At 74.0% G+C, this 56,594-nt stretch carries 49 protein-coding genes, 1 pseudogene and 1 riboswitch (1 of these 51 only partly in view); of the genes and pseudogenes, 19 read left to right on the top strand and 31 right to left on the bottom strand.

Annotation, left to right across the window (positions count from 1 at the left end):
• The 3 genes from ACZ4M8_RS09875 to ACZ4M8_RS09865 all read right to left on the bottom strand — a co-directional run.
• Positions 1-341 carry the start of a 1-phosphofructokinase family hexose kinase gene (locus tag ACZ4M8_RS09875; protein ID WP_467605011.1) on the bottom strand. Its footprint begins 601 nt before the window's first position, so 341 of the gene's 942 nt are visible here — the first part of the coding sequence; it begins with the start codon at positions 339-341; its stop codon lies beyond the left edge, outside the window.
• A gap of 222 nt (positions 342-563) precedes the next feature.
• A complete protein-coding gene (gene nagA / locus ACZ4M8_RS09870; RefSeq protein WP_467605009.1) occupies positions 564-1,787 on the bottom strand; it encodes an N-acetylglucosamine-6-phosphate deacetylase in 1,224 nt (407 codons plus the stop codon).
• A complete protein-coding gene (locus ACZ4M8_RS09865; protein ID WP_467605007.1) occupies positions 1,787-2,719 on the bottom strand; it encodes an ROK family protein in 933 nt (310 codons plus the stop codon). Before ACZ4M8_RS09865 ends, nagA begins: the two co-directional genes overlap by 1 nt.
• A 283-nt stretch (positions 2,720-3,002) precedes the next feature.
• On the opposite strand from ACZ4M8_RS09865, the gene ACZ4M8_RS09860 reads away from it, so the two are divergent.
• From ACZ4M8_RS09860 to otsB, 3 genes are all read left to right on the top strand, one after another.
• Positions 3,003-4,268: an extracellular solute-binding protein gene (locus ACZ4M8_RS09860; RefSeq protein ID WP_467605006.1), complete on the top strand. Its 1,266-nt coding sequence runs from the start codon at positions 3,003-3,005 to the stop codon at positions 4,266-4,268.
• Between the two features lie 206 nt (positions 4,269-4,474).
• A complete protein-coding gene (locus ACZ4M8_RS09855; RefSeq protein WP_467605369.1) occupies positions 4,475-4,810 on the top strand; it encodes a DUF3263 domain-containing protein in 336 nt (111 codons plus the stop codon).
• Positions 4,811-5,128: 318 nt separating this feature from the next.
• Positions 5,129-6,115 (top strand): trehalose-phosphatase, encoded by a 987-nt coding sequence (gene otsB / locus ACZ4M8_RS09850; protein WP_467605003.1) that lies wholly within the window; start codon positions 5,129-5,131, stop codon positions 6,113-6,115.
• Between the two features lie 94 nt (positions 6,116-6,209).
• On the opposite strand, the gene ACZ4M8_RS09845 is transcribed toward otsB, so the two are convergent.
• Together ACZ4M8_RS09845 and ACZ4M8_RS09840 are read right to left on the bottom strand one after the other, a co-directional pair.
• Entirely contained in the window at positions 6,210-7,739 is a 1,530-nt protein-coding gene (locus ACZ4M8_RS09845; RefSeq protein WP_467605001.1) for an alpha,alpha-trehalose-phosphate synthase (UDP-forming), read from the bottom strand.
• A 108-nt stretch (positions 7,740-7,847) separates the two neighbouring features.
• Positions 7,848-8,813, bottom strand: coding sequence for a glucosyl-3-phosphoglycerate synthase (locus tag ACZ4M8_RS09840; RefSeq protein WP_467604998.1), 966 nt, complete (start codon positions 8,811-8,813; stop codon positions 7,848-7,850).
• Positions 8,814-8,984: 171 nt separating this feature from the next.
• Positions 8,985-9,133, top strand: a riboswitch (SAM riboswitch).
• 17 nt (positions 9,134-9,150) lie between these two features.
• Between ACZ4M8_RS09840 and thrC the strand changes: the two genes are divergently transcribed.
• The 4 genes from thrC to groL all read left to right on the top strand — a co-directional run bounded on the left by thrC (position 9,151) and on the right by groL (position 13,618).
• Positions 9,151-10,443, top strand: a complete 1,293-nt coding sequence (thrC, locus tag ACZ4M8_RS09835; RefSeq protein ID WP_467604997.1) for a threonine synthase — start codon at positions 9,151-9,153, stop codon at positions 10,441-10,443.
• Positions 10,444-10,556: 113 nt separating this feature from the next.
• A complete protein-coding gene (locus ACZ4M8_RS09830; protein ID WP_467604995.1) occupies positions 10,557-10,835 on the top strand; it encodes a MoaD/ThiS family protein in 279 nt (92 codons plus the stop codon).
• 489 nt (positions 10,836-11,324) lie between these two features.
• Entirely contained in the window at positions 11,325-11,531 is a 207-nt protein-coding gene (locus tag ACZ4M8_RS09825; RefSeq protein ID WP_030576453.1) for a cold-shock protein, read from the top strand.
• Positions 11,532-11,992: 461 nt separating this feature from the next.
• Complete coding sequence (groL, locus tag ACZ4M8_RS09820) at positions 11,993-13,618, top strand: chaperonin GroEL (RefSeq protein WP_399087176.1); 1,626 nt, start codon at positions 11,993-11,995, stop codon at positions 13,616-13,618.
• A gap of 170 nt (positions 13,619-13,788) precedes the next feature.
• On the opposite strand, the gene ACZ4M8_RS09815 is transcribed toward groL, so the two are convergent.
• Entirely contained in the window at positions 13,789-15,615 is a 1,827-nt protein-coding gene (locus ACZ4M8_RS09815) for a dienelactone hydrolase family protein (RefSeq protein ID WP_467604994.1), read from the bottom strand.
• Positions 15,616-15,776: 161 nt separating this feature from the next.
• Between ACZ4M8_RS09815 and ACZ4M8_RS09810 the strand changes: the two are divergent.
• A pseudogene (locus tag ACZ4M8_RS09810) lies at positions 15,777-16,735 on the top strand (helix-turn-helix domain-containing protein).
• Positions 16,736-16,802: 67 nt separating this feature from the next.
• Entirely contained in the window at positions 16,803-17,375 is a 573-nt protein-coding gene (locus ACZ4M8_RS09805) for a hypothetical protein (RefSeq protein WP_467604991.1), read from the top strand.
• Positions 17,376-17,415: 40 nt separating this feature from the next.
• Here ACZ4M8_RS09805 and ACZ4M8_RS09800 read toward each other — a convergent pair whose 3' ends face one another.
• The 4 genes from ACZ4M8_RS09800 to ACZ4M8_RS09785 form a co-directional block, all read right to left on the bottom strand.
• Positions 17,416-18,156 carry a prepilin peptidase gene (locus tag ACZ4M8_RS09800; RefSeq protein WP_467604989.1) on the bottom strand — a complete coding sequence of 247 codons (741 nt, stop codon included), beginning with the start codon at positions 18,154-18,156 and terminating at the stop codon, positions 17,416-17,418.
• 137 nt (positions 18,157-18,293) lie between these two features.
• Positions 18,294-18,629 (bottom strand): hypothetical protein, encoded by a 336-nt coding sequence (locus tag ACZ4M8_RS09795; protein WP_467604987.1) that lies wholly within the window; start codon positions 18,627-18,629, stop codon positions 18,294-18,296.
• Positions 18,630-19,058: 429 nt separating this feature from the next.
• A complete protein-coding gene (locus ACZ4M8_RS09790) occupies positions 19,059-19,298 on the bottom strand; it encodes a hypothetical protein (RefSeq protein WP_467604985.1) in 240 nt (79 codons plus the stop codon).
• On the bottom strand, positions 19,280-19,693 hold the full coding sequence (locus ACZ4M8_RS09785) for a hypothetical protein (protein ID WP_467604984.1): 414 nt from the start codon (positions 19,691-19,693) through the stop codon (positions 19,280-19,282). Before ACZ4M8_RS09785 ends, ACZ4M8_RS09790 begins: the two co-directional genes overlap by 19 nt.
• Positions 19,694-21,381: 1,688 nt before the next feature.
• Between ACZ4M8_RS09785 and ACZ4M8_RS09780 the strand changes: the two genes are divergently transcribed.
• Positions 21,382-21,867 (top strand): M23 family metallopeptidase, encoded by a 486-nt coding sequence (locus ACZ4M8_RS09780; RefSeq protein WP_467604981.1) that lies wholly within the window; start codon positions 21,382-21,384, stop codon positions 21,865-21,867.
• 303 nt (positions 21,868-22,170) lie between these two features.
• On the opposite strand, the gene ACZ4M8_RS09775 is transcribed toward ACZ4M8_RS09780, so the two are convergent.
• From ACZ4M8_RS09775 to ACZ4M8_RS09765, 3 genes are all read right to left on the bottom strand, one after another.
• Positions 22,171-24,093: a PTS transporter subunit EIIC gene (locus tag ACZ4M8_RS09775; RefSeq protein ID WP_467604979.1), complete on the bottom strand. Its 1,923-nt coding sequence runs from the start codon at positions 24,091-24,093 to the stop codon at positions 22,171-22,173.
• A gap of 161 nt (positions 24,094-24,254) precedes the next feature.
• A complete protein-coding gene (gene murQ / locus ACZ4M8_RS09770; protein WP_467604977.1) occupies positions 24,255-25,193 on the bottom strand; it encodes an N-acetylmuramic acid 6-phosphate etherase in 939 nt (312 codons plus the stop codon).
• A 141-nt stretch (positions 25,194-25,334) separates the two neighbouring features.
• The gene (locus ACZ4M8_RS09765) at positions 25,335-26,279 is read right to left on the bottom strand and encodes a MurR/RpiR family transcriptional regulator (RefSeq protein ID WP_467604975.1); all 945 of its coding nucleotides are present in this window, start codon (positions 26,277-26,279) and stop codon (positions 25,335-25,337) included.
• 123 nt (positions 26,280-26,402) lie between these two features.
• On the opposite strand from ACZ4M8_RS09765, the gene ACZ4M8_RS09760 reads away from it, so the two are divergent.
• Both ACZ4M8_RS09760 and ACZ4M8_RS09755 read left to right on the top strand, forming a co-directional pair.
• Positions 26,403-26,774 carry a hypothetical protein gene (locus ACZ4M8_RS09760; RefSeq protein ID WP_467605367.1) on the top strand — a complete coding sequence of 124 codons (372 nt, stop codon included), beginning with the start codon at positions 26,403-26,405 and terminating at the stop codon, positions 26,772-26,774.
• Position 26,775: 1 nt separating this feature from the next.
• Positions 26,776-27,084 carry a DUF4031 domain-containing protein gene (locus tag ACZ4M8_RS09755; protein WP_467604972.1) on the top strand — a complete coding sequence of 103 codons (309 nt, stop codon included), beginning with the start codon at positions 26,776-26,778 and terminating at the stop codon, positions 27,082-27,084.
• A 141-nt stretch (positions 27,085-27,225) separates the two neighbouring features.
• Here ACZ4M8_RS09755 and ACZ4M8_RS09750 read toward each other — a convergent pair whose 3' ends face one another.
• The 5 genes from ACZ4M8_RS09750 to ACZ4M8_RS09730 all read right to left on the bottom strand — a co-directional run bounded on the left by ACZ4M8_RS09750 (position 27,226) and on the right by ACZ4M8_RS09730 (position 32,147).
• Entirely contained in the window at positions 27,226-28,485 is a 1,260-nt protein-coding gene (locus ACZ4M8_RS09750; RefSeq protein ID WP_467604971.1) for a Cmx/CmrA family chloramphenicol efflux MFS transporter, read from the bottom strand.
• A gap of 213 nt (positions 28,486-28,698) precedes the next feature.
• Positions 28,699-29,367 carry an HD domain-containing protein gene (locus ACZ4M8_RS09745; RefSeq protein ID WP_467604969.1) on the bottom strand — a complete coding sequence of 223 codons (669 nt, stop codon included), beginning with the start codon at positions 29,365-29,367 and terminating at the stop codon, positions 28,699-28,701.
• A 312-nt stretch (positions 29,368-29,679) separates the two neighbouring features.
• Positions 29,680-30,555, bottom strand: coding sequence for a transporter substrate-binding domain-containing protein (locus ACZ4M8_RS09740; RefSeq protein WP_467604967.1), 876 nt, complete (start codon positions 30,553-30,555; stop codon positions 29,680-29,682).
• A 108-nt stretch (positions 30,556-30,663) separates the two neighbouring features.
• Positions 30,664-31,647 carry a hypothetical protein gene (locus tag ACZ4M8_RS09735; protein WP_467604965.1) on the bottom strand — a complete coding sequence of 328 codons (984 nt, stop codon included), beginning with the start codon at positions 31,645-31,647 and terminating at the stop codon, positions 30,664-30,666.
• Positions 31,648-31,700: 53 nt separating this feature from the next.
• Positions 31,701-32,147, bottom strand: coding sequence for a hypothetical protein (locus ACZ4M8_RS09730; protein WP_467604963.1), 447 nt, complete (start codon positions 32,145-32,147; stop codon positions 31,701-31,703).
• Between the two features lie 411 nt (positions 32,148-32,558).
• Here ACZ4M8_RS09730 and ACZ4M8_RS09725 point away from each other — a divergent pair, with 411 nt between their 5' ends.
• On the top strand, positions 32,559-33,296 hold the full coding sequence (locus ACZ4M8_RS09725; protein ID WP_467604962.1) for a copper homeostasis protein CutC: 738 nt from the start codon (positions 32,559-32,561) through the stop codon (positions 33,294-33,296).
• A gap of 49 nt (positions 33,297-33,345) precedes the next feature.
• On the opposite strand, the gene ACZ4M8_RS09720 is transcribed toward ACZ4M8_RS09725, so the two are convergent.
• Positions 33,346-35,475 (bottom strand): HelD family protein, encoded by a 2,130-nt coding sequence (locus tag ACZ4M8_RS09720; RefSeq protein ID WP_467604959.1) that lies wholly within the window; start codon positions 35,473-35,475, stop codon positions 33,346-33,348.
• A 515-nt stretch (positions 35,476-35,990) separates the two neighbouring features.
• On the opposite strand from ACZ4M8_RS09720, the gene ACZ4M8_RS09715 reads away from it, so the two are divergent.
• Positions 35,991-36,227 carry a hypothetical protein gene (locus tag ACZ4M8_RS09715; RefSeq protein ID WP_467604957.1) on the top strand — a complete coding sequence of 79 codons (237 nt, stop codon included), beginning with the start codon at positions 35,991-35,993 and terminating at the stop codon, positions 36,225-36,227.
• Between the two features lie 173 nt (positions 36,228-36,400).
• Positions 36,401-37,738: a glycosyltransferase 87 family protein gene (locus tag ACZ4M8_RS09710; protein ID WP_467604954.1), complete on the top strand. Its 1,338-nt coding sequence runs from the start codon at positions 36,401-36,403 to the stop codon at positions 37,736-37,738.
• Positions 37,739-37,958: 220 nt separating this feature from the next.
• Here ACZ4M8_RS09710 and ACZ4M8_RS09705 read toward each other — a convergent pair whose 3' ends face one another.
• The 3 genes from ACZ4M8_RS09705 to ACZ4M8_RS09695 all read right to left on the bottom strand — a co-directional run bounded on the left by ACZ4M8_RS09705 (position 37,959) and on the right by ACZ4M8_RS09695 (position 42,619).
• On the bottom strand, positions 37,959-39,611 hold the full coding sequence (locus ACZ4M8_RS09705) for a DNA repair helicase XPB (RefSeq protein ID WP_467604951.1): 1,653 nt from the start codon (positions 39,609-39,611) through the stop codon (positions 37,959-37,961).
• Between the two features lie 151 nt (positions 39,612-39,762).
• On the bottom strand, positions 39,763-39,960 hold the full coding sequence (locus ACZ4M8_RS09700; RefSeq protein WP_467605365.1) for a TetR family transcriptional regulator C-terminal domain-containing protein: 198 nt from the start codon (positions 39,958-39,960) through the stop codon (positions 39,763-39,765).
• 58 nt (positions 39,961-40,018) lie between these two features.
• Positions 40,019-42,619 (bottom strand): helicase-associated domain-containing protein, encoded by a 2,601-nt coding sequence (locus ACZ4M8_RS09695; protein WP_467604950.1) that lies wholly within the window; start codon positions 42,617-42,619, stop codon positions 40,019-40,021.
• A gap of 1,123 nt (positions 42,620-43,742) precedes the next feature.
• Between ACZ4M8_RS09695 and ACZ4M8_RS09690 the strand changes: the two genes are divergently transcribed.
• Positions 43,743-44,549 carry a hypothetical protein gene (locus ACZ4M8_RS09690; RefSeq protein ID WP_467604947.1) on the top strand — a complete coding sequence of 269 codons (807 nt, stop codon included), beginning with the start codon at positions 43,743-43,745 and terminating at the stop codon, positions 44,547-44,549.
• A gap of 336 nt (positions 44,550-44,885) precedes the next feature.
• Here ACZ4M8_RS09690 and ACZ4M8_RS09685 read toward each other — a convergent pair whose 3' ends face one another.
• The 4 genes from ACZ4M8_RS09685 to ACZ4M8_RS09670 form a co-directional block, all read right to left on the bottom strand.
• On the bottom strand, positions 44,886-45,968 hold the full coding sequence (locus ACZ4M8_RS09685; protein WP_467604946.1) for an ABC transporter substrate-binding protein: 1,083 nt from the start codon (positions 45,966-45,968) through the stop codon (positions 44,886-44,888).
• 382 nt (positions 45,969-46,350) lie between these two features.
• Positions 46,351-47,253 (bottom strand): ABC transporter ATP-binding protein, encoded by a 903-nt coding sequence (locus ACZ4M8_RS09680; protein WP_467604943.1) that lies wholly within the window; start codon positions 47,251-47,253, stop codon positions 46,351-46,353.
• Positions 47,250-48,392, bottom strand: a complete 1,143-nt coding sequence (locus ACZ4M8_RS09675; RefSeq protein ID WP_467604942.1) for a FecCD family ABC transporter permease — start codon at positions 48,390-48,392, stop codon at positions 47,250-47,252. Before ACZ4M8_RS09675 ends, ACZ4M8_RS09680 begins: the two co-directional genes overlap by 4 nt.
• Entirely contained in the window at positions 48,389-49,390 is a 1,002-nt protein-coding gene (locus ACZ4M8_RS09670; protein WP_467604939.1) for a FecCD family ABC transporter permease, read from the bottom strand. The genes ACZ4M8_RS09675 and ACZ4M8_RS09670 overlap by 4 nt, the downstream gene beginning before the upstream one ends.
• 248 nt (positions 49,391-49,638) lie before the next feature.
• Here ACZ4M8_RS09670 and ACZ4M8_RS09665 point away from each other — a divergent pair, with 248 nt between their 5' ends.
• Positions 49,639-50,307 (top strand): HAD family hydrolase, encoded by a 669-nt coding sequence (locus tag ACZ4M8_RS09665; protein ID WP_467604937.1) that lies wholly within the window; start codon positions 49,639-49,641, stop codon positions 50,305-50,307.
• Here ACZ4M8_RS09665 and ACZ4M8_RS09660 read toward each other — a convergent pair.
• Positions 50,277-50,528 carry a hypothetical protein gene (locus tag ACZ4M8_RS09660; RefSeq protein WP_399087107.1) on the bottom strand — a complete coding sequence of 84 codons (252 nt, stop codon included), beginning with the start codon at positions 50,526-50,528 and terminating at the stop codon, positions 50,277-50,279. The two genes, ACZ4M8_RS09665 and ACZ4M8_RS09660, sit on opposite strands and share 31 nt — an antisense overlap.
• A 212-nt stretch (positions 50,529-50,740) precedes the next feature.
• Here ACZ4M8_RS09660 and ACZ4M8_RS09655 point away from each other — a divergent pair, with 212 nt between their 5' ends.
• On the top strand, positions 50,741-51,124 hold the full coding sequence (locus tag ACZ4M8_RS09655) for a cold-shock protein (protein WP_467604934.1): 384 nt from the start codon (positions 50,741-50,743) through the stop codon (positions 51,122-51,124).
• 95 nt (positions 51,125-51,219) lie between these two features.
• Here ACZ4M8_RS09655 and ACZ4M8_RS09650 read toward each other — a convergent pair whose 3' ends face one another.
• The 4 genes from ACZ4M8_RS09650 to ACZ4M8_RS09635 all read right to left on the bottom strand — a co-directional run bounded on the left by ACZ4M8_RS09650 (position 51,220) and on the right by ACZ4M8_RS09635 (position 55,152).
• Positions 51,220-52,071 carry a 1,4-dihydroxy-6-naphthoate synthase gene (locus tag ACZ4M8_RS09650; protein WP_467604933.1) on the bottom strand — a complete coding sequence of 284 codons (852 nt, stop codon included), beginning with the start codon at positions 52,069-52,071 and terminating at the stop codon, positions 51,220-51,222.
• Between the two features lie 46 nt (positions 52,072-52,117).
• Positions 52,118-52,852 (bottom strand): futalosine hydrolase, encoded by a 735-nt coding sequence (locus ACZ4M8_RS09645; RefSeq protein WP_467605363.1) that lies wholly within the window; start codon positions 52,850-52,852, stop codon positions 52,118-52,120.
• Positions 52,853-52,857: 5 nt separating this feature from the next.
• Positions 52,858-53,361 (bottom strand): hypothetical protein, encoded by a 504-nt coding sequence (locus ACZ4M8_RS09640; protein ID WP_467604930.1) that lies wholly within the window; start codon positions 53,359-53,361, stop codon positions 52,858-52,860.
• Positions 53,362-53,733: 372 nt separating this feature from the next.
• On the bottom strand, positions 53,734-55,152 hold the full coding sequence (locus tag ACZ4M8_RS09635; RefSeq protein ID WP_467604929.1) for an MFS transporter: 1,419 nt from the start codon (positions 55,150-55,152) through the stop codon (positions 53,734-53,736).
• Between the two features lie 389 nt (positions 55,153-55,541).
• Here ACZ4M8_RS09635 and ACZ4M8_RS09630 point away from each other — a divergent pair, with 389 nt between their 5' ends.
• Complete coding sequence (locus tag ACZ4M8_RS09630) at positions 55,542-56,465, top strand: DUF3027 domain-containing protein (protein WP_467604927.1); 924 nt, start codon at positions 55,542-55,544, stop codon at positions 56,463-56,465.
• Positions 56,466-56,594: the final 129 nt, after the last annotated feature.

Genomic DNA, 56,594 nt, shown 5'->3' with positions numbered 1-56,594 from the left:
GGGGAGATGACCGGGCCGGGTTCGTTGAGCTGGGTGGTGTCGCCGGTGGCGGCGTCGACGACGGCGACGGTGCGGCGGGTGGCGCCGCCCACCGGCACCAGCGCGTCGGTGACGTCGCTCTCCTGGGTGAGCAGGGCGCGCAGCGTGTCGCCGGTGCCGCCCCCGGCGAATCCGGTGGCGACGGTGCGGTGGCCGAGTGCGGCCAGGACGCGCGCGACGTTCAGCCCTTTGCCGCCGGGGCGTTCGGCCACGTCGGTGACGCGGTGGGTGGTGTGCGGGGCCAGGCGCGGCACCCGGTAGGTCAGGTCGAGGGCGGCGTTGAGCGTGACCGTGAGGATCATGTTTCCCTCCCGCGCCGGGCCCGGTCGGCCGGTGGCCGGGCGGTGGTGGGCCGGGTGGCCGCCGCGGCGGCCACCGGACCGGCAACCGCCCCCGGGCGGCCGCGTACGGACAAGTGCGCGAGAGATCATGCCATCGTCGGCGGCGGTTGGCCCAGACCCGGGGCCGCCGCGGGGCCGCCGCCCGGAGGGCGGGGTACGGCGGCGCCCCGGCCCCGCGGCGGGTCAGACGCCGGACGGGCGGACCACCCAGGCGCCGCGCCGCATCACGCCCACGACCTCGTACGCGGCGTCCAGGACGACCAGATCGGCGTCCTTGCCGGCGGTCAGCGAACCGGTCCGGCCGTCGATGCCCAGCAGCCGTGCCGGATTGGCCGAAAGCGCCTGTACGGCCTGGTCGACGGTGAGCCTGTCGACGGTGAGGGCGCGGCGGAACGCGCGGTCGAGGGTGAGGGTGGAGCCCGCGATGGATCCGGCGGTGGGGCCGCCGGCGATCCGGGCGACGCCGTCGGTGACGTCGACGGACATCGGGCCGAGGCGGTACATCCCGTCGGACATGCCCGCGGCGCCCATCGCGTCGGTGATGAACGCGACCCGGCCGGCGCCCGCGTCCCGGAAGGCCATCTGGAGGACGGCGGGGTGCAGATGGGTGCCGTCGTTGATCAGCTCGACGGTGACCCGCTCGTCCTCCAGCAGCGCCAGGACTGGCCCCGGCGCGCGGTGGGCCAGTGCGGGCATCGCGTTGAAGAGGTGGGTGGCGACGGTGGCGCCCGCGTCGACGGCGTCGCGGGTGGCGTCGTACGTCGAGTCGGTGTGGCCGACGGCGGCGAGGACGCCCGCGTCGGCGAGCAGCCGTACGGAGTCGAGGCCGCCGGGGAGTTCGGGGGCGAGGGTCATCATCCGGGTGCTGCCGCGGCCGGCGGCGACGAGGGTGCGGACGTCGGCCGGGTCGGGGTCGCGCAGCAGTCCGGGCTGGTGGGCGCCGCAGCGGTGCGGGGAGATGAAGGGGCCTTCGAAGTGGATGCCGACGAGGTCGCCCTGTTCGGTCAGGTCGGCGAGGACGGCCGCCTGCCGGGCGAGGTCGCCGAGGTCGCCGGTGACGGTGGAGCCGATCATCGAGGTGGTGCCGCGGCGGCGGTGGGCGTCGACGACCCGCAGGCACTCCTCGGGGTCCGCGGACGAGAACGAGCCGCCGCCCCCGCCGTGCACATGCATGTCGACGAAGCCGGGCACGACGAGATGGCCCGTCAGGTCGGCGCGGTCCGCCGTGGCGTCCCCCGGGGCGCCCGGCACGGCGCCGTCCGGGGCGGGCCCGGACACCTCGGTGATACGGCCGCCCTCGACCGTGATCCGGCCGTCCTCGACGACGCCGTCCGGGGTCGCGATACGGGCGCCGGCCAGGACGGTGCGCCGGTCACCGGCACGGCCCGCGGATTGTTGCTGTGCCATCAGGCGGATACCTCCGTGGAGAGAAGATCCCAGGCGAGGAGCCCCGCGCCCAGGCAGCCGGCGGCGTCACCCAGCGCCGCCGGGACGATCGAGGGCAGCCGCTGGAACGTCACCCGCGCGGCGACCGCCTCGCGCAGCGGCGTGAAGAGCGTGTCGCCCGCCTCCGCGAGCCCGCCGCCGATGATCAGCGTCCGCGGGTCGAGCAGGGTGAGGCCGGTGACCAGCCCGTCGGCGAGCGCGTCCACCGCGTCCCGCCACACCGCGGCGGCGCGCGGATCGCCGGACTCCACGGCCTTCGCCGCGTCCGCCGCGCCCGCCGCCGGATCGCCGCACGCCTCGGCCCAGGCGCGGCCGACGGCGGCGGCGGACGCCACCGTCTCCAGACAGCCGCGCTGCCCGCAGCCGCAGCGCAGCCCGCCGGGGCGGACGACGATGTGGCCGATCTCGCCCGCGCTGCCGTGCGCGCCGGTCTCGATGCGGCCCCCGATGCCGATGGCGCCCGCGATGCCGGTGCCGAGGGGGACGAAGAGGAAGCGGTCGGCGTCCCGCCCGGCGCCGATGCGGCCCTCGGCGAGCCCGCCGGTGCGGACGTCGTGGCCGAGGGCGACGGGGATGCCGTCCAGCCGCCGGGAGAGCAGATCGCGCAGCGGCAGGTCGCGCCAGCCGAGGTTGGCGGAGTACGCGGCGACGCCGGTGTGTTCGTCGACGATGCCGGGGACGGCGACGCCGGCGGCGGCCGCGGGCGTGCCGAAGCGGGCCCGGCCGATGTCGCGCAGCTCCGCGGCGAAGCCGAGGACGGCCTCGACCACGGCGTCGGTGCCGCGCTCGCGCCCGGTGGGGCGCCGCGCCTCGTACAGCAGGGTCCCGTCCGCCCCCGCGAGGGCGGCTTTCATTCCGGTGCCGCCCACATCGAGGGCGATGACGTGTCTCACGGGAACAGTTTCGCGCGCCCCGGCACGAAAGGTCTAGTCCACTCGCGGTACGGCCTGGCCGTCCGTTCGCCTTATCCTTGGTGACACCCCATGGTTCGTTCGCCGTAAGGCCGCAGTGACCTGCGGAGTCCGGCGGCGCCGCGCGGCGGCGCGGACCGTGGCGCGGACCTCGTGTGCGGTACGCCGTCCAGGGCGCATGCCGCCGGGGCGGCGAAGGGCGACCCCCGGCGCCGTACGGCGGACCCGGTACCACCATCAATCCGGACAAAGGGCGGTAACAGCAGTGCAGCGGCGGTACACGAGCCTGGCGGCGGCGGGAATCGCCACCGCCCTGACCCTCACGCTCAGCGGCTGCGGCGGCGGACAGGGCGACCCCGTCACCCTCAAGCTCGTCGCCGCGGACTACGGCGACGGCACGGGCCCCGGCTCCAAGCAGTACTGGGACCGGCTGACCCGCGCCTTCGAGAAGAAGAACCCGGGCATCAAGGTCGACGTCGACATCTACAACTGGAAGGACGTCGACAAGAAGGTCGCCGATCTGGTGCACCAGGGCCACGCCCCCGACCTCGCCCAGGCCGGCGCGTACGCCGACTACGCGGCCCAGGACCAGCTCTACAGCGCCGACGACCTGCTCTCCATACCCGTCCAGGCCGACCTCCAGCCCACGCTCGCCGAATCGGGCGAGGTGGGCCGGACGCAGTACGGCATCCCCTTCGGCGCCAGCACCCGCCGCCTCTTCTACAACAAGAAGCTCTTCGCCGAGGCGGGCATCACCGAGGCACCGAAGACCTGGGACGACGTCGCCGAGGACGCCCAGCTGCTGAAGGACCACGGTGTGAAGACGCCGTACGCGCTGCCGCTCGGCCCGGAGGAGGCGCAGGCCGAATCGGCGATCTGGATGCTCAGCGGGGGCGGCGGCTACACCGACGACATCGGCAAGTACGGCATCGACTCGGCCGCCAACGTCAAGACGTTCAAGTGGCTGCGGGACGAACTCGTCGGCAAGGGGCTGACCGGCGGCGACCCGGCCACCCTCAACCGCGCGGACGCCTTCGCCGCCTTCGCCGACGGCAAGGTCGGCATGCTCAACGGCCATCCGGCGCTGATCAAGCAGGCGGAGGCGAAGGGCCTGGACTACGGCACCGCCGATCTGCCCGGTGTGAGCGGCCCGTCCCCGTCGACCCTGGGCGTCTCCGACTGGATGATGGCCTTCAAGCGCAACGGCCACCGCACCCAGGCGGGCAAGTTCCTCGACTTCGTCTACAACGACGACAACGTGCTGGCCTTCTCCCACGACTTCGGCCTGCTGCCGGTCACCACGTCGGCCGCCCAGAAGATGGCCGGTGACCAGCGCTTCGGCCGTCTCAAGGACTTCGTCGGCCCGCTGCGCGAGGCCCAGTTCTACCCCGCGAGCAAGACCTCCTGGCCCGAGGTCGCCAAGGCCGTCAAGTCCCAGATGGGTGCGGCGGTCGACCCCAAGGGCGACCCCGCGAGCATCCTCTCCGACCTCCAGAACACGGCGGAGGCGGCGGACACGGCCGGAGGCTGACCACCGGGGCCGGGCGCGGTACGGCGGCGGGTGCGGTCCGGGCGGGTGACCGTTCCCCGGACCGGGGCCGGACCGTGCCGGACCGGGGCCGGGTGCCCGGCCCCGCGGCCCAGCGGCCCCGCGGCGCCCGGCCGCGGTGCGCCGATCCCGTCCCCGTCCGGCCCATCCGCCTTCGCGACCAGGGGCTTATCGTGGGACGAGTGACGATGCGCGGTGAGGACGGTACGGGCCCGGCGGCGGACGACGGGGCGGAGGTGCCCGTTCCGCCGGAGGGCGGCCCGGTGCCCGCCGCCGGCGACGGCGCGACGGCGCCCGGCGGTGAACTCTCCGCGCTCGACGCCGCGGTGCTCGCCGTGGAGCGCCGCTCCTGGCCGTCGTCCGGCCCCAAGGAGCGCCACATCCGCGAGCACCTCGGCCTCTCCCCGACGCACTACTACCAACTCCTCAACGCCCTCCTCGACGACCCCCGCGCCCACCGCCACGACCCGGTCACCGTCAACCGCCTGCTCCGGGTCCGGGAGGCCAAGCGGGGCCGGAGGTGAGGGTCCGGTCGGGCGAGGGGGCTTGAGTCCGGGGCGCGGTCGGGCCAGGGCGTGAGCCAGAGGCGCGGTCGGGCCGGGGCCTGAGTCCAAGGGGCTTGAGTCCGGGGCGTGAGCCCGGGGCGCGGTCGGGCCAGGGCGTGAGCCAGAGGTGCGGTCGGGCCGGGGCCTGAGCTTCCCTTTCCCCGTCACGGGCCGGTCGGAGGCCCGCGCTCTCCTTTCTCCCGCCCGGGGCCGGGGCCGGTGCCCCGGGCCGTCCCTCCAGGCCCCGACTCCGCCGTACGCCGGGTGGGTGCGGGGCCGCGCCGGTACGCTCGCCCCATGGGCAGTTCCCCGGACGCCGCATCCTCGCCGGGCCCGGAACCGGGCCCCGTTCCCCCGCCCGGTACCGGCCGTACCCCCGATACCGGCCCCGACCTCCCCGTCCCCCGTACCGAAGCCGGGCGGGACGCGCTGGCCGCGCTGCTGGCCGCGCCGGAGGAGGCCGCGCTCGCGCTGGACTTCGACGGGACGCTCGCGGAGATCGTCGACGATCCGGAGACGGCGCGGGCGTATCCCGGGGCCGCTCGGGCGCTGGGGCGCCTGGTGCCCCGGCTGCGGGCCGCCGCCGTGATCACCGGGCGGCCGGCCGCCGTCGCCGTCCGGCTGGCGGGCGTCGCGGGCGCCCCCGGGCTCGACCGCCTCACCGTCCTCGGGCACTACGGCGCCGAGCGCTGGGAGGCGGCCACGGGCGCCGTGCACGCCGACGGGCCGCCGCCCGGCGTCGCCGCCGCCGAGGCCGAACTCCCCGGCGTCCTCGCCGCGTCCGGCGTCTGGCACGGCCCGTGGACGGACACCGCCGTCGAGCGCAAGGGCGGCCGCGCCCTCGCCGTCCACACCCGGCGCGCCCCCGACCCGCAGGGCGCACTCGACACCCTGCGCGCCCCCCTGGCCGCCCTCGCCACCCGCCACGGCCTCCTCGTCGAACCGGGCCGCTACGTCCTGGAACTCCGCCCGCCCGGCGTCGACAAAGGCGTCGCTCTCACCGGCTGGCTCCGCGAGACCGGCGCCCGCACCGTCCTCTACGCCGGTGACGACCTCGGCGACCTCGCCGCCTTCGACGCCGTCACCCGCCTCCGCGACGCCCCCGGCGCCCCCCGCCGCACCGGCCTGCTGATCTGCAGCGGCAGCGCCGAGGTCCCCGAACTCGCCGCCCGCGCCGATCTGGTCGCCGACGGCCCGGCCGGCGTCGTCGCCCTCCTCGAAGCCCTCGCGGACCGGGTGGACCGGGCGACGGGAGCGGAGCGACGGCGCGACGGGAGCGGGTGACGGACCGTCCGGCGCACCGCCCCGGGGCCACCGCGCCGCCCCGGTGGCCTTCCCCGGGCGCCGCGCCACGCAGCCCCTGACCGGCCCGCCCGTCCTACCCCCGCAACGCCGTCAACTGCTCCATGAACCACCGGTCCGGCGGCAGCGCCGTCGCCGCCGCCGCCAACCGGGCGGAGCGGGCCGCGCGCTCCTCCCCGGGCATCGACAGCGCCTCGTGCAGCGCGTCCGCCGTCGCGTTGATGTCGTACGGATTGACGCTCAGCGCGTCCTCGCCCAGCTCCTCGTGGGCGCCCGCCTCCCGGGAGAGGACCAGCGCGCACCCGGCGTCGGAGACCACCGGCACCTCCTTGGCGACGAGGTTCATGCCGTCCCGGATGGGGTTGACCAGCGCCACGTCGGCGAGGCGGTACGCGGCCAGCGACCGCGCGAAATCGTCCTCGACGTGCAGCACCACCGGCTGCCAACTGGGCGTGCCGTACGCGGAGTTGATCTCCCCGGCGACGCGCTCCACCTCGGCGGTGTAGTCCCGGTAGACGGCCAGATCCTGGCGCGAGGGGTAGGCGAACGCGAGATGGACGACGCGCTCGCGCCACTCGGGGCGGTCCGTCAGCAGCCGGCGGTAGGCGTGCAGCCCGCGGACGATGTTCTTCGACAGTTCGGTGCGGTCGACCCGGACGATCGTGCGGCGCCGCTTTGGACCGTCCCCGCCGCCGATCTGCGCGTGCAGCGCCGTCAGCCGCTCCTCGACGTCCGGACGGTGCGCCCGCTCCCGAAGGAACTCCGCGTCGGCGCCCAGCCCGTGCACCCCGATACGGGTGGTGTGCGGCTCGCGCCCCGGGAGCGCGGTGACGATGTGCGGCGCCTCGCCGTCCGAATGGTGGACGGCGCACCGCGCCCGAAGGGTGTCCGTGCAGCACGCCACGAACGCCGCCGCCCACCGCCGGGTCAGAAAACCCGCGCGGTCGGCGCCGAGCATGCCCCACATCAGCCGCTCCCGGATGTCGTCGGGCAGCAGCGCGAAGTACTCCGGCGGCGCCCACGGGGTGTGCGAGAAGTGCCCGATCCGCAGGTCGGGGCGGCGCTCGCGCAGCATCCCCGGGGCCAGCGCCAGGTGGTAGTCCTGGATCAGCACCGCGGCGCCCGGCGCCGCCGCCCGGTCCAGCGCCTCGGCGAACGCCGCGTTGTACGCCTCGTACGCCGCCCATTCCGCCCGGAAACCCGAGTCGAACGACGGCTCCAGCGGCGTCTGGTAGAGCATGTGGTGGACGAACCAGAGCACCGAATTGGCGATGCCGTTGTAGGCGGCGGTGTGCACCTCCGCCGGGATGTCCAGCATCCGTACGCGCTGCCCGCCGGTGTCGGCCACCGGAAGCTCACCGTCCACCCGCCGTACGGCCTCCCGGTCACCGTCGCCGAGCGCCGCGCACACCCACACCGCGTCCGCCTCCGGCCCGATCGCCGACAGCCCGGAGACCAGCCCGCCGCCGCCCCGCCGCGCACTCAGCGCACCGTCCGCGCCGAGGGTGTACGAGACCGGGCCGCGGTTGGACGCGACGAGCACCCCGGCGCCGCGCACCGCGGCGGGCGTCCGGGCAGAGGCGGTACCGCTGTGTTCGGAGGCCATGCCGCGACCCTAGCCCGCACCGGAACGGCGCACACGTACGAATGAGGCCAAGGGAGGGACGCCCCGGACGGGCCGTCGCCCCGCCGGGCGAGCCCGCCCCGGCTTCTCTCAGGCCGCCCGGCTCGCCGCGTACTCCGGGACCTCGGCCATCGGGGGCCGCTCCTCCGTGTCGACATCGCTCGTCCGGGGGACGAATCCGTTCTCGCCGCGCACGAACTGCGTCAGCTTGGGTCGCACCAAGTGGCCCCGGGCGAGCCGGAGTTGAGCGGTGCGGTAGATCGCCGCGGCCATCCGGCCCAGCGCCTGACCGTCCTGGTGGCGGTGTTTGCGCACCCCGACGTCCACCTGGGCCAGCGCGTCCAGACCGACCGTGTGCAACGCGTCGACCAGCAGCCCCAGCTCGACGCCGTACCCGACGGGGAACGGCAGCCGCTCCAGCAGCGACCGCCGCGCCGCGTACTCACCGCCCAGCGGCTGTACGAAACCGGCCAGCTGCGGCCAGTGGAGATTGAGCAACGGGCGGGCGACCAGTTCGGTGACCCGGCCGCCCTGCCCGGGGCCGCCGCCGGGCGCGCCGCCGGTCTCCAGCGGCCGGTCGTACATCGCCTTGACGAACTGCACGTCCGGGTCGGTCAGCAGCGGTCCGACGATCCCGGAGACGAACGCCGGGGAGAACTCCCGCAGGTCGGCGTCGACGAAGCAGACGATGTCACCGCGGGTGACGAGCAGCGACCGCCACAGCACCTCACCCTTGCCGGGCACCGCCGGCAGCCGCGGCAGTACATCGTCCCGCGCCACCACCCGCGCCCCGGCAGCGGCCGCCACCTCGGCGGTCCGGTCGGTGGACCCGGAGTCGAGGACCACCAGCTCGTCGATGAGCGGTACCTCCTCGGTCATCAGGGCGGCGCGGATGGCCGCGACGATCGTGCCGACCGTCGCCTCCTCGTCGAGTGCGGGCAGTACGACGCTGACCGTGCGGCCGCTGAGCCGTTTGGCCTCCAGCAGCTGCGGCAGCGGCCGGTCGGCAGCGGACCAGGAGCGGCGCCCCAGCCAGCGCTCCACCTCTTCCAGCACGTCTTCAGACTCCTCGGTGCGCGCCGTCTCGGCGGCGCATGTGATCCATCTCGCGGTTCGGACGGCTGGCTCTCGTGTCAGTGCCGTCGGTTACAGTCTTGAACAACGCGGATGACCGCCGCATGCCGGGGTCACCGCACCACAAACGCCTGGGATTTCCCAGCGCCATACCGCTCATCCAGAGGGGCAGAGGGATACGGCCCGTTGAAGCCCCGGCAACCCTCCAGCCGGTCTCGACCGCATCACGCGGCGCGAGGCTCCCGGCTAGGGAAGGTGCCAAATCCGTCTCGCGGCGAGATGCGTCGCGAGGAAGATGAGGAGAAAGGGCCTCGCCTCCATGGCTGCGCAAACTGTCGAAGTTACCGAAAACGCCTCCGCCGTCACTCTCGGTCCCGCCGTCGCTCTCTCCTGTCGCGAATGCGGTGAGCGTTTCCCGCTCGGCCCGATCTTCGCCTGTGCGACCTGTTTCGGTCCGCTGGAAGTGGCGTACGAGCTGCCGAGCGGTGACCCGGAAGCGCTGAAGAAGCAGATCGAGGCCGGTCCGAACAACATCTGGCGGTACGCACCGCTGCTGCCCGTCCCCGCGGACGTGGCCGAGAAGCCCAGCCTCAACCCCGGCTTCACCAAGCTGGTCAAGGCCGACAACCTCGCCCGTGAGCTGGGCGTCACCGGCGGCCTCTACGTCAAGGACGACTCCGGCAACCCGACGCACTCCTTCAAGGACCGGGTCGTCGCCATCGCCGTCGAGGCGGCCCGCGCCTTCGGCTTCACCACCCTCTCCTGCTCCTCGACGGGCAACCTCGCCGGTGCCGTCGGCGCCGCCGCCCGCCGCGCCGGCTTCCGCTCCTGCGTCTTCATCCCGCACGACCTGGAGGCCGGAAAGGTCGTCATGGCCGCGGTCTACGGTGGCGACCTCGTCGGCATCGAGGGCAACTACGACGATGTGAACCGCTTCTGCTCCGAGCTGATCGGCGACCCGCTCGGCGAGGGCTGGGGCTTCGTCAACGTCAACCTCCGCCCCTACTACGGCGAGGGCTCCAAGACGCTGGCGTACGAGATCTGCGAGCAGCTCGGCTGGAAGCTGCCGGACCAGATCGTCATCCCGGTGGCCTCCGGCTCCCAGCTCACCAAGATCGACAAGGGGCTGAAGGAGCTGATCGCCCTCGGCCTCGTCGAGGACAAGCCCTACAAGATCTACGGTGCCCAGGCGGAGGGCTGCTCCCCGGTGTCGACGGCGTTCAAGGCGGGCCACGACGTGGTCCGCCCGCAGAAGCCCGACACCATCGCCAAGTCCCTGGCGATCGGCAACCCGGCCGACGGGCCGTACGTCCTCGACATCGCACGCCGGACGGGCGGCGCGGTGGAGGATGTCGACGACGAGCAGGTCGTGGACGCGATCAAGCTGCTGGCGCGGACGGAGGGGATCTTCGCGGAGACCGCGGGCGGGGTGACCGTCGGCGTGACCCGCAAGCTCCTCGAAGCGGGCCTGCTCGACCCGTCCCTGACCACCGTCATCCTCAACACCGGCGACGGCCTCAAGACGCTTGACGCCGTCGCCCCGACCACCGGCCCCACGGCCACCATCCGCCCGAGCCTGGACGCGTTCCGCTCGGCCGGTCTGGCCGGCTGACTCCCGGTCGCCCCGGCCGGTAGCCGGCCGATCCGGTCCGTCCGCCGCCCGCCCCGTCCGGGCGCGGCGGGCGGCCTCGCAGACGTATCCGCAGTCGTTGGAAGGCAGAACCCATGAGCGTCAAGGTCCGCATCCCCACCATCCTCCGCACGTACACCGGCGGCGCCTCCGAGGTCACCGCCGAGGGCGCGACGCTGTCCGAGGTCATCACCGATCTGGAGAAGAACCACCAGGGCATCGCCGCCCGGGTGCTGGACGACGCGGGCAAGCTGCGGCGCTTCGTGAACGTCTACGTCAACGACGACGACGTCCGCTTCGAGCAGGGCCTGGAGACCCCGACGCCGGACGGCGCGGGCATCTCGATCATCCCGGCGGTGGCCGGCGGCTGCTGACGCCGGGCCGGGGGCGGGGAGCCGCCACCCTGGTGGCGAATGGTTTTCGCCATTCCTTTCTCTTACTGGCCGATAATCGCTCCGTTCGGATATCCGGACGGAGCGATTCCGCGTTGTGAAACAGTCCTGCAAAACGCGATACCATTTCGCGGATCCCCTTCTTCTGCTCGTCGAGCACGGTGCGGCGGCCTTCTCAGTGCCCCGGGATCGCGATGAGTTGTGTGCAAAGTGTGTGCGGTGTTTGCGTCTCAAGTGCCTTTTGTCCGGCCCGAGTTGCCCGGGAATATTGCCAGTTCTGGGCATATCGCCACTTCTCGCGCCGTCAGAATTCTCGTCCGATTGACCTGTTGCGCTGGGCGTCGGTGCGGATACATTCGGCGGCGGTCGACGCGTTCCGGCGCACACCCCACGGGCCATTCGCGGGGTGAGGTCTGACCCGGGTCCGCGGAGTGCGGTCCTGCGCAAGGGCCAGTAATAGGGGAGTTAGGCATGGCTCAGGGCACCGTCAAGTGGTTCAACGCGGAGAAGGGGTACGGCTTCATCGCGGTCGACGGTGGTGCGGATGTTTTCGTCCACTACAGCGCGATCCAGATGGACGGCTACCGCACCCTTGAGGAGGGTCAGCGAGTCGAGTTCGAGATCTCGCAGGGCCAGAAGGGGCCGCAGGCGGACATGGTCCGGGTGGCGGCCGGCTGAGCGCCGACCGACTGCAGCATCGAGCAGCATCGAGGAGACCCGCACCCCGGTTGGGGTGCGGGTCTCCTGCTGCGCGGGGGGGGGCGGGGCGGCGGAGGGGTCTCTACGTGCCCTTCTTGCGGAGGGCGCTTGCGCCCGCCCGTCGCCCGGCCACCGCCCCTCAACGTGCCCTTCTTCGAAGGGCGCCTTGCGCCCGCCCGTCGCCCGGCCGCCGCCCCTCAACGTGCCCTCCTTGCGGAGGGGCGCTTGCACTCGATGGGGTCGAGTGCTAATCATTGCGTTAGCACTCTCCGAGTGAGAGTGACAGTTTTGGACCGTCGGTGAGGTCCGCAGGCGGGGCGGGAAGGAACCGCTCCCTCGGTGGGCCGTCCGTCGCGGGCGCCAGCGCGGTCCGGAGGAAAGAGCCTCCACGCCCCGAAGGCGCGGGAGGTGCCCCCTTCGTCCTGGGAGGACCACTTCACATGGCCAAGATCATCGCGTTCGACGAGGAGGCGCGGCGCGGCCTTGAGCGCGGTATGAACCAGCTCGCCGACGCCGTCAAGGTGACCCTCGGCCCCAAGGGTCGCAACGTCGTCCTTGAGAAGAAGTGGGGCGCCCCCACGATCACCAACGATGGTGTGTCCATCGCCAAGGAGATCGAGCTGGAGGACCCGTACGAGAAGATCGGCGCCGAGCTGGTCAAGGAGGTCGCGAAGAAGACGGACGACGTCGCCGGTGACGGCACGACGACCGCGACCGTCCTGGCCCAGGCGCTGGTCCGTGAGGGTCTGCGCAACGTCGCCGCCGGTGCCAACCCGATGGCCCTCAAGCGGGGCATCGAGACCGCCGTCGAGGCCGTCTCCGCCGCCCTGCTGGAGCAGGCCAAGGATGTGGAGACCAAGGAGCAGATCGCTTCCACCGCCTCCATCTCCGCCGCTGACACCCAGATCGGCGAGCTGATCGCCGAGGCCATGGACAAGGTCGGCAAGGAAGGCGTCATCACCGTCGAGGAGTCCCAGACCTTCGGTCTGGAGCTGGAGCTCACCGAGGGTATGCGCTTCGACAAGGGCTACATCTCGGCGTACTTCGCCACCGACATGGAGCGTATGGAGGCGTCGCTCGACGACCCGTACATCCTGATCGTCAACTCCAAGATCGGCAACGTGAAGGACCTGCTGCCGCTCCTGGAGAAGGTCATGCAGTCCGGCAAGCCGCTGCTGATCATCGCCGAGGACGTCGAGGGCGAGGCCCTGTCGACCCTGGTCGTCAACAAGATCCGTGGCACCTTCAAGTCCGTCGCCGTCAAGGCTCCGGGCTTCGGTGACCGCCGCAAGGCCATGCTCGGCGACATCGCCATCCTCACCGGTGGCACCGTCATCTCCGAGGAGGTCGGCCTCAAGCTGGAGAACGCCGGTCTCGACCTGCTGGGCCGCGCCCGCAAGGTCGTCATCACCAAGGACGAGACCACCATCGTCGACGGTGCCGGCGACAGCGAGCAGGTTCAGGGCCGCGTCAACCAGATCCGTGCCGAGATCGAGAACAGCGACTCGGACTACGACCGCGAGAAGCTCCAGGAGCGCCTGGCGAAGCTCGCCGGTGGCGTCGCCGTCATCAAGGCCGGTGCCGCGACCGAGGTCGAGCTGAAGGAGCGCAAGCACCGCATCGAGGACGCCGTGCGCAACGCGAAGGCGGCCGTCGAGGAGGGCATCGTCGCCGGCGGTGGCGTCGCCCTGCTGCAGGCTTCCAGCGTCTTCGAGAAGCTGGAGCTGGAGGGCGACGAGGCCACCGGTGCCGCCGCTGTGAAGCTGGCCCTGGAGGCCCCGCTGAAGCAGATCTCCGTCAACGGCGGCCTTGAGGGCGGCGTTGTCGTGGAGAAGGTGCGCAACCTGGCCGTCGGCCACGGTCTGAACGCCGCCACCGGCGAGTACGTCGACATGATCGCCGAGGGCATCATCGACCCGGCGAAGGTGACCCGTTCCGCGCTGCAGAACGCCGCCTCCATCGCCGCGCTGTTCCTCACCACCGAGGCCGTCATCGCCGACAAGCCGGAGAAGGCCGCCGCGGCGGGCGCTCCGGGCGGCATGCCCGGCGGTGACATGGACTTCTGATCCCACCCCGTCCCGCCGTACGCGGCGGGACGGACGGATCTCCGTCCCACGGTTCGCCGGGGCGGCACCTCCTTCGGATTCTTCCGGAGGAAGTGCCGCCCCGGCGGCGTTTCCGGGCCCGTTCCCTGCGGATTCCTTCCCTGCGGATTCCTTCCTTGCGGGTGTGTTCCCTACGGGCGCGTCAGGTGGTCCACGACGGTCCGGACCGCTGTGCGGACGGCCGTGCGGAGTGCGTCGCGGTCGGCGTCGGCGTGGTTGTCGGCGGTCTCGAAGCCGTGGTGGCCTTTGGGGACATCGATCACGTCGACGGTGGTGCCGTGTCCGGCGGCGGCGGTCAGGAACTCTTCCACGGTCGCGGCGAGTTCGGGGAGTTCGCGGCCGGCCCGGACCACGACGAGCGGCAGGTCGCCCGCGCCACGGACCGCCCTCACCGGCCGGAAGCGGTCACCGTCCAGGCCCCAGTTGGGCAGCGGGGCGAGGATCGGGTAGTTCGCGGCGAGGCAGCGCAGCCACGGCGGCGGGGCGCTGAGCCAGTCGGCGGCCAGCAGTCCGCCGCCGGAGAAGAACCAGAGCGCGATCCGGTCGCCGTCCACCCGCGGGTCGGCGCGCAGCCGCGCCACCGCCGCCGCGATGTCCTCGGCGGCGTCCGGGTAGCCGTCGAGGTCGTGCAGCCGGTGGTCGAGGACCGCGCCGATCGCGCCGTGGGCCGCGATGAGGCGGGCGTACCCGGTGAGCGCCGGCCAGTCGCGCGGTGTGGGCCGGGCGCTCTTCGGGACCGGGCCGCCGTGGACGAGGAGCACCGCCGGGTGGGGGCCGTCGCCCCCGGGGAGGTGCAGATCGACGGTCTCGTTCCGCTCGCGCGGCACCTTTGGTACGTCGATGACGAACGGCCGCAGGTGCGGCGGCGGTTGGCTGCCCGCCGGGGTGAGGCGGCGGCCCTCGCCCGCAGCCGCGCGCAGCAGGACGTCGGCGAGAGCGTCGGGGTCGGAGAGCATCGGCCAGTGTCCGGTGGGCAGTTCGAGGAAGCGCACACCGGGTGCGGTGAGCGGCTGGAGCGCCGGTTCGCCGAGGTCGACCTGGATCTGGACCAGGTCGATGCTCGCGCCGTTGGCGGTGCAGAGGATGCCGGTCGTGGGGATGCCGGCGGCGGCGCCGGTCAGCCGCAGCGGCTGGAGGAGGGTGCCGAGGGGCTGCGGGGCGGCGTCCCGGGTGAGGCGTTCCAGGGCCGCTGCCGGGAGGCTCGCGGTGCTGCCCCAGCGGTGCCAGGCGGCGGGGGAGCCGGGCGCGGGGAGCGCGCCGACGGGTGCGCCGCCCGCGGTGTCCGCGGTGTCCGGCCGGGCCCCGCCCCCGCCGCCCGCGGTGTCCGGCCGGGCCCCGCCCCCGCCGCCCGCCGGGTCCGCTCCCGCGTGGCCCGCGAGTTCTTCCCGTATGCGCTGGTCGGGCACGGTGGCCCAGGCCGGTTGGCCGTTCCGGGGCGGGGCGGTGTCCAGGGCGATGAGCCGCGTCACGCGGTCCGGCCGCCGGTCCGCGGCGCCGAGGGCGGGGTGCAGGCCGTAGCCGTGGCCCACGAGGACGATGCCGGGGGCGGGTGCGCGGGTGGCGGCGGCCGGGCCGGGGGCGGGCGCGTCGCCGGGGGCCACGGGGGCGGAGTCGGCCGGGCCTTCGGCGGGTCCGGCGGTGGCGCCCGCCGCCCCGTTCCCTTCCGCCTCGGCCCTTTCCGCCCCGGTCTGCTCCGCCCCGGTCTCTCCCGCCGCGTCGATCGCGCGCACGACCACCGCGATGTGTGCCTCCAGGTCCGGCGCGGGCCCGTCCGGGTGCGCCCCCTCGGGGCCGATGAGCGTGACGGCGTGTGCCTGCGCGCCCGCCGCCGTCAGGCGGGCCGCGGTCTCCTCCCAGACCCAGCCGCCGGTGAAGGCGCCGGGCACCAGGATGAAGTGGGTGCCGGGCGGCGTCTCGTGGGCGGGGTGTCCGCCGTGGTTTCCGGTCCGCTCGTTCATCGTCCGCTCCTTGCTCGTCTCGTCCGTCGGGGCGTTCCCCGGGGGCGGAGGGGCGCGTCCGCGTCAGGGCGTGCGCCCCTCCGGGCCCGAGGGGCGGCCGGACGGCCCGTCCCCTGTCCGGGCCGTCCGCGCCGCGTCCGCCGGTACGGTAGGAACTCCCCCTGAGGGAGGTTCAAGTGACGGTGTCCGACGGGCTGTGGAGCATCGGTGAGCTGGCGGAACGTGGCGGGGTCACGGTCAAGACGGTCCGGTTCTACTCGGATCGCGGGCTGCTGCCGGAGCGGGCGCGCAGTGCGGGCGGCCACCGCCGGTACGGACCGGACGCGCTCGACCGGCTGCGGCTGATCCGTTCCCTGCGCGCCCTGGATCTGCCCGTACCCCAGGTGCGCCGGATCGTCGAGGACGAGGCGGGGGCGGGCGGGGTGCTGGAGGACGCCGTCGCCGGGCAGTTGCGTCAGCTCGGTGGCCGGATGGCGGCGCTGCGCTGGCGGGAGGCCGGACTCCGGCTCGTCCAGGAGTGTCCGCCCGGGGAGCGCGCGGACCGGCTGCGGCTGATCGGTGCTGGGCGGCGCCGCCCAGCACCGATCCGCTCGTCCGCTTCTGGCGCGCCTGGCTGCCGCCGCGGATGGCGCCCCGGGCGCTCGCCGCCTTCCTGGACCAGGCGGTTCCGGTGCCGCCGGACGATCCGACGCCCGCGCAGGTCCTGGCCTTCGCCCGCCTGCACGCCCTGGTGACCCGTCCGTGCGACGGCACCGCCCGCCCGCAGCCCGCGGCGCACCGCTCCGGCCCGGACTTCCGCCCGGAGGTCCTGTACGACGGGCTGGGCGAGGCGTACGAGCTGGCGGGCGCGCGGCTGCGGCGGGAGCGGGCGCCGCACGCCGGGGAGGCGCTGGACTGTTTCGTCGCCGCGTACGCCGCCTCCGGGGGTGTCCGGGACACGCCGGACTTCCGGCGCGTTCTCGCCGCCCGCCTCGCCGCCGATCCGCGGATCGACCCGTACTGGGCGCTCACCGCCGAGGTCCTGCGCCCGCGCGGGGGCCGTCCGGTGCCGACGCCCGGCACCGCGCACGACTGGTTGCTGGCCGCCCTGACCGACGAGGTGGCCGGGCGCGCCGCCTGACGCGCGGAGCCCAACTCCGTTGTCCACAGGGCCCCGTGTTGTCATACCCCTCTGGCAGGATGCTCCCATGTCGAACACGCAGACGATGACGTACGCGCGGGTCGGTGCCGTCCTGGAGGAAGCCGGGGTGGTGGCGCCGGAGCAGGTCCGGCGGGTGCTCGCGGAGTGTGTGACGGGCGCGGACGAGCCGTTGCGGCCGTACGAGGTCGCCTGTGCGCTGGAGACGTTCGGCATAGCGCTGTCCATCCACGCCGACGACATCGACTATCTGGAGCCCGGTTACGCCTCGCTGCTGGAGCGCGCCGCGGAGTTGACCGGCGGCGCCGTCACGGTCACCAAGGTCCGCCTGGTGGAGGGCGACCGCTCGCCGGACGGCGCCTCCCGGGACGACACCCTGGAGTTCGAGCGCAACGGCATAGCGGTCGCCGTCCCCGCCGAGCATTTCTCGGACGAGTACTACGACCATCTGGCGGCCACCGAGGCGATCGATGCCCTGGCTCCTGGCGGTGATGACCTGCGGACCTTCCGCTACGTCGACTTCCCGCGGGAGAAGTACGGCGTCTACGACACGATTCTGGCGCTGGTGACGCCCGATCAGGCGGAGCGGTTGGAGCAGGGGTTGGGGCTGGTGATGCGCTGAGACGGGGTGCTGCTGGGAGCCACCGGCGAGGTGGCCGGGGCTAGCGTGCGGTGATCACGCCGATCAGCGTCCCGGCCAGCATGAACGGACCGAAGGCCATCGCCGTGCGCCGGTCCGCGCGCCGCGTCACCATCAGCGCCACTCCGAACAGCGCGCCCGTTCCGAAGGCGGCGAAGGTCCCGAGGAGGAGGGCGGGCCAGCCGTACCACCCGAGGAGGGCGCCGACGGAGAGCGCCAGTTTCACGTCGCCGAGGCCCATGCCCGCCGGGTTGACGAGGAAGAGCACGCCGTAGAGCGCGGCGAGCGCCAGGCTGCCCGCCACCGCCGTCAGCCAGTCGCCGTCGTGCCCGGGGAGCAGCGCGGTCGCGCCCAGGAGGGCGACGGTCGCGGCGGCCAGCGGCAGGGTCACCGCGTCCGGCAGCCGGTGCACGGTGCCGTCCACCGCCGCCAGCAGCACCGCGAACGGCGCGACGAGCAGCAGCACCGCCAGCTCCGGGCGGGCGCCCACCACGGCGGCGAGCACCCCGCCCACCAGCGCCGAGACGACGGGGGCGACGGTCTGCCCGGTTCCGTACCGGCATCCGCTCTCCGCGGGTCCGCCGGACGGGCAGCGGGCGAGTCCGAGCCAACCGCCCCACGGCCCGGCGAGCGGGTGGCCGCGGGGGCACCGGGTGCGCCAGGGCTCCGCCGGTTCGACGGCGAAGCGGTAGGCGGCGCGCGGTACGAGCGCTCCGGCCGCGCCGCCGAAGGCGGCACCGAGGAGGGTCAGTGTGAGGTCCACGTCGGCACGGTAGTGGAGGGGTGGGTGGCGGTGGCCCGTCTCCGTACGGGTGACGCTTCTTGCCGGGTGCGGGGAGGGCGGAAGGAAGCGGGTGACGCCCGTGGGGAAAAGCCCCACCGGCGTCACCCGCCCTGGCGCTACGCCTGCGCTTCGGCCTGGACCTGGGCGTTGATCGCGTCCTTCATCGCGGCTCGGGCGGCGACGGCCTGCGTCAGCTCCTGCGGGGCGACCTCCCGGACGCCTGTGATCTTGGAGCGGAACGCGGCCTGGTTCCCGTGTCCGATGCCGATGTTGTGGTGGGTCCTTTCGTCGTAGACCTGGTTGACCTGCTCATCGGTCTTGAAGTTGGCGCGGTTCCCCTTGATCAGCTGCTCCTGGTGGACCGTTGCGGAGGTCTTTTCGCGGAAGACGCCCTTCTGCTGGTTCGGCCTTCCGTACTTCTGGTGGAAATCCCAGTAGGAGCGCCAGGGCATGGTGAACTCCAGGACGACCTCGCCCTGTGAGGCCGGAGACCGGTGCCCCGCAGGGTGCCGCCGAGGGCCGTGGTCGTGAAGCCATGGAGAATGCCGAGGACGAGTCCGGACAGCAGTCCGGCCGTGATGCGGTGCCGGGCTCTTCGTCCGGCCGTTTCGGCGCCGCTGTTCCCGTATGGGTGGATGCCGGACGGGCCCACGGACGCGTACGCGTCCATGAGCAGGTGGACGGCGCCGAAGAGGAGCCCGGTGAAGGGGCCCGCGACCACCCCGGTGGGCGGGAGGCCAGCGGGGCGAGGAGGGTGCCGACGGCGCCGCCGAAGATCCCGGTGACCACGCCGACGACCAGCGCGGTCACCAGCGCGCGCGTGGCCCGTGGCATCTCCTGGCCGAGCTCCCACCACTTCAGGTGCGAAGTGCCGGAGTGTCTCAGGTGGCACGTGAGGTGGCGGAGCCCGTGTTCAGCACGTTCAGGGGGCGATGGCGCCGCCCCGCGCCGAGTGCGGACGACCGTAGGTAGGCGGCGGGGGCGAGTCCGTCGAGGAAGTGGTCCTCCAGGTCCGTGGCGGTGCGGAACTGCTCGGTGTCCAGGAGTTCGGCCGGACTGCGTCCCGGGCTGGTGTCGTAGGCGGTACGGGTGAGCCTGACCATCAGCGGAGTGGCCAGCACCGAACTGAGGTTGACGGCGCCCCTGCTGCCCGGTGACCGCGCAGCGCGTACAGCACGGGGCGCCATACCAATTTGCCGCGCTCGTGGCGTGACAGGTAGTGGGCCACGTCGTCCGGGGTGAGGTCGGTCAGTTCCACTGTGGCGGCGGAGGTGAGCGGGCCGTCCTCCCACGCCGAGTCGGTGTATTCGGCGGGGCGATTCGTCAGCAGCAGGGTCAGCGCCGTAGCGCTGAGCGCCCGGAGTGCGGGTCGCCGCAGTCCTTCGGCGATCTCGTCGAAGCCGTCCAGTACGGGCAGGACGTAACCGGCTTCCAAAAGGGCGGCGGCCAGGCTCCAGGTGCCGGACCACCGGGTGGCCAGATACGGGTGGTCGTGCGCCAGCCGCTCGTCAGCCACTCGCGGAGCGTCCGGGCGGTCGGGTCCCAGGTGCGGAGCTCAAGGAGGTGCCCGCTCAGGCCCAGCGTCCCAAGTTCCTCGGTGCCCGGTGCCCGCTGGTGGTGTTCCACGTGTCTGTACGGGGTCGGCGCTCCGGTGCGGGGGAGACTGGCCCGGGGCGGCGATGCCGGGTGCCGGGAGGCCGGCTCTCCGGCGGACGGAGACTCAGTGAGGTGTGTGACCGGCCGCCAGCGGAGCGGGGGCAGGGACGGATTGTGGAGTCGCAGGTCTTCGGCATGATGTCCAAAGTTGGCGCAGGTCGTGTGTGAGCTGGTTGGCGGCGTCCGTCAGCGCTTCCTCCCGCGTCAGGGCCGGCCGTGCGCCACGCGGTCCGCTCTGTCCCACTGGGGCCGCAACCAGTAGTTCCGCGCGTCGCAAGGGTGTCAACTCAAGGGCGTCGGCCAGTCGCCGTGCCATGACCGGCCCGGAGCTCGCGTCCGCCGTTCTCCAGTGTGCGGAGGGCCGAAGGGATCACTCCGGCCCGCTGCGCCAGGCTTGCTGCGTCAGCCCGGCCTCTTCCCGTAACCGGCCCAACAACAGGCCGAACGCTCCGTTCATCGGCCACCCCCTTCCCGGCGTTTCCTGCACAGGCGTGAGGACACTAGCGCGCGTGTCGCTCGGAACGGGAGCTATCCACAGCCTGGCACCGTTCTGTCAACAGGCGGGCTGGGACGGGCCGTTCGCAGTTGCGGATGAAGAAGCATCGGTTCTGAAGATTTAGTCTGATTTTTGTGCGTACTCGGGCAGGAGGCGCTGGGTTCCTGCCTCCAACTGGCTGATGAAGGAGCCGCTCGCGCTGAGGAGTGTGGATCGAGATGCTTGGGTTTCACCATGGAGAAACCCAGGTCGCGGAGGGGTTGTTGTTGGGCCTGCGCCTCTTTCCCGGGCCAGCCGAATCCGGACATGCTGTGTAGCGAAAGTCATGCACAGTGTGGAAGGAGGAGAGTGAGGGCGGTGAGCGTGCGGCGCCGCGGGTGGCAACGTCCTCCCGTCGCTGGACGTCGACCTGATGTCGCGCGCGACGGCCGGTCCGCGCCCCCTGATCGCACTGGTCCGGTGCAATCGCGCCACCGCTCGGCGGCTCGTGGAGTTGATCGCGAGGTGCGGCGCATGAATACCAGGCGGTCCTGCGGGATGCCCCACGCTGTCGCCCGGGGTCGGACCGCTGGGGAACCGCTATGCCTGCGGCCCGGCGGCTACGCCGTCGACATACGGGACGGCCACCTCGGCGCTGCCGGCACGGCTGCCGTTCCGAGACGCGCTGGTCGGGTCTCACTGAGACCTGTGGTGATTGGTAGAGCTGCGCATGCGGGGCAGGGCGCCAATCGGCAATTGGCCCCCTTCCGAGGTCAGCACTCCAGCGGGAATCGCCGTTAGGTCGCTTGGTCTCGGAAGTCTGGAGCGGGGCCGCTCTCCGGCAGGAGTGAGTGTCACGGAGAAGTGGAAATTTTACGACCTCCTCCTTATTTCTTTTTTAGGTTGTTTGTGAGTCTTCATGCAGGATTTAAGGCTGGATTAGGTCTTGAGGTCGTGCATGTTGAGACAAGTTAAGCAAGTGGGGCGCGTGGAGTGGTGGTTCGGCGTATGTTTGATAGGGGTGCTAATTGGCACGCTTTTTGGTTTTCGCCGAGAATGGGGATTGAGTGGGTATGAGGGCTGGTCGTTTCGTCTCGATCGCTTGTGCGAGTGCGCTACTTGGAATGGCTGCTAGTGGACCAGCGTGCGCGGATGGGGTGGTGGGGCGAACTCCGTGCCCCGTGAAGGGTAAAGTGACTCAAGAATACCATCAGCCAAATCATGAGCCGAGTGGATATCATAATGGGCTTGATATCGCGGCGAAAAAGGGGACGCCTGTTAAGGCGGCACTGAAAGGCGTGGTCACCTACTCGGGGAGCGGTGGCGCTTTCGGGAAGCATGTGTGGGTGAAGCGGAAGAAGGGCATCTATAATCTTTACGCGCACTTGAGTAAGTTGAGTGTGAAGGTAAAGAGTCGGGTGAGTGCAAATACCGTAGTTGGCAGGGTTGGTGCTACCGGCAACGCATCCGGGCCGCACCTTCATCTGGGATCTTATGTGAACGGAAAAGACGTCAACCCGCGGTCTTACTTCTACTGTGGGCCCCCTCCGCGTATGTAAGGACGCCTATCCATATGCCTTCATGGAGGGGGCTGCGGGGTGAGCGGGTGGTGTGATCCTCGTCCGGTGTGGGGGCTTGTCTCAGCGGCGGTGAGCTGATGAGGGGCTCGAACAGGTCGGCCAGTGGGAGTCAGGGCCAGCTCTCCAGCCTCGGAGTAGCCGCTGTGGTGGAGGCCGCATCCTCCGGACGGCGCGCCGCACGGCCTCGCGCGTGTCCTGCCCGGCACCGGTACCTGGTGACGGGCCCGGTGCCGGTGCCCGGAGGCGATCTTCGGAGGCGATCTCCGGAGGGCCAGGCGGCGATCAGGCCGTGGCGGACTCCTTCGGGGGCGCGGTGGCCGGCGCCGAAGGGGCGGGGGACGGGTCGGTGCCCGCCGGGTCGGTGCCCGGGGCGGCGCCGTCGGCTGTCCGCGCCGGGCCGTCCCCGGCGGCGCCCGGGGCCGTACCCGCGGACGGGGCCGGGGCGGCGCCCGTGGACGCGTCCGGCGACGGGTCGCTCCCGGCGGCTCCCGGAGCGGTCGCCCCGGGGACGGCTTCCTCCGGGGCGGCATCCGGTGCCGCGTTCAACTCCGTGAGCATCTGGCGGCTGAAGCCGAAGAAGTACGTGGCGAGGAAGCCGGCGAGGTAGCCGACGGCCAGCCCGATGCCGTAGATCGCCAGCGTCGTGCCGAGGCCCGTGACGCCCTTGACCAGCGGGAACAGTGCCCAGCCGGACGGGCCTATGGCGGTGGAGCCGACCGCGTCGCCGAGTTGGTTGCACAGGCCGATGAAGCCGCCGCCGAAGGCCCCGCCCACACACGCCGTGATGAACGGGCGGCCCAGCGGCAGCGAGACACCGTAGATCAGCGGTTCGCCGACGCCCAGGAAACCGGCCGGGAGCGCGGACTTGATGGTGCGCCGGACCGAGACGTTCCGGGGCAGCCGGAGGTAGACGGCGAGGGCGGCCCCGACCTGACCCGCACCGGCCATCGCGAGGATCGGCAGCAGGACGGTGTACCCCTGCTGCTCGATCAGGGTGGTGTGGATCGGGATGAGCGCCTGGTGCAGCCCGAGCATGACCAGCGGCAGGAAGAGCCCGCCGAGGACGAACCCGGCGAGCGCCCCGCCGTGCGCCAGCAGCCAGTTGGCGGCCGTACCGATGCCGCTCGCCACCTCGCCCGCCACGAACATCAGCCCGTAGATCGTCACCAGGCCCGTGACCAGCACCGTCAGCGTCGGGGTGAGCAGGACGTCCAGTGCCTCCGGGACGCGGCGGCGGCACCACTTCTCCACCCGGACGGCGAGCAGCGCGGCGGCGAGCGCCCCGAGGGCCCCGCCCTGCCCCGGGGAGAGCTTCTGCCCGAACGCCGTGATGTTCGCTATGCCGGGGAAGACGATGACCGCGGCGACCGCCCCGCCCAGCACCGGCGTCCCGCCGAACTCCTTGGCGGTGTTGTAGCCGACGAACACGGCGATCAGCGACATGAAGCCGGAGGCGACCGCCGCCAGCGCCGGCACGACGGACGGCAGCCAGCCGAGGTTGGTCAGCAGCCCGTTGATCCCCGCGACGATGCCGCAGCCGATCAGCGCCGGGATGAGCGGTACGAAGATGTTCGCGATCCGGCGCAGGAACAGCTTGAACGGCGTGGCGTTCCGCGCCTTCTGCCGCGCCTTGAGCGCGGCTCCCTGGGCGGCGAGATCGGTGGCGGTGGGCGCGGGGCCGCCGGGCGCGGAGGAGCCGGAGGCCGCGGTCGCGGCTTCGGGTGAGAGGGAGGCGCCGGGGGCCGGAGCCGAGGCGGGTGGGGAACCGGTCGGGGCGCCGGGAGCGCCGCCGCCCGCCGCGGGTACGCCGGACGGGGCGGCGGGGGCGTCGGGCACGGGGGGCACGGCGGGGCCGCCGGGCGTGGCGGGAGCCGCGATGCGGGACGCCGCGCCACCTGGGGCCGTCTCCGGCGCGGGGCCCGCCCCCGGCGCCGCCCCGGCGGTTCGCTCCTCCTCCACCAGCCGCTCGAACTCCGGGGTGACGCGGGCGACCGTTCCCGGGCCCAGCACGATCTGGTACGTGTCGTCCTCGACGACGCCCAGGACCGCGGGCAGCGCCTTGAGCGCCTCGTCCCGGACCTGCGAACGGTCCCGGATCCCCAGCCGCAGCCGGGTCATGCAGTGCGCGACGGAGGTGATGTTCCCCGCGCCGCCCACGAGAGGGAGGAGCGCGGCGGCGGTGGCGCGGTTCTTGTCTTCGGACATGTGCGGAGCCTTGCTGTGCGGACAACGAAGGACGGGAAGAACGGTTCGTATCAGGATGAATCGGGTGGCCGGAGGGCGCGACGGAACGGAACCGCGACGGTGCGGGACCGTCCGGGCCGCCGGGCGGGTGACGGCGCCGCTCGGGCGGGCCGCCGGCCGGATCAGGCGGTGCGGGCCGCCTCCAGGGCCTCGCGCAGATGCCCGCGCGAGGCGTCGAGGAGGCGCGTGGCCGACGGGGCGTCGACCTCGCCGAGCACGATCAGGATCGCGTTCTTCACCTCGCCGTCCGCCGCCGCGAGCGCGGTCTCTATCTCCGCGTCGGACGCCCCGGTGGCCAACGCCACGATCCGCCGTGAACGGGCCTGGAGCTTGTCGTTGGACGCCCGGACATCGACCATCAGGTTCCCGTACGTCTTGCCGAGCCGGATCATCGTGATCGTCGAGAACATGTTGAGCACCAGCTTCTGCGCCGTCCCCGCCTTCAGGCGCGTCGAGCCCGTCAGCAGCTCCGGACCGACGACGATCTCGATGCCGTGCTCCGCCGCCCCGGCCAGCGCCGAACCGGCGTTGCAGGACAGGCCGACGGTCAGCGCCCCTACACCCCGGGCGTGCTCCACCGCGCCGACCGCGTACGGGGTGCGGCCCGAGGCGGACACCCCGACGACGGTGTCCAGCCCGGTCAGCCCCAGCGCCGTCAGGTCCGCGGCGGCCAGCGCCTTGCTGTCCTCCGCCCCCTCCACCGCCGTGACCATCGCCGACGGGCCGCCGGCTATCAGCCCCAGCACCTCGGACGGATCGGTGTTGAACGTCGGCGGGCACTCACTGGCGTCCAGCACCCCCAGCCGCCCGGCCGTCCCGGCGCCGGCGTAGATCAACCGGCCGCCCTCGGCCATCCGGGCGGCCATCGCGTCGATCGCCGCGGCGATCCGCGGCAACTGCGTCGCGACCGCGCCGGGCACCCGGGCGTCCTCGTCGTTCATCGTCCGGGCGATCTCCAGCGTGGAGCGCCGGTCGATCTCGGCCAGCTCGGGGCGGAACGCCTCGGTCGTCAGCGTGTCCAGCTGGGCCCGCAGCCGGGCGTGATCGGTTGTCGAAGTCATGTGGCGGCTCTTTCCGGCTCGTACGGACGGATCTGTACGACGTGCGGTGGTACGGGTGCGGGCGAAGCGCCGGGCGGGGCGCGGGTCGGTGACCACCGGGCGGGCGCCACCGGGCGGGGCGGCGCGCGGCCCGGCGGCCGCTCAGCGGTGTGAGCGGGGAGAGTGGCGGTGGGCGAGCGCTTCGTAGGAGGCGGAGAGCGCGGGCGCCGCGGTGTCGTACGTCCGCTGCGCCACGCCTATGAACAGGCAGTCCACGACGAGGAGCTGGCTGGTCCGCGACGACATCGCCGCGGGCCGCAGCTCACTCTCCCGGGCCGTGGAGGTGGTCAGGATGTGATCGGCGTACGAGGCGATCTCGCCGTCCGGGCGGCCGGTGATCGCGATGGTCGTCGCGCCGTGGTCGAAGGCGACCCGCAGCGGCTCTATGACGTCCGTCGTCCGGCCCGAATGGGTGATGGCGAGGGCGACGTCACCCGTCCGCATCTGCACCGCGTTGGTCACCGCGAGATGCGGATCGGCGTGGGCGTGCGCGATCAGACCGATCCGCAGCAGCTTCTGCACCAGATCCTGCCCGACCAGGCTCGACGCCCCTATGCCGTACACATCGATGCGGCGGGCCGAGGCCAACGCGGAGACTGCCGCCTCCAGCTGGGTGACGTCCAGTCCGGCGGCGGTGTCGGCCAGACACTGCTGCTCCTCCCGCGCCAGCTTCGCGACGACGTCGATCAGGGAGTCGTCGACCGCTATGTCGGCGGTGACGGCGGGGGCGCCGCCCGCGGCCTGCTGCGCGGCGAGCGCGGCGAGCGCGAGCCGCAGATCGCGGTAGCCGGGATAGCCCAGCAGCCGGGAGGTGCGGACGACGGTCGCCTCGCTGGTGCGGGTGCGCTCGGCCAGTCCGGTGACGGTGAGGGCGGCGCAGCCGGCCGGATCACCCGCGACCGTCTCGGCGACGCGCTGCATGGAGCGGGTCATCGACGGACCGAGGGTGCGGACCTTGGCCGCCAGCGCCGCGGGGGCGGGCGGAGTGGGGGCGGGCCGGGACTCCGCGGCCACCTCGCTGAAAGTTTCCTTCACGCTGCTGCTCACGCCTGAAAAGTAATTTCAACGCCGGGGCGCGTCAATACCTCGGCCCCGGCCTGTGGATAACTCCGGCCGGGCCCGCGGCGGAGCTGTGGACGGCGGAGCGGGGTGTCACCGGTCCGCGCGACAATGGAGGACATGGAGCTGGAACAGGCATTGCACGCCGCGCGGGCGCTGGTCCTCGCCGACCTGGTGGCGAACGACGTCGCCGACGCCGACATCGTCTCGCTCGTCGAGGACGCGGTCGCCCACCGCCGCTGGTGGGTGGAGCAGTGGCCGGCCGGGGCGGAATTCGTCGCCGGGCTGATAGCCCAGGACGTCCAGGACGCTCTGCTGGAGCGGTACGGCCGCTGGCCGCTGTGCCCGGTGTGCACGGAGTCCGGCGATCCGCACGCGCTCGACGTGGAGCCCGAGTTGGGTCCCGATCCGCACTGGGTCTGCCCCAAGACCGCGGTCGCGGTGGCCCGGGTCGGCAGGCTCGGCGCGCCCGCGGAGCGCTGACGTGACGCTCTACATCGACCCGCCCACCTGGCCCGGCCACGGCCGCATGTGGTCACACCTCGTCAGCGACGTGTCGTTCGAGGAGCTGCACCGCTTCGCCGCCACCCTCGGCATCCCCCCGAAGGCGTTCGAGCGTGACCACTACGACCTGCCGCGGGAGCACTACGACGAGGCGGTACGCGCCGGAGCGGTCGAGGTCGGCAGCAAGGAGCTGCTCCACCGCCTGACCACCGCCGGTCTGCGCCGCCCCAAGCACCGTGCGCCGGGCGCCCCGCCCGGGGGCGGCGCAGGCGTCCGGCCCGGGGAGTAGGACGCGCCCGGCCGGTCCGCGTCGGCCGCCGGAGCGGCGGGGCGGCCCGGCACGCCCCGAACGGAGAACGGCCGCGGGCACCGCCGAAGAGGCGGCTCCCACGGCCGTACCGGCTCGGTGCCGGCTTCCGTACCCGACAGGTCAGGGGCGCGCGCCCGCCGTCGCGTCGTCCTCCTTGGTCAGCTCCACGCCGGAGACCGCACCCGGCACCAGACCCGGCTCCGAGGCGGCGACCACCCGGGAGCGCTGCGGCGCCCGGTGCAGGCGGAAGGCGACGAAGGTGGTGGCGACCGCCACGGCGGCCAGTCCCGCGCCCAGCCACGCCGTGTACTCGTACCCCAGGCCCGCGCTGATGACCAGTCCGCCGAGCCAGGGTCCGAGGGTGTTGCCGACGTTGAACGCCGCGGTGGTCGTCGCCCCGGCGAGGGTCGGCGCGGCGTTCGCGACGTTGAACATCCGGGCGTTCAGCGCCGGAGCGGTGGTGAACGCCGTCACGCCCAGCATCAGCGAGAGCGCGACCGCGGCGAACGGGCTGTGCGCCGTCAGCGCCAGCGTCGCCAGCACCAGCGTCGACGCGGAGATCCCGGCGAACAGCGTCGGGAAGAGATGCGCGTCGGCGACCCGGCCACCGATGAACGTCCCGATCAGCGCGCCGAGGCCGAACAGCGCGAGCACCGTCGGCACCCAGCTCTCCGCCAGCCCGGCGGTCTTGGTCAGCAGCGGCGAGAGGTAGGAGAAGAGCGCGAAGACCGCGGCGCCGTTCATCGCCGTGGCGGTCAGCGCCAGCCAGACCTGCTTGTCCTTGTAGATGGCCAGCTCACGACGGAGCCGCGGCTGATCCGCGCCCGTCGGCACCTCCGTACGGGGCACCGCGAGTGCCACACCCACCAGGCCGATCGCCGCCAGCGCGGCCACCGCCCAGAACGCCGACCGCCAGCCCGCGTGCTGACCCAGCAGGGCACCGGCCGGAACGCCCGCGATGTTGGCGATGCTCAGCCCGCCGACCATGACGGCCATCGCCTTGGCCCGCTGGTTCAGCGGCACCAGCGACACCGCGACGGCGGCGCCGACCGCCCAGAACCCGGCACACGCCAGCGCGCTCACCACCCGCGAGACGAAGAGCACGCCGTACGTCGGCGCCAGCGCGCCCGCGACCTGCCCCAGCCCGAAGACGGCGAGCAGGGCTATCAGTGTGGTGCGGCGCGGTAGCCGCAGCGTCGCGGCGGCGAGGACGGGCGCCCCCACCACCATTCCGATCGCGAACGCGGAGACCAGCAGCCCCGCTTGGGGAATGGAGACGCCCAGGTCCTGGGCGAGCGGTTGGAGGATTCCGGACAGCATGAATTCGCTGGTGCCGAGCGCGAAGACGGAGAGGCCCAGAATGTAGACGGCGACGGGCATACGGGAACGTGGGGAGGGGGCAGGCATGTCCGTCACCAACAGTGCCCGTCCACGGCGCATTCCCGCCACACCGAGGCCATCCGGTATGTCCGGAAGTGCCGGAAGGCTCGTGGTCGCTGCCATGGACCGGCACCGGCCCATGGCGCACCGGCCTCCCCCGGCGCCGAGCCGCCTCCCCCTCGCCCGCCCGTGAGCCCGGCCCGTCCCCGCAGGTCAGCGGCCCAGCAATGCCAACTCCGTCGCCAGGTTGTGCCGGGCGACGTGCTCCCAGCGCTCCTGTCCCAGCGGAGTCCGGAACAGCCTTGGCAGCTCCAGGAGTTGGCGCAGTACCGCCGCACGGCCCGCGGTGAAGTCCGGATCCGGTACGAAGCCGTACTCCTCGCGGACGGCCGCCGCGTACGCCGCGTAGGCGTCCGGCGTCCCGGCGAGCACCGCCAGATCGGCGTCGCACAGCACCTCGCCGTCCCGGTCGCCGGGCTCCGGGTCGTGGGTGACGGTGAGCCGCACCAGACGGGCGACCTCCGCCGTGCGGTCGGCGTCGAGCCCCAGCTCCGGCAGGGCGCGCTCGGCCAGCGCCGCGCTGCGCTCCTCGTTCTCCGAACGGTCCGGCCGGTAGACCGCGTCGTGGAACCACGCCGCCAGCTCCACGGTGCCCGGATCGGCGGCGTACGGGGCGAGTTCGTCGATGCGTTCCAGGACGGCCGTCAGATGCGCGACCGTGTGGTAGCGGCGCTGCGGCTCCGCCCAACGGGCCAGCAGGTTCGCCGCGTACGGGGCCGGATCGGGGCCGGACGCGCCACGGGTGCGGGCCACGGTCGCCGCCCAGCGGCGGTGCAGCTCCGCCGCCGGGCCGCCGGGCTCCGTACGGGAGTCGGAAGTCATACCGCCATTGTGGCGCGCCCGGTGGACGGTGGCCCGCCCCGGGCGCCGCGTTCTCCGCGCGTCCGGTGGACGGTGGCCCGCCCCGGGCGCCGCGCTCTCCGCGCGTCCGGTGGACGGTGGCCCGCCCCGGGCGCCGCGTTCTCCGCGCGTCCGGTGGACGGTGGCCCGCCCCGGGCGCCGCGCTCTCCGCGCGTCCGGTGGACGGTGGCCCGCCCCGGGCGCCGCGTTCTCCGCGCGTCCGGTGGACGGTGGCCCGCCCCGGGCGCCGCGCTCTCCGCGCGTCCCGGCCCCGGGTGGAGCGGGGCGGCGCCCCTAGGAGGCGGGCGCGTCCCGGCACGACAGCTGGCCCACGGAGTCGGCGGACGGTTTGAACGCCGTCTGCCAGTTCTGCACGCTCCTGGTGATGGACGGCAGCGAGAGGTCGAAGTCCCGCTCCCAGTCGGTGCCGTTGAGATAGTCGCGGAGCTTGTCGCTGAGCTTGCGGCAGTCCGCGCGGTATTTCTTCGCGATGGCGATGCCGTAGTCGTTGGGCGAGCCGACGACGATGCCCGGCACCACCTGAAGCCCCGGGTACTTCTGGGTGAAGCCGTAAAGGATCATCTGGTCGGTGGAGACCGCGGTCGCCCGGCCCTCCCGGAGGTCGGCGATGCAGCGGGAGGCGTCGGCCACCTGATAGACGCTGATCTGCCCGTACGCGGGCCTGTTCAGCTCCTGGAACGAGGTGGTGCCCTTCCAGGTGCAGACGGACCGGCCCTTGAGATCCTCCAGCTTCCGGATGCGCCGGGCGTCCTTGTCCCGGACCATCACGCCCTGGGACGTGGTCGCGTACGGGCCGATGAAGTCGACGTCCTTCATCCGCGACGGGGTGATCGAGTACGTCGCGGCGACCAGGTCCTTGTCGCCATCGGTGATCACCTGGCTGCGGTTCTCCGACGGCACACTGCTGAAGTCCGCCTTGGCGCCGACCCCTTCGAGCAGATGCCGGGCCACGGTGATGTCGAACCCGGCGAACTTGTACGAGGACTCCTCGCCGGTGCCCGGCTGGTCGTTCTTCACCCCGACCGACACCGAACGCTGGTCGAGGAGCGACGGCGGCGGATCGTCCGCGCAGGCGGACGCGGTCAGGGCGGTCAGGATGAGCAGCGCGGCGCCCCCGAGGGCGCGGCGCCGGGGCGCGGCTGAGGTCATGGAATCTCCCCGTTGTGCGTGGTGTGAGGGGCGGTACGCGGCGGCGGTCGGGCGCGCGGGCGTACCCGGTGGGCGCTCCGGGCGGCACGGCCACCGGAGCGGCCCGGATCAGGAATCGTGCAGCACGGCTTCGGTGGCCCGGATGTCCGTCCGGCAGTGCCGCCCCGGATCCTTCTCCGCCAGCATCACCTGGATCCGTACGGCAGGGGTGCCCGTGTTCAGGACGAAATCGAGCGGCCGCCCGGAGCGGACGGGCAACTCCTGGGCGGGCGCGCCGCCGTCCATCAGGTACGCGGTCGCCGCGGTCCGGTAGGCGCACGCCGGGGCGCCCGGGTCGTAGTCCGACACCGTCAGGGTCAGGCGCAGCCGCGCGCGGGGCTCGCGGAGCGCGGCGGCGCCGAGAGTGAAGCCGAGGGTGTTCGCCCGGCCCGCCAGCGGCAGCGTGCCGACGCGCCGCACCTGCCCCGTCACATCGATGTCGGCGTGCGTGGCGGTGTAACGGAACGAGAGCCAGCCGCCGACCGTGGCCAGCACCGAGACCAGCGACAGCGCGCCCACCGCCGCCACACTGGGCGTCTTGCGGATCAGTACCCGCACGGCGCCCGCGGCGACGGCGAGCGCGGCCAGTGTGACGCACAGGGCGTACTGCCCGGCCGGACCGTGCGGCTCGGTCGCCTGGGCGATCACCAGGGCGGCGCAGGCCAGCAGCAGCGGCAGCCAGCGGGCGCTGGGGTGCATCACCCAGCGGATGATCACGTTCTTGATGTCGTTGGCCGCGATGGAGTGCGGGCCGGTGGTGACGGGGTTGTTGTGCCGGACGTGGTGGTTGTGGACCTCGGCGCCGACACCGGCCGGACGGCCCCCGGGCCCGCCCGAGACCGAAGTCGCGCCGGCGTCGGCCGGACGCGGCTTCCCGGCGTCGGCTCCGGCTCCGCTCCCGGCGGGCTCCGGCTTCCGCCCGCGTCCCGGCTTCCCGGTGGCGCCCGGCTTCCCGCCTCCGGACCCGGCGCGCTCGGGATCTCCGGCCCCGGCGGGCTGCTGACCTGCGTCGTCGGCGCCGGGGCGCGGCCGGGCCGGGGGCTTTTGGGCCACCGTGCGCCCGGTGCGCCCCGCGCCCCGTGCCGGGCGCGCCGGTCTCCCGCGCCTCACGAGGCGCCGCCGCCCAGATGGACGGTGCCGTTCACCACACCGATCGCCGCGGAGTGATCCCCGTACGCGACGGGGGAGTTGACCGTGGTGCCGGAGAGGTGCGGCGCCAGGTGGGAGAGGAATCCGGCGGCGTCCCGCGCGGTGACGGGGCCGGCCAGCCAGGCGGTGAGGGCCTCCGCCAGCGCCTGCCGCTCGGCGTCGTCCAGCCGCGCCAGCCGCGCGTCCAGGGAGGTGGCGCGGTCGATGTCGAGCACGGGCTCCGTGCCGCCCCCGAGGCGGTCGCCGTCGCGCCCCAGCAGCCGCCGGAAGAAACCCTCGCCGGCGTCGACCGCGCGCTCCGTTATCCGCTGCTGGGCCGCCGCGAGCACGGACGTGCCGAGGCTGCTCGCCGCCATCGCGAGATACGGAGCGATCTCGGCGGACACCGTGGCCAGTTCTGACATGTGCCTCTCCCCCCGTCGGCGGGCCGCGTGCGGGGTGCCGCAACGCCCTTACCGGGAAGGCGTGTTACCCATACCCACCGGGTTTCACACCTTCTTCTCAACTCGCTCCGTGAGATGCGGAGCGGGGCGCCCCCGCGGGTGGCGCGCGCCGCCCGGGGAGGCGGCCGCGAGAGGGGTGTTCCCCGGCGGTGAGGCGTCCGCCGGGGGCTCCGGGGTGCCGCGGCCCGCCTATCCGGGGAGGGTCGCGGAACGTTTCCGGCCGTGTCCGTTCCGTAAAAAAGTCGTGGAGCGGTGGGCACCGTTTACGCTGGGGCGTGATTGGACTAGACCTATCGCGGCGGCTCCCCGGGCGTCGCCACCCGCACGACGCCCGCCCGCCGCACCGTCATCGCCACCACCGATTGGGGTCCCATGAGTAACCACCTTGGGGGCACACACCCTCGGCGCCACCACGCACTGCTGGAGGTGATCGCGCTCGACCCGCAGGACGCGGTCGCGGCGCAGACCGGCGGGGCCGACCGCCTCGAACTCGTCACCGACATCGCCGCCGACGGGCTCACCCCGCCCCGCGCCGTCTTCGCCGCGATCCGCGCCGCCGTCACCCTCCCGCTCCGGGTGATGCTCCGCCACCACGACGGCTTCGCCGCCGGAGACGTCGACGCCCTCCGCGCGGACGCCGCCGCACTGCGGGCCGAGGGCGCCGACGAATTCGTCCTCGGCTTCCTCACCCCCGACGGCCGCCCCGACCTCACCGCCGTCCGGGCGCTCACCGACGTGCTCGACGGCTGCCGCTGGACCTTCCACCGCGCCCTCGACCACGCCGCCGACCGTGAGGCGCTGCGCAAGGAACTCGCCGCGCTCCCCGGCGGCCCGGACACCTTCCTCACCGCCGGATCCGCCGCCGGTGTCGCCGAGGGCCTGCCCGTCCTCCTCGACGAACACGCCCGCACCACGGCCGGCGAACCCGGTTACGCCCCGCGGATGCTGGTGGGCGGCGGCCTCACCCTGGACCACCTGCCCACCCTGCGCGCCGCCGGACTCGACGCCTTCCACATCGGCGGCGCCGCCCGCCCGCACGGCTGGGCCGCCCCCGTCGACGCGGCGGCCGTACGGCGCTGGCGCTCCGCCCTGGACGGCGCGCGGGAGTGACGGTCCCGGGGCGCGCGCCGCATCTGCCCGCGCCCCGGGAAAACACGGCTCAGCGCACCGCCGCACCCCCGTCCTGCGTCGTCAACCGCTCCGGCAGCTCCGCCGCGTGGACGACGGTCAGCCCGGAGACCGGACGGGTCAGGCAGACGTAGAGCCGGCGCAGACCGGTGCGTTCGTCCGGCTCGCCGTCGACGATCGCGGCGGGCTCGTCCAGCACCACGTAGTCGTACTCCAGACCCTTGGCGAGTGTCGCCGGGACCAGCGTCAGCCGCGCCTCGGCGGACGTCTCCTCACCCGGGGCCAGACACCGCAGCCCGGCCTCCTCCAGAGCGGCACGCAGCACCGGAACCCGGGCGTCCGCCGCGATCAGGCCGACCGACCCTTCCTTGCCCAGGGCGTCGTGGCACGCCGCCAGCACCGAGGTGTCCAGCACCTCCGGACGCACCGTACGGATCTCGAAATCGCCCGCCGCCTCCCGGATCGAGGTGGCCTCCCGCAGATCCGGCGCGATCGCCGGGAGCAGCCGGGACGCGTACGCGATGACCTCGCGCGGCACCCGGAAGCCCTGCGTCAGCTCCTCCACCACCGAACCGGGCTTGCCCAGGTGCGCCAACGCCTCCTCCCAGGTGTCGGTCGCCCACGGCGTGGTCCCCTGGGCGATGTCCCCGAGCACCGTCACCGAACCCGTCGTGCAGCGGCGGCCCACCGCGCGGTACTGCATCGGCGACAGGTCCTGCGCCTCGTCCAGCACCACATGGCCCAGGGACGGTGTCCGCGCCACCAGGTCCATCGCCTCGTCGATCAGCACCGCGTCCGCCGAGGACCACTTGGCGCTCTTCACGCTCCGCGCCGGCTTCGCCCACAGGACGGCCTTCTGCTCCTCGGGCGTCAGCAGCCCCTCGGCGTGCGCGGCCAGGAACTCCGCGTCGCCCAGCAGCCGCAGCACCAGCTTCGCCGGATCCACCGGCGGCCAGACCGCCTTGACCGCCGCCTTCACCGCGGCGTTACGGGCCACCGCGTCCTGCACCCGGTCGTCCGGCGCCTCGCCCGCCTGCTCCATCCGCACCAGCACGGCGTGCGCGATCCGCTGCGGCAGCGCCTCGCGCGCCGCGCCGTACCGGATGTCCCGCTCCCGCAACTCGTCGACGATCTCCTGGAGTTCGTACGCCGGGACGCGCCAGCGCCGCGAGCCGCGCACCACCACGCACGCCTCCTCGGGCGAGGTGACGTGCGACCACACCGCCCGCCGCAGCACCTCGGCCATCCGCGCGTCCCCCTTGACCGACGCGGCCGCCGCGTCGTCCCGCGCGCGCACCTCCACATGGCCCACCAGGGAGTCGACGGTCGCCTGCTTGACCTCCAGCTCACCCAGGGCGGGCAGCACCTGCTCGATGTAGCGCAGGAACGAGTCGTTCGGCCCGATGACGAGGGTGCCGGAGCGCGCCAGCCGCTCCCGGTGCGCGTACAGCAGATACGCGACCCGGTGCAGGCCCACCGCCGTCTTCCCGGTGCCCGGCGCCCCCTGGACACACACCGAACCGCCGATCCCGGCGCGGACGATCTCGTCCTGCTCCGGCTGGATCGTCGCGACGATGTCCCGCATCGGACCGACGCGCGGCCGCTCGATCTCCGCCTGGAGCAGCGCACTCGTCCGCTCCGCCTCCGCCGGATCGCTCAGGTGCTCGTCCTCGTACGCGGTCAGCTCGCCACCGGTGTAGCCGAACCGGCGCCGCATCCGGAGGTCCATCGGATCCTTCTTGGACGCCCGGTAGAACGGCTGGGAGACCGGCGCACGCCAGTCGATGACCATCGGGTCGCCGTGCGCGTCGTGGACGTGACGCCGCCCGATGTAGAAGTTCTCGCCCCCGTGGCCGCCCGCGCCGCCCTCGGACGGGTCGAGGCCCGGCGCGTGCAGATAGTCGAGGCGGCCGAAGAACAGCGGGGTGTGGGCGAGGTCGGCGAGCGCCTTGATCCGGGCGTCGATCTCGCCCTGGAGGACCTCGGCGTTGACCCAGTTCGCGGTGACGTCGGCGATGTTCAGCGCCTCGGCGTCGGCGCGCATCGCGCGCAGCGCGGCCCGGGAGGCGGCGAGGTGGTCACGCTCACTGCGGAGCGGATCGGCGCCCTCACCGGCGGCCGGGGCGTGCGGGTCGGGTACGGGTTGAGCGTGCGCGGGCACGGGCGTTGCCTCCGGTGGACTCTCACTGCGGCGGGCACGCGCCCCTGCGGGCGGGCGCGGCGGGCCGTCGTTCGGAACGGACGCCGGGCGGGCCGCACCCTCGGGAGGCGGGGCGGCCGTCGGCGTGGTGCGAAGGACCGGCCGGTTTCCGTCCGGTCGGCGGCGCTCCTCGACGGAAAGGCCGACGGGAGGCAGGGAGACGCGCGAGTCTAGTCAGCGGGCGGAGCGGGCGCCAACGCATTTCCGCGGGGCGGGAAAGCGGGGCGGTGGGAGGCCGCGCGGGCGTACGTGGCGCCGTCGTGGCCGGACCTCGGCGGACTCCGGCGGGACCGCCCTCGCGCGCCGCGCGGGTACTCCCCGGCGACCTGCGCCGACCAGCCGGCCCGTACCTCCCTCGTAGGGGGCCGTACATCTCCGGTAGGGGGTGGGGGTGATACCGCAGTGAGAGGCCGGTCGGTGCGGGAATGGACCCATGGACCGATGTGTGGCATTCGCGTGAAAAGCATCATGGAGTCATGAGCAGCGCAACGATCTCCCCAGCAGCCGGACACCCGGCATCCCTGCACCCGATGAAGGGCGCCACGGCCCTCGGCACCGATCACGCCGGCCGCCACCCGGTCGGCAGCGCCCTGCGCGCCGTGAAGGTCTTCGCCTCGGCCGCCGTCAGCGTCGTCCTCCTCGGCGAGTACGGAGAGGAAGGAACCCGCCACCGCGTGCCCCGCCCCCGCACCACCGGCCCGATACGCCACTGACCGTCCGCGTCCCCGACGGGACTCCGGCACCGGGCATTCGCCCGCCTGTGCCACCGTGTGTCCGGCACGTCCACCACCGGACATCTGGTTGACCGGAAACGGTTACGGGCCATCGGCCCATATCGGTTAGCGTCGCCGCTGAGAGCGTGCAGGGCGATGGGGAGGGGAACGGAGTGTCTGCCGCCGACGGGACGCGGACGTGGACATGGCGGCGTACGTGGGCGCAGAGCGTCGCGCACCCGCGCCGCACGGTCATCGCCGGAGCACTGCTCGCGGCATCCCTCATCGGACTGGGCGTGCTCTACACCGTCCACCCGCTGGGGATGCCCGACATAGAGGTCTACCGCGCCGAGGGGCAGGCCGCCGCCTCCGGCAGCGATCTCTACGGCTTCACGACCACCAAGTGGAACCTCCCGGCCACCTACCCGCCCTTCGCGGCCCTGCTCTTCATCCCCACCACCTGGATCTCCCTCGCCACCCTCAAAATCGCCTGCTTCGTCGCCAACGCCGGACTGCTCGCCGTACTGATCCAGCTCTCCTGCAAAGCCGCCGGGGTACGCCGTTCCGTGTACACCGCGCCCGCCGTCGTCGGCGCCACGGCGCTGGGGATCTGGGTGGAGCCCGTCTTCCAGACCCTTGTCTTCGGGCAGGTCAATCTCGCCCTGACCTGCCTCGTCCTCTGGGACCTCGCCCGCCCCGACGGCGCCCGCTTCAAGGGACTCGCCGTCGGTCTCGCCGCCGGGGTGAAGCTGACCCCGGCGATCTTCGCGGTCTATCTGCTGGTCACCGGCCGGGTGAAGGCGGCCTGCACCGCGCTGGCCGGCTTCGCCGGATCGGTCCTGCTCGGCTTTTTGGTGCTGCCGGACGCCAGTGTCGACTTCTGGACCCGGCGGATGTTCGAGACGGACCGCGTCGGCAAGGTCTGGATCGTCGACAACCAGGCGCTCCAGGGCCTGTTCGCCCGTGTGCTGCACACCCCCGAGCCCGGCGCCGTCTGGGCGGTCGCCGCACTGCTCACCGCGATCGGCGGCCTCTGGGCCGCGTACCGCGTCCACCGGCGCCGCGGCTCGGACCTCTGGGGCGTGCTGTGCACCGCCGTCACCGCGCTGCTCGTCTCGCCGATCAGCTGGTCCCACCACTGGGTCTGGTGCGTGCCGCTGCTCATCACACTCGCCGCGCACACCCACCGTGTGCCCTGGCGCCGCGCGCTGCTCGCCGTCGTCACCGTCGCGTTCACCGCCCGCACCCTGTGGATCGTCCCGCACACCGGCTACCGCGACCTCCACTTCACCTGGTGGGAACAGCCTCTGACCTCGCCGTACCCGCTGCTCGGCCTGGCGCTCCTGGCCGCGGTGGTGTGGCACACCCGCGCCGCCTCCGCCCCGCCGGTCGCCTTCTCCGGCGGCGCCGTTCCCCGTCCCCGGGCCGCCCCCGCCGGGGCGTCCCGCATACCGGCCCCGGCGTCCGCCGCGGCGGACGCCGGCAAGGAAACGGCGAAGGGAGCGAGCTGAGCCCGCCGGCCGACCGACGGCCTCAGCTCGCCCGCCGGCCGACCGGCCGCGCCTCGGCGCACTCCCTCCGGAGGCACCCGCGGACGGCCGCGCCTGCGGATGTACGTGCCCCGGGCACCGGGGCCGGTCCGGGGCAGGCGCCCCGGGTACCAACCGCGCGGGCACAGCCTCGGCGGGCCGTGGCCTCAAGAGCCCGTCCGCCGTTCGCCGCCCTCGGGGCTCAGGCGTCCTCCTCCGCCGACAGCAGCTCCGTCGAGTCCACGATGCGGTACGCGTAGCCCTGTTCGGCGAGGAAGCGCTGGCGGTGGGCGGCGAAGTCCTGGTCCACGGTGTCGCGGGCGACGACGGAGTAGAACCGCGCCTCGTGCCCGTCCGCCTTCGGACGCAGCACCCGGCCCAGCCGCTGCGCCTCCTCCTGGCGGGAGCCGAACGTGCCGGAGACCTGGATCGCGACCGTCGCCTCCGGCAGGTCGATCGAGAAGTTCGCGACCTTGGAGACGACGAGCACCGAGATCTCGCCCTCGCGGAAGGCGTCGAAGAGCTTCTCGCGCTGTGCGTTCGTCGTCTCGCCCTTGATCACCGGGGCGTCCAGATGCGCGCCCAACTCGTCGAGCTGGTCGATGTACTGCCCGATGACCAGCGTCTGCTCGCCCTGGTGGCGCCGGACCAGCGCCTCGGTGACCCGCTGCTTGCTGCCGGTCGTGGCACAGAAGCGGTACTTCTCCTCGGTCTCCGCCGTCGCGTACGCCAGCCGCTCCGAGTCGGAGAGGCTGACGCGCACCTCGACGCAGTCCGCGGGGGCGATGTACCCCTGCGCCTCGATCTCCTTCCACGGCGCGTCGAACCGCTTCGGGCCGATCAGCGAGAAGACGTCCGACTCGCGGCCGTCCTCGCGCACCAGCGTCGCGGTCAGCCCGAGGCGGCGGCGCGCCTGGAGGTCGGCGGTGAACTTGAAGACCGGCGCGGGCAGCAGATGCACCTCGTCGTAGACGATCAGGCCCCAGTCCCGGGAGTCGAACAGCTCCAGGTGCGGGTAGACGCCCTTCCGCTTCGTCGTCAGCACCTGGTACGTGGCGATGGTGACGGGCCGGATCTCCTTCTTCGTCCCGCTGTACTCGCCGATCTCGTCCTCGGTCAGCGTGGTCCGCTTCACCAGCTCGTGCTTCCACTGCCGGGCCGAGACGGTGTTGGTGACCAAGATCAGCGTGGTGGCCTTCGCCTGCGCCATCGCACCGGCCCCCACCAGCGTCTTTCCCGCACCGCACGGCAGGACGACGACGCCGGAACCGCCGTGCCAGAAGCCCTCGACGGCCTGCTGCTGGTACGGCCGCAGCGCCCAGCCGTCCTCGGCGAGCTCGATCGGATGCGCCTCGCCGTCGACGTACCCGGCGAGGTCCTCGGCTGGCCAGCCGAGCTTCAGCAGCGTCTGCTTGATCTGGCCGCGCTCGGAGGGGTGGACCACGACGTTGTCCGGGTCCAGCCGCGCGCCGACCAGCGGCTGGATCTTCTTCGACCGCAGCACCTCCTCCAGCACCGGCCGGTCGGTGCTGGTCAGCACCAGCCCGTGCGCGGGGTGCTTGACCAGCGTCAGCCGCCCGTACCGCGACATGGTCTCGGCGATGTCGACGAGCAGCGCGTGCGGCACCGGATAGCGCGAGAACTGCACCAGCGCGTCCACGACCTGCTCGGCGTCGTGTCCGGCGGCCCGCGCGTTCCACAATCCGAGCGGCGTCACCCGGTACGTGTGGATGTGTTCCGGCGCCCGCTCCAGCTCCGCGAACGGCGCGATGGCGCGCCGGCAGGCGTCCGCCGCCTCGTGGTCCACCTCCAGCAGCAGCGTCTTGTCGCTCTGGACGATGAGAGGTCCGTTCACGCGCCTCGCCTTCCTACCTGAGTGCTGTCCGGTGCCGTCGCCGCCCGGTCACCGGCCGTGGCCCGTGGCCGGGCGGTTGGTCAAACGTCCAGTGTGCCGCATCGGGAAGGGAACGGGTCCGGGTCGCGCCGGACGCCCGGCGGCTTCCGGGTCAGGGGGCGGCCGGAGCCGGAGCCGCCAGTTCCGCCAGGCGGGCCCGGAGCGTGCCGGAGCAGTGGGCGGGGGTGACGACGGCGGGGCGGAGGACGGCGGTGAGGCGGAGGCCGTCGATGAGGGCGGCGAGGCGCTCGGTCTCGGCGGGTACGTCGCGGCCGGAGCCGAGCGCGCCGCTGCCGGCGAGACGGGTCAGGGGATCCGTACGGGACGTCCCTCACGGGCTGAGTCCGCGGGAGGCCCCGTCCCCCGGCTCACACCGTGTCGTCCGCCAGGTCGGCGACGCCGGTGATGCGGTGCAGGGGGTAGGTGCGGACCTCGTCGGCGGTGTGGTCGTAGGCGGTGACGAAGCCGCCCTCGACACGTACGGGGGCGATGACGCGTTGGCTGGCGGCGCCGTCGGCGTTGACGTAACCGATCCAGACGGCGGCACCCGTGAGGACGGCCGCCTGCATCGTGGCGAGGGTCTCCGCCGAGGTGGTGCGGGGCGGCGCGCCCGAGGACGGGGCGGCGGCGGTGACGGGCTTGCGGGTGGCGGTGGCGGCCAGATCCCCGGCGCGGATGGCGCGGACCGCCGCCTCCAGGAGAGGCGGGTCGGGGACGGGTGGCCCCTCGGGTACCGGGACGGGCGCGGTGCGCGGCCCCGTGCGGTACGCGTCGGGCCGGGCGATCACGACGTCGCCCTCGGCGGACTCGGCGGCGGGGGCGTAGCCCATCGCCCGGAGGCCGTCCAGGAGGAGGTCCGGGGGGATCTGCGCGGCCAGCACCGTGGGGGCGAGGCGGCGCAGCCGCAGCGGGGCGGCGCGGCGGTCGGCGAGGATCTCGGCGAGCAGCGCGTCGTCGTCGCAGCGGACGTACGCGCCGGCCGCGCCGACCCGCAGCCGCCCGTGCCGGCGGGCCACGTCGTCGATCAGGTAGGCGAGCGGTTGCGGGACCGGCGTCCGGGAGTGCTCGGTGAGGAATTCCTGCAGCTCGGCGGCGGTGCGGCCGGTATCGAGGGCGCGCCGCACCGAGGTGGGCGTGAAGCGGTAGACCGTCGCACCGCCCTTGGACTCGACGTCGGCGAGGACGCCCAGCGTCTCGGCGAGCGGCCGGCGCAGCGGCCCCGGGGCGACGGCGGTCAGGTCGGCCTGGAGCAGGACGTGGTCGAGCGGTTCGGGCAGCAGCGGCGCGAGGAGCGCCCCGGCGCGGGCCGCGGCCTCCCGGGTCCCGGCGGCGGTCGGGGCGGTACGGGGCGCCGCCGCTCCGGGGTCGGCGTCCGGGCCGCCCAGGAGGGCGCGGCCGGGTGCCGACAGGGCGCCGCGTCCGGTGACACCCAGGAGTTCGGCCTCGGCCAGCGTCCACCGGGCGAGGCGGGTACGGAGGTCTTCCCCGGGCGGGGGAGCGGCGCTCCCGGGGGCGCCGCTCCCCGTGCCGCCACCGGGTGCGGCGGGCGCGTGCTCCGGGGCGGTGCGCAGCGGGCGCTCCCAGTGGAGGCGGGCGAGGACGGCGGCCTCCGGGACGGCGGAGCCCGGCGGCAGCTCGGCGAGGAGGGCGAGGGTGCGGCGGCGGACCTCGGGGGCGGGGGAGCGGTCGAGGTGCGGGCCGAGGGCGGCGGCCGCCCGGCCCTTGGCGTCGGCGGTGCCGACCACGCCCGGGGTGCGGGTGGCGTCCAGCCAGGCCGCCACCAGCTCCGCCCAGCGCTGGGCGTCGGGCAGCTGCCGCCACTCCTCGGCGGCGGGCGTCGGCGCGTACCGCTCGTCGGCCTCGCCGTCGGAGGCGATCAGGCCCGCCCCGTGGGCCAGCTCCAGCCAGAAGGCGGCGGTCTGCTCGGTGGTGTCCAGGGCGGCCGCGGTGCGCTTGAGGTCGCGGACGCTCAGGCCCCCGGCGCGCAGCACCGCCGGACCGCCCAGATCCCACTCCTTCAGCAGTTCGTCGACGGTGGCCAGCGCCGTGAACGCCTGCCCGGCGGCGGCCGCGTCCACAGCCTGTGGATCCCGTGCGGTGACCGGCGCGAGGGCGGGCGGCACCGGCGCGGGGTCGCGGTGCGCGCGCCCCGCCCGCAGATGCAGCGCCACCTCCCGTGGCAGGACGACGTTGCGGGCGCCCGCGGGCAGCAGCAGACCGCGGTCCAGGAGCCAGCGCAGATGCGGTGCGGGCCGCTCGGTGACGCTGCCGTACGGCGGACCCCACAGCAGCCGGTCGAGGACGGCTACGGACTCGGCGGGCGCCTCGTCCAGCAGCGCCGCCATCCGCTCGCCATCCGTGAACAGTGAGGTCAGCGCGGCTACGGCGGTGACCGGGTCGTGGGTGGGCGGCAGTCCGGCGGCGGCGATGACCTCCTGGAGCCGCCCCGGCGACATCCCGGCCGCGGCCTCCGCCAGGGTCGGTCCGAGGCCGGTCGGCGACGGGTGCGCCGCACTCGGGGCCAGCAGCTCCCGGGCGGTCCGCACCAGCCGCAGCCGGTCGTCGGGCCCCCACACCAGGGCCTGTGCCCGCAGCGCCGCCACCGCACCGGGCAGCGCGGCCAGAACCGCCGCTTCCAGGGACGGGGCGTCCGGCGCGTCCGGCTCATCGGGCGCGCTCCCGGCCGTGTCCGGGGCGGGCGTGCCGGTTCCGGTCATCAGGGAGGCGAGTGTGGGGTACGGGCAGGGGTCGGGCGACACCGCCAGCGCCTCGGCGGTCTGCAGCGCGAACCGGTCCAGCCGCTCCACGGCCCGTACCACCGAGGCCCGGGTCCCGGCCCGGGTGGCGAGCTGGGTGACGTCGCCCGGCACCGGATTGAGCAGGTCGGGGCGGGTCCGCAGCAGATCGACGAGCCCGTCGTCGGTGCGGGTCCGAAGCTCCTCGGCCAGGGTGCGGGGCGTATCCGTCATCCGCCCTACGTTAGCCGGGCCGGTGCCCGCCGTAACGGGTTCCCGTTGTGACGGCGCGCACCCGGCCCCGTACGCACCCGCCGCACGCCCCGGACCCGGGATCAGGGGGAACCCGTAGGGGCGGGGCGTCCGGACGTCGGGGTGCCCGGGGTTCGGCCGTGGCCCCCGTAGGGGCCGGGCGGTCGCGGGGCGTTCCCCGTATCCGGGGCCGTACGCGCCGCCCCCGGTGTGCCCCGGAGGGGAGGCGGTACGGTCGGGGCAGTAACCAGCGGACGCCGCAGGGGATTTCGTGGGGATCGAGAGCGATCAGCTCGTTTTTGACTATCTGAGCCGGGTCGGCGACCTGGCCCAGCAGCGGGGCCTGCCCTCGGCGGTGCGGATGCGGCTGGTGGCCGATCTGCGGGCCGAGGCCACGGCCAGGATCGCGGGCCAGAAGTCCCCGTCGGTCTCCCAGGTGAAACGGGTGCTGTCCCGGCTGGGCACCCCGGAGGCGCTGGTGTCGGCGGCGGAGGCGGCCGGTGGGACGGAAAGCCGCCGGACGCGGGCGGCCGAGCGGCCGGGCCCGGAGGCCGGAGGGGCAGCGGCGGGGCCCGGGGCGCCGGTGCCTGACGTGCCGTCGGTCCCGGTCGCGCCACCGAGGCCGGCCGATCCGGCGCCCGCCTCGTCCCAGGGCGTTCCACCCGTTCCACCCGTTCCACCGGCGGCGGCCACCGGCCCCTCCGCACCGCTGGGCCTGTCCGAACCGCCCGCCTCCTCCGGTCTGTCCGGGAAGCGCGCCGCTTCCGGTCCGTCCGGCGGGCCCGGGACGGCCGGGGCCGTCGGCACATCCGAGCCGGCCGGTTCGCCGGACGCGCCCCGTCCCGCCTCGCCCGATGACACGGACGGTGGCACGCGGACATCCGGCGCCGCTGTGTCCGCCGCGCCGTCCGGACCGGACCGGCCCGTTGAGGGCGCCGGTTCCACGACGGCCGCCCCCCGTGGCGTACACGGGCGGCTCGGTGGTGAGGCCGCGCCCGGTGGGCGTGCGGGCGCGCCGGAAGCGCGGGGCGGGGACGGCGTGCGGGGCGGGGCGGGGCAGCCCGTTCCGCTCGGGAAGTCCGGGTCGGCGGGGGCGCCGGGGAAGGTGCCGCCGCCGCGGGACGGGGCGCGGGCCGGACAGTGGTCCGGGCTGTTCAGGAAGAGGCCACGGGAGGCGGGTTCCGGGGAGCCTGCGGACGCGGCGGGGCCCCGGTTCACGCTGCCGCCCGGGGGCGCCGCCCCGCCGCACCTGGCCGGCGCCGACGAACTGGGCGACGGCGACGCGGATTGGTGGCTGCCCCGCCCGGAGCCGACGGGCGTGGGCGAGACGGTGCCCGGGTTCGTCGGCGGCATCGAGATCCCGGAGATCTGGAAGCGGCCCGGGGAACAGGACGGTGCGGAGAAGACGGCGGACGCGGCGGACGGCACGCCGGGGGAGGCCGCCGGTGCGGAGGCCGGGGGCCGTCCGCTGCCGGGGCTGCTGCGCCGCGCCCTCGGCCGGAAGAAGGCGGCGCCCGCTCCGGAGGCGTCCGCGCCGGAACCGGCGGCCGAGGAGGCGCCCGCGCGCGCCCGGGTCCGGCTCAGCCCCGTGGTGACGCTCGCCGTGGTGCTGCTGCTGGCCGGTGCGGTCCTCGGGAGCTGGCTCGCGCTGGCCGCGGGCTGGGCGGTGACGTTCCTCTCGCGTCGGCTGACCACCGCCGAGGCGAAGTTCGCGGCGCTCGGCGTGCCCGGTGTGCTGGCGGGCGGCGCGGCCGTGTGGATGTGGGGCCGCGCCACCGGGCGGTGGGGCGACCCGATCGCCTCCGGGAAGACGGGCGCCGCGCTCCTCGACGGTCTGCCGGTCCTGGTCCGCGTCGCCGCCGTCGCCTCGGCGGTGTTCCTGGTGTGGCGGATGCGGCGCTGGTCCCGTTGACGGGCCCGGCCCGCCGGGGCTGACCTCTCCTCACCGGGCGGTCCTGTAGGAGGGGTTCGCCCTCGCAGGGTCTCTCGTACGGGTTCCCTCAGAGGAGACCCCGTACGGGCCCGCCTGCCCTTACGGGTTTCCCGTGCAGCACTTCCCGTAGGGGAGACCGGACGGGGCCGTTGCCACCCGCCGCCGCAGTCCTGGAACGCGTTCCGGCACCGCCCGCCCGCCCGGAACGCGTTCCGGGAACGTGGCCCCGCGTCCCCCGAATGCCTCCCGGAATGGGTTCCGGGAACGTGCCTCCCTGGAACGCGCCGGGTCGCCCGCCCCCCCCCGGGACGCTTCTCACCCCTTCGCCAGGCGTTCCCGTACCTCGTCGAGGATCTTGCCGGCGGCGGTGTAGCCGATGCCCTGGATCCAGAGCTGGTCGTCCACGCGGAAGGCGCGGCCGTTCTTCACCGCGTGCAGGTTCTTCCACAGCGGACCGCTGGTGACCTGCGCTTCCTTCGATTTCTCCGGGGAGCCATAGCTCGCGTAGAAGACGGCGTCGGCGTCGGCGCGGGTCATCTGCTCGGCGCTCAGCTCCGTCATCAGGCCGTCCTTGGCGCCGTTGACGACGTCCGTGGGACCGGTGCCGATGTCGTCGAGGACGGTGCCGATGTAGCTCTGGCAGCCGTAGACGCGGGTGTCGGCGCCCTCGACGAAACGGACGATGTTGGTCCGCAGTGCCTTCGCCTTCGCCGGTCCGCCGAGCGCCGCGGTGACCTGCCGGGCGTGTGCCTCGTACGCCGCGACGACCTTCTCGGCCTGCGGGATCCGGCCCAGCGCCGCCGCGTGGACGGCGAAGTTCTGCTTCCACCGGTAGCCGGTGCTCTCGGTCATCACCGTCGGCGCGATACGGGTGAGCTGCTGGTAGCTGCGGCCGTCGCGGACCTTGCTGGTGAGGATCAGATCGGGCTTGAGGGCGGCGACGGCCTCCAGGTTCGGGGCGCCGATCCTGCCGACGTCCGCGATCCCGGCGACCTCGTCCTTCGGCAGGTAGTCGAGGAAGCCCGAAGCGGCGTCGGAGCGGGTGGCGCCGACCGGCTTGATGCCGAGGGTGAGGGCGGAGTCCAGCTCCGCGGTGTCCAGGACCACCACCCGCTTCGGCGCGGCGGGCACCTCCACCTCACCCATCGCCGTGGCGACCTTGTGCGGACCGCCGCCCGAGGACGGCTGCGCCCAGTGCGTCACCGGCTGCTTCGGACAGGCGGCGGCCTTGCGGGACCCGCCGTCCTCGCCGCCCGCCCCGCCGCTCCCGCAGGCGGCGAGAGTGAGGGAGACGACGACCGTCCCGGCCACGGCGAGCGCGGCGGAACGGACGGGACGCGGCCGCGCCCCACGGCCGACCCGGCGGACGGTGGCACGACGGGCGAGGTGACGGCTCATGGAATGCCCTTTCATCTCGTACGGGAAGAGGGACCGGAACGGCCCGCACAGGTGGAACGGGAGCTGCCCGTACGGGGTGGAACGCCGCCGTCCCTCACGGATGGCACGCCGTCCTCCCCCACGGGTGGAACGGCACCCTCCCGTACGGGTGGAACAGTGCCCTCCCCTACGGGTGGAACGGCGGCCCCGCAGAAGGGAACGGACAGAAGGGAACGGACAGGACGCACCCCGTACGGGTGGGACGTCCCACCCGTACGGAGGGAACGAGCGACAGACACACGGAACGCCGAGGCACCCCGTACGCGAGCGGACGGTACAGGCCGGACCGCTCCCGGGCCACAGTCCGCGGCGTCCCACCGTCCGTCAGGCCCGGCGGCCCGCCTCAGCCCCCGGAAACCTCACGCGCCCCGGAAGCCCCGGCCCCGGAGACCGCGCCCCCGGACGCCTCGCCCCGCGCCCACGGCTGACCCGGTACCACCAGCGGTGAGCCCGTCACCGGGTCCGGGATGACGACCGCCTCCAGGCCGAAGACCTCGCGTACCAACTCAGCGGTGACCACCTCGCCGGGCGGGCCCTCGGCCACCACCCGGCCGGCGCGCATCGCCACCAGGTGATCGGCGTACCGGGCGGCCTGGTTCAGGTCGTGCAGCACGGCGACGACCGTGCGGCCCCGCTCGTGGTTGAGCTGGCGCACCAGGTCCAGCACCTCGACCTGGTGCGCGATGTCCAGATACGTCGTCGGCTCGTCCAGGAGGAGCAGATCGGTCTCCTGGGCCAGCGCCATCGCGATCCACACCCGCTGCCGCTGGCCACCGGAGAGCTCATCGACGGCGCGTTCGGCGAGCTGCGCGACGTCGGTGCGCTCCATCGCCTCCGTCACCGCCCGCTCATCCTCCGCCGACCACTGCTGCCACCAGTGCTGATGCGGCTGGCGGCCGCGCGCGACGAGGTCGGCGACGGTGATCGCCTCCGGCGCGACGGGGGTCTGCGGCAGCAGCCCCAGCGACCGGGCGATCCGCTTCGTCGGGATCCGCGCCAGATCCGCGCCGTCCAGGAACACCGCCCCGCCCCGCGGCCGCAGCAGCCGCCCCAGGGCGCGCAGAAGCGTCGACTTGCCGCAGGCGTTCGGTCCCACGACGACGGTGACCGCGCCCTGCGGCACGTCCAGATCCAGCCCGTCGACGACCGTACGGTCCTCGTACGCCAACGTCAGCTCCCGCGCCGTCAGCCGGCTCGGGGCGGGCCCTTCGGCCTCGGGGGCGGCGGTTGCGCCGGTCTCGGTCACGCTTCTCCTCCTGCGGCACGGCTACGGATCCCGGCGCGGCCACGGCCCGCCGCCCGGTTACGGGTGCGGTGGCCCCGGATGATCAGCCAGATCAGATACGGCGCGCCGACCGCGGCGGTCAGTACACCCACCGGCAGCTCCGTCGGCGCGAACAGCTTGCGGGCCAGCAGATCGCCGCCCACCACGATCGCCGCGCCCAGCAACGCCGAGCCGAGCAGCGGGATCTGCGCGGTACGGGTCAGCCGCCGGGCGATCTGCGGCGCCAGCAGCGCCACGAAGTCCACCGGGCCCGCCGCCCCCGTCGCCATCGACGCCAGCACCACGCCCAGCGCCACCAGGCCCAGCCGGGTGCGGCCCAGCCGGACGCCCAGCGCCGTCGCGGTGGCGTCGTCCATCGACACCGTCCGCTGCGCCCGCGCCGCCCACAACACCGCGGGCAGCAGCGCCAGCAGCGCCCAGCCCAGCGGCGCCGCCTCCGTCCAGCCCCGCCCGTTCAGCGAGCCCGTCATCCACACCTGCGCCTGCTGCGCGACGAGGTAGTCGCCCTTCGTCAGGAACAGCTGGATCACCGAACGCAGCGCCACCGCGAAGCCGATGCCGATGAGCACGAAACGCGTCGCGTGCAGCCCGCCGCGCCACGCGAAGACGTACACCAGCGCCGCCGCCAGCAGCCCGCCGGCCACCGACAGGTACGGCAGCGCCGTGGACGAGGTGATCCCCAGCGTCATCGCGCCGACCGTCAGCGCGCCCGCGCCCTGCGTCACACCGATGATGTCCGGGCTGGCCAGCGGGTTGCGGGCGACCGTCTGGATCAGCCCGCCCGCGACGCCGAACGCCGCGCCGACCAGCAGCCCCACGGTCATCCGCGGCAGCCGCAGCGTCCCGACCACCAGCTCCTGCGACGAGGGGCGCCCCAGGATCACGTCCAGCACGTCGGACGGTGCGACGAAGTCCTCACCGACGCAGAGGTACGCCAGGCACACCCCGGCCAGCAGCGCCGCCAGCAGCACGGCGACCACCGCCGCCCGCCGGTGCACCAGGAACGAGACGCGGCCGCCGCCCACGACGGCGTACCCGGCCGGACGGTGTCCGCGGGCCGGCCGCACGGGAGCCGCCGCGGAGGTCGTGGGGGCGCTCATGCCGCCACCGCCTTCCGCCGGACGAGGGTCACCAGGAACGGCACCCCGATCAGCGCCGTCATCACCCCCGCGGGCACCTCCGACGGCGGGAAGACGATCCGCCCGACGGTGTCCGACACCAGCACGATCACCGGGCCGAGCAGCGCCGCCATCGGCAGCACCCAGCGGTGATCGCTGCCGACCACGGCGCGCGCCAGATGCGGCACCGCCAGCCCGACGAACGCGATCGGCCCGGCCGCGGCGACACCCGCGCCGGTCAGCACCGTCGCGCCGAGCCCGCCGACGACCCGTACGACGGCGACCTTCTGGCCCAGCCCCCGGGCGACGTCCTCGCCCAGTGCCAAGGCGTCCAGACCGCGCGCCACCGCCAGCACCAGCACCGCGCCGACCAGCAGGAACGGCCAGATCTGGGCGGCGACCGCACTGTCGCGGCCGGTCAGCGAACCGACCTGCCAGAACCGGAACTCGTCCAGCGCCGCCGCCTGCGTCGTCAGCACCGCCATCGTCACCGACACCAGCAGCGCGTTGATCGCCGCCCCGGCCAGCGCCAGCTTCACCGGCGTCGCCCCGCCCCGCCCCCGGGTCGCGATGGCGTACACCACGACGGAGGCGAGGGCGGCACCCGCGAACGCGAACCAGACGTACCCGGTGAGCGTGTGCACCCCGAACAGCGAGATCGCCAGCACCACACCGACCGACGAGCCCTGGCTGATGCCGAGGATGCCGGGGTCGGCGATGGGATTGCGGGTGATGCCCTGGAGCACCGTCCCGGCCATCGCCAGCGCCGCCCCGACCATCAGGCCGATCAGCGTCCGCGGCAGCCGCAGATAGCGCACCACCTGCGCGGCGTCACCGTCCCCGCCGTGCACCAGCGCACCGATCACCTCGGACGGGGAGAACGCGCGGCTGCCGACGGCGAGTGAGAACAGGACGGCCAGCAGCAACGCCGCCACCGCCGCCAGGGTCAGGACGAGCCGCCGCCCGCGTATCCGGCTCATCGCGCGGCCCCGGGGCCGGACGGGCCGGGGCGCGCGGCGGTGCTCCGGGGGCTGCTTGCCTGGTCGGCTGACATCGGGTCCATTTCGAGATATCCGGGCGCAGCACGCACCCCCGGGCCGGGCGGCGGACCGTCCGGCGCCAGGGGCACGCTCTTAGGTAAGGCAACGCTAAGGGTACGACCCGGCGCCGGAGCGGGCCCGGCCGGGCGGCCCACCGGCTGTCGGTGGTCCCCGGCACAATGGGGGACATGGCTGCCACGACCGCCCCCACCGACCCGACCGCCGCGCGGCGGCCCGCCCCGACCGTCGGCTTCGATCTCGACATGACGCTGATCGACTCCCGCCCCGGCATCAAGGCCGCCTACCAGGAGCTGTCCGCCCGCACCGGCGTGTACGTCGACGCCGATCTCGCGGTCACCCGGCTGGGCCCGCCGCTGGAGCAGGAGATACGCCAGTGGTTCCCCGAGGAGCGGATCGGCGAGGTCAGCGAGTTGTACCGGGAGCTGTACCCGCGGTACGCGGTCGGGCCGTCGCCCGCGCTCCCCGGCGCCCGCGAGGCGCTGGCCGCGGTGCACGCCGCCGGTGGCCGCACGCTCGTGGTCACCGCGAAGTACGAGCCCAGCGCCAAGCTCCACCTCGACCACCTGGGCCTGGAGGTCGACATCCTCGCCGGCTCGCTGTGGGCGGAGGCCAAGGCGGAGGCGCTGCGCGCCCACGGCGCCACCGTCTACGTCGGTGACCACACCGGCGATGTGCGCGGGGCGCGGGCCGCGGGCGCGCTGTCGGTCGCGGTGGCCTCCGGACCGTGCGACGCGCTGGAGCTGCGCGCCGCCGGAGCGGATGTGGTCCTCGACGACCTCACCGCGTTCCCCGAGTGGCTCGCGGGCTACCTCGCGGGCGACGCCGCGTCCGCCTGAGCCCGGCGGCGCTGGCCGAGAACGGAGCGGACCACGCCCGCCCCGGCGATCAGGAAGCCCACGCCCATCAGCATGCACACCCAGTAGAAAACCGAAGGCAGCGGCTCGGCGCCGATGAACAGCGGCGTCATCGTGGCCAAAGTGGCCAGCGCGCCAATGAGGAACACGATCGCGCCGATTCGGACCAGCAGATCCCCGTCCCGGGGCGTTTCGTCAGACACCTGACCAGGGTAAGTCCGGGCCACGAACACCGAGGAACCGCCCGGTACGTCTTGTCACCGTGGCCGGGAGCATTAGCCTTGGTGACGGCGGGTCCGGGTGACCCGCTGCACTGCTATCCAGACCAGTTTTTCCGGCAGTTTTTCCGCACTTTCGCTATTTTCCCCGCAGTTCAGCCCGCATTTTTCCCACGAGTACGAGGACGAGGACAGACGTGCCTACCGGCAAGGTCAAGTGGTTCAACAGCGAGAAGGGCTTCGGCTTTCTCTCCCGCGACGACGGCGGTGACGTCTTCGTGCACTCGTCGGTGCTGCCCGACGGCGTGGACGCACTCAAGCCGGGCCAGCGCGTCGAATTCGGCGTCGTCGCGGGCCAACGCGGCGACCAGGCACTTTCCGTGACGATCCTCGACCCGGCGCCCTCGGTGGCCGCGGCCCAGCGCCGCAAGCCCGATGAACTCGCCTCGATCGTGCAGGACCTGACCACCCTGCTGGAGAACGTCGCCCAGCAGCTGGAGCGCGGGCGCTACCCCGAGAAGGCGCACGGCGCCAAGATCGCCGGAATGCTCCGCGCGGTCGCCGATCAGCTCGACGTCTGATCCGCGCCGCCGGGCCCCGCGCCCGGCACGGCCCGCGCCCGGCCGGTCCCTTCGGACCCGCCGGGCGCGGGCCTTGTCGCAGGCAGCCGGCCGGATCAGACGAACGCCAGCGCGTCCGGGCCGAGGGGCGGCACCAGCCCCTCGGCCGCCGCACGCGTCAGCAGTCCCCGCACCGCCGCGTAGCCGTGCTCGCCGAGGTCGGCGGTGAACTCGTTCACGTACAGCCCGATGTGCTGGTCGGCGACGGCCGGATCCATCTCCTGGGCGTTTTCGAGGACGTACGGACGCGACGCCTCCGGGTCGTCCCACGCCATCCGCACCGACGTCCGCGCCGCGTCCGCCAGGCGGCGCAGCGTCTCCTCGCCCAGGGAGCGCTTCGCGATGATCGCGCCCAGCGGGATCGGCAGGCCGGTGGTGCGCTCCCAGTGCTCACCCATGTCGGCGAGGCAGGTCAGGCCGTAGTTGCCGTAGGTGAAGCGGGCCTCGTGGATGACCAGGCCGGCGTCGACCTTGCCGTCGCGGACCGCCGGCATGATCTCGTGGAACGGCAGCACCACGATCTCCCCGACCCCGCCGGGCACCTCGGCCGCCGCCCAGAGCCGGAACAGCAGATACGCGGTGGACCGCTCGCTGGGCACCGCGACCGTCCGCCCGGCGAGCCCCGCCGCGTCGCCGCCCTCGCGGGTCAGCACCAGCGGCCCGCAGCCGCGGCCCAGCGCCCCGCCGCACGGCAGCAGCGCGTACTCCTGAAGGACCCACGGCAGCACCGCGTACGAGACCTTCAGCACGTCGAACTCGCCGCGCTCGGCCATGCCGTTGGTGACGTCGATGTCCGCGAAGGTCACCGACAGCTCGGGCGCGCCGGGGACGCGGCCGTGCGCCCAGGCGTCGAAGACGAAGGTGTCGTTGGGGCACGGCGAATAGGCGATGTCCAGCGGCCGGGTCACGGGTCCTCCTCACGGACGGGCCCGGCGCGGTGGCCGGGCCGGGGTGTCACAGGGCGCGCAGTGCGGCGGGCAGTGCCGCGAACGCGCCGGTCAGCGCGGTGAGCGCCGGGCCGATGCGCCAAGCCGCCCGGTCGCGGGGGCCGACCGCGTTGGAGACCGTACGGATCTCCAGCACGTCCGCCCCGTGGGCCACGGCCGCCTCGGCGACCCCGAAGCCCTCCATGGCCTCCGCCAGCGCGCCGGGGTGGCGCGCCGTCAGCTCCGCCGCGCGGGCCGCGGAGCCCGTCACCGTCGACACCGTCAGGACCGGGCCGGTGCGGGCCCCGCAGGCGGCGGCGACGGCCTGTACCAGCGCCGGGTCCGGGCGGTGTGTGACCGTCCCGAAGCCCAGCTCCGTCACCGGCAGGAAGCCTTCGGGGGTCTCGGCGCCCAGGTCGGCGACGGTGAGGGCGTCCGCGACGACGACCGAGCCCAGCGGGGCGGCGGGCGCGAAGCCGCCGCCGATCCCGGCGGAGATCACCAGGGAGTACGGTGCGCCGTCCAGCGCGGCGGCGGTCAGCGCGGTGGCGGTCCCGGCGGCGGCCGCGGCCGGACCGACCCCGGCGGCCAGGACGTCGAGGGCGGGGCCGCCGCCCGTACCGCGGTGCAGGGCGAGGCCGCCGGGCAGGGTGTGCGCGGTGTACGGGCCGCCCGCCGCGCACACCGCGTCGCGTTCGGCGGCGACCGCCGTGACGACGAGCGCCCGCGTCGGACGGCCCGTCCGGCGGGCGCCCCCGGTCAGCGCGCTCAGTCCTTCTGCTTCAGGGTGAAGTGCCACATGGTCTTCGGGCCCTGGCCGTTGCCCAGCTCCGCGACCTGGAGGGTGACCGACTTGGTGTAGCTGGTCTGGCCGGTCTGCGGGTTCTGCTGCATGAAGAGGGTGTCCGCGTCGAAGGAGCGGTACGTCTCCTTGCTGGGCTCGCGCATCACGGGGCCGCCGCCGATGACGATCCAGCCGGACTCGGCGACGTCCGGCGCCACGCCGACGCGGACCTTCTCACCGGGGTGCACGGTGACGGTCTTGCCGCCGTTCTTGGAGATGCAGGTCTCGACCTGCTTCTTGCTCAGCAGCTTGCCGTCGCCGTCGCAGCCGGGCGTGGCCTCGGCGGTGACGGTCGTGGAGCCGACGGTCACGGTCGCCAGGTCGGTCGGCTTCTCACAGGCGGAGAGGGTGATGAGGCCCAGGGACACGGCACCGATGGCGGCAGCGGCACGGCGGCCCTTGCCCCAGGAGATCAACGCAGCGGTCATGACGGGCAGGCTATCTGGCGCCCCGGCGCTCACCACGCCCGGGTACGGCGTGCCGCCCCACGCCGCCCGCTTGCGCAGCGCCGGGCCCGGCACCCGGGGCGCCGCCCGTACCTGGTGACGGGCGGGCCCGTAGCTGGTGGGGGAGGAGCCCGACCTGGTGGGGGCTGCCGCCCGTAGCCGGGGGGAGGCGGGCGTCCGTAGCCGGGGGAAGCGGGCGTCCGGGGCCGCGGCTGTCCGGGGGCGGGGAAGGCCGCCGCCCGCTCCGCCGGCCCGGCCCGCGCCCGTACCGCCCGCCTTCCGCCGCCCCGGCCCGGCCTGCGCACCCGCGTGGTTCCGCCCTGTCGCCGGCCCCGGACGGACCGCCGCCACACCTCACCGCACCCGCGCCCCCGCCCGTCCGCCGTGCCGGGCCGCGGCCAGCAGGCCCCGTACGGAGAGCAGCGCGCCGAGCGCCACCAGGGCGGCGCCCACCACCATGCCGACCTCGCCGACGAGCGGCAGGGCGATGCCGATGGCGCCGCCGAGCACCCAGGAGAGCTGCACCACCGTCTCCGAGCGGGCGAACGCGGAGGTGCGGACCGTCTCCGGGACGTCGCGCTGGATCATCGCGTCCAGCGACAGCTTGCCCAGCGCCTGGCAGATCCCCGCGGTGGCCGCCAGCACCGGGACGACCACCAGCGGCAGCGGCTCGTACCCGATCGCCGCCGAGACCGCCGCGGCCAGGGCGACGCCCAGCACCCCGGCGACGATCCGCTCCGGGCCGCGCGCCCGCAGCCAGGCGCCGACGGCGGTGCCGAGCGCGTTGCCGCCGCCCGCCGCGACCGCCACCAGCCCCAGGGACGTCGCGGCGCCCAGCCCGTCCAGCGGCTGCTCGCGCAGGAGGAACGCGAGGAAGAACGTCAGCAGCCCGGACAGGGCGCGCAGCGCGGCGTTGGCCTGGAGCCCGTGCAGCACCGACGGACCGACGCTCCGCAGCCCCGGCCGCCGCCGGCTCCCCGCGGACTGTCCGGACAGCAGCAGCGCACGGGCCTCGCCCTTCCCGGAGTCGACCGCGTGCGGCAGCGTGAACGAGAGGAAGGCGCCGCCGCAGAACACCAGGAACGCCCCGAAGAGCGGCCACATCGGACCGATCAGATGCAGTCCGGCGCCGACCGGCGCGGCCACCGCGGTCGCCAGCAGCCCGGCGAGCGTCACCCGCGAATTGGCCTTGACCAGCGAGATCCGCGGCGGCAGCAGCCGCGGCACCACCGCACTGCGCACCACCCCGTACGCCTTCGACGCCACCAGCACGCCCAGTGCCGCCGGGTACAGCTCCAGACCGCCGCCGGCGACCGCGCCGGACATCGTCAGCGCCAGCAGCGCCCGCGCCAGCATCGCGGCGGCCATCGCGGCCCGCCGCCCGTGCGGCACCCGGTCCAGCAGCGGCCCGACCACCGGCGCCAGCAGCGCGAACGGCGCCATCGTGACGGCGAGGTACAGCGCCACCCGGCCCCGCGCCTGGTCGGTCGGTACGGAGAAGAAGACCGTCGAGGCCAGCGCGATGGTGATCAGCATGTCGCCCGCGGAGTTCACCGCGTGCAGTTCGATGAGTTCGCCCAGGCCCGTCTCGCCCGCACCGTGGGCGTGGGTGGCGCGCCGGACGCCCCGGGCGGCGCCGGTGAACGGCCGGTGCAGCGACCGCCCGGCGGACCGCCCCGCCCGGCGCACCCGGTCGCGCCGCATCCCGCTCCGGGTCGACGCGCGCGAGAACCGCGACCCTCCCGGCCCCTTCGACGCCCGTGCGGCAGCCATCCGGCCATACTGCCCGAATTGGTCAGCTATCGGCTGGTTTCTAGGGCTTGTCGTGCGAGGTGGTGGCACCCGGCGCCCCTCGCGCCGCGATCAACGGCACCCGGTGATCGCATTTGCCGCTCCCGCCGAGGGGTCGTCCGTGGCCGAAGGGGTAGCGTGTGTAGCGCGCCACCGGCGGTCGTCCATGGCCGCGCGCCTTTGCGCGATCCCTCAGAATGGGTCGTGAGAGGTGCGCTCGACCCAAGCGATCGGGCGCGGACGTCGACGCGGTCCCCAGGTCCGCTCCGCCCGCCCCGCCCCGCCGGTCGTCCGGACAAGGACAGGACAGCTCCGGCTGGCGCACTCGTGAGACGGCGTGGAAGAGAGAATCGATTCTTGTGAGTGCTGCGATGCGAAGCCGTACCCCGGACCGCCTGTGCGCCGAGGCGGTCGACCTGGCCCGTGCGGCGGCCGAGGAGACCGCGCTGCCGGGCATGGTCGGCGAGCACCTGGAGGCCGTCGCCGACGGTGACCGCGTCGTCACGCACCTCTTCGCCTGCAAGGAGCCCGGCTACCGCGGCTGGCGCTGGGCCGTCACCGTCGCCCGCGCCTCCCGCGCCAAGGTCGTCACCCTCGACGAGTCGGTGCTGCTGCCAGGCCCGGACGCGATCCTCGCCCCCGAGTGGGTGCCGTGGAGCGAGCGGCTGCGCCCCGGCGACATGGGCCCCGGCGACCTGCTGCCCACCGACGCCGACGATCTGCGCCTGGAGCCCGGCTACACCGGGGAGGACACCCCGCCGCCGAACTCCGCCCTCACCGAGGACCTCCCCGCCGAGACCGAGGAGATCGCGCAGATCGCCGACGCCGAGGACGCCGACGTCGTCCCCGGCTCGCCCGCCGTCCAGCCCGCCCCCGCCCGCGGCGACCTCGCCTCCCTCGCCGACGAACTGGGCATGCGCCGCGCCCGTGTCCTGTCCCGCTACGGCCTGCACGAGGCCGCCGACCGCTGGGACGAGGCGTTCGGCGCCCGCACCCCGATGGCCCAGGCGGCCCCCGCCACCTGCGTCTCCTGCGGTTTCCTCACCCCGCTCGGCGGCTCCCTGCGCCAGGCGTTCGGCGTCTGCGCCAACGAGTTCTCCCCCGCCGACGGCCGCGTCGTCTCCCTCTCCTACGGCTGCGGCGGCCACTCCGAAGCAGCCGTCATGCCCGCCCCGCCCCGCCCTCCGGCCCCGGTCATCGACGAAACGATCATCGACCCCCTCACCCTCCGCCCCGCCCCCGCCGGCGGCTCCGTGGAAGACACCACACCCCCCGAAGACCTGGGCCACAGCTGACCCCGAGCCCTGCTTTTTCCTTTCCCTCCTTTCGAGGGGGCGGTCCGGCAGACGGCGTACAACGGGAGGTGGCGGGGCCGGGGGTGGTGGGGTGGGGGGAGAGCAGAGGAGAAGGACGGCATAACAACT

The sequence above is a fragment of the Streptomyces sp. NPDC027185 genome (assembly GCF_055567035.1).
This window is presented reverse-complemented; position numbering and strand designations above follow the sequence as displayed.

Excerpts from the sequence above, each read along its gene's own strand:
- nagA (WP_467605009.1), bottom strand. The coding sequence starts at position 1,787 with ATGGCACAGCAACAATCCGCGGGCCGTGCCGGTGACCGGCGCACCGTC.
- ACZ4M8_RS09855 (WP_467605369.1), top strand. The coding sequence starts at position 4,475 with ATGCGCGGTGAGGACGGTACGGGCCCGGCGGCGGACGACGGGGCGGAG.
- otsB (WP_467605003.1), top strand. The coding sequence starts at position 5,129 with ATGGGCAGTTCCCCGGACGCCGCATCCTCGCCGGGCCCGGAACCGGGC.
- ACZ4M8_RS09845 (WP_467605001.1), bottom strand. The coding sequence starts at position 7,739 with ATGGCCTCCGAACACAGCGGTACCGCCTCTGCCCGGACGCCCGCCGCG.
- thrC (WP_467604997.1), top strand. The coding sequence starts at position 9,151 with ATGGCTGCGCAAACTGTCGAAGTTACCGAAAACGCCTCCGCCGTCACT.
- ACZ4M8_RS09830 (WP_467604995.1), top strand. The coding sequence starts at position 10,557 with ATGAGCGTCAAGGTCCGCATCCCCACCATCCTCCGCACGTACACCGGC.
- ACZ4M8_RS09825 (WP_030576453.1), top strand. The coding sequence starts at position 11,325 with ATGGCTCAGGGCACCGTCAAGTGGTTCAACGCGGAGAAGGGGTACGGC.
- groL (WP_399087176.1), top strand. The coding sequence starts at position 11,993 with ATGGCCAAGATCATCGCGTTCGACGAGGAGGCGCGGCGCGGCCTTGAG.
- ACZ4M8_RS09815 (WP_467604994.1), bottom strand. The coding sequence starts at position 15,615 with ATGAACGAGCGGACCGGAAACCACGGCGGACACCCCGCCCACGAGACG.
- ACZ4M8_RS09805 (WP_467604991.1), top strand. The coding sequence starts at position 16,803 with ATGTCGAACACGCAGACGATGACGTACGCGCGGGTCGGTGCCGTCCTG.
- ACZ4M8_RS09795 (WP_467604987.1), bottom strand. The coding sequence starts at position 18,629 with ATGCCCTGGCGCTCCTACTGGGATTTCCACCAGAAGTACGGAAGGCCG.
- ACZ4M8_RS09780 (WP_467604981.1), top strand. The coding sequence starts at position 21,382 with ATGAGGGCTGGTCGTTTCGTCTCGATCGCTTGTGCGAGTGCGCTACTT.
- ACZ4M8_RS09775 (WP_467604979.1), bottom strand. The coding sequence starts at position 24,093 with ATGTCCGAAGACAAGAACCGCGCCACCGCCGCCGCGCTCCTCCCTCTC.
- murQ (WP_467604977.1), bottom strand. The coding sequence starts at position 25,193 with ATGACTTCGACAACCGATCACGCCCGGCTGCGGGCCCAGCTGGACACG.
- ACZ4M8_RS09760 (WP_467605367.1), top strand. The coding sequence starts at position 26,403 with ATGGAGGACATGGAGCTGGAACAGGCATTGCACGCCGCGCGGGCGCTG.
- ACZ4M8_RS09750 (WP_467604971.1), bottom strand. The coding sequence starts at position 28,485 with ATGCCCGTCGCCGTCTACATTCTGGGCCTCTCCGTCTTCGCGCTCGGC.
- ACZ4M8_RS09745 (WP_467604969.1), bottom strand. The coding sequence starts at position 29,367 with ATGACTTCCGACTCCCGTACGGAGCCCGGCGGCCCGGCGGCGGAGCTG.
- ACZ4M8_RS09740 (WP_467604967.1), bottom strand. The coding sequence starts at position 30,555 with ATGACCTCAGCCGCGCCCCGGCGCCGCGCCCTCGGGGGCGCCGCGCTG.
- ACZ4M8_RS09730 (WP_467604963.1), bottom strand. The coding sequence starts at position 32,147 with ATGTCAGAACTGGCCACGGTGTCCGCCGAGATCGCTCCGTATCTCGCG.
- ACZ4M8_RS09725 (WP_467604962.1), top strand. The coding sequence starts at position 32,559 with ATGAGTAACCACCTTGGGGGCACACACCCTCGGCGCCACCACGCACTG.
- ACZ4M8_RS09715 (WP_467604957.1), top strand. The coding sequence starts at position 35,991 with ATGAGCAGCGCAACGATCTCCCCAGCAGCCGGACACCCGGCATCCCTG.
- ACZ4M8_RS09695 (WP_467604950.1), bottom strand. The coding sequence starts at position 42,619 with ATGACGGATACGCCCCGCACCCTGGCCGAGGAGCTTCGGACCCGCACC.
- ACZ4M8_RS09685 (WP_467604946.1), bottom strand. The coding sequence starts at position 45,968 with ATGAGCCGTCACCTCGCCCGTCGTGCCACCGTCCGCCGGGTCGGCCGT.
- ACZ4M8_RS09675 (WP_467604942.1), bottom strand. The coding sequence starts at position 48,392 with ATGAGCGCCCCCACGACCTCCGCGGCGGCTCCCGTGCGGCCGGCCCGC.
- ACZ4M8_RS09670 (WP_467604939.1), bottom strand. The coding sequence starts at position 49,390 with ATGAGCCGGATACGCGGGCGGCGGCTCGTCCTGACCCTGGCGGCGGTG.
- ACZ4M8_RS09665 (WP_467604937.1), top strand. The coding sequence starts at position 49,639 with ATGGCTGCCACGACCGCCCCCACCGACCCGACCGCCGCGCGGCGGCCC.
- ACZ4M8_RS09640 (WP_467604930.1), bottom strand. The coding sequence starts at position 53,361 with ATGACCGCTGCGTTGATCTCCTGGGGCAAGGGCCGCCGTGCCGCTGCC.
- ACZ4M8_RS09635 (WP_467604929.1), bottom strand. The coding sequence starts at position 55,152 with ATGGCTGCCGCACGGGCGTCGAAGGGGCCGGGAGGGTCGCGGTTCTCG.
- ACZ4M8_RS09630 (WP_467604927.1), top strand. The coding sequence starts at position 55,542 with ATGCGAAGCCGTACCCCGGACCGCCTGTGCGCCGAGGCGGTCGACCTG.